The sequence below is a fragment of the Nocardia aobensis NBRC 100429 genome (genome assembly GCF_000308375.1).
Lineage (GTDB): Bacteria > Actinomycetota > Actinomycetes > Mycobacteriales > Mycobacteriaceae > Nocardia > Nocardia aobensis.
Genome location: NZ_BAFQ01000182.1, coordinates 1 through 49,987 on the forward strand (window position 1 = coordinate 1; position 49,987 = coordinate 49,987).

34 protein-coding genes are annotated in these 49,987 nt (G+C 68.8%); 13 read left to right on the top strand and 21 right to left on the bottom strand.

Annotated elements, in window-relative coordinates; genetic code table 11:
- The 3 genes from RJ03_RS23650 to mftF all read right to left on the bottom strand — a co-directional run.
- Nucleotides 1–15,894, bottom strand: a 15,894-nt coding sequence (locus tag RJ03_RS23650) for a non-ribosomal peptide synthase/polyketide synthase (RefSeq protein WP_051025178.1), incomplete at its 3' end; no start/stop codon positions are given.
- A gap of 448 nt (nt 15,895–16,342) precedes the next feature.
- Entirely contained in the window at nt 16,343–17,716 is a 1,374-nt protein-coding gene (locus RJ03_RS23655) for a GAF domain-containing protein (protein ID WP_036505803.1), read from the bottom strand.
- Between the two features lie 147 nt (nt 17,717–17,863).
- Nucleotides 17,864–19,261 (bottom strand): mycofactocin biosynthesis glycosyltransferase MftF, encoded by a 1,398-nt coding sequence (gene mftF, locus RJ03_RS23660; protein ID WP_036505804.1) that lies wholly within the window; start codon nt 19,259–19,261, stop codon nt 17,864–17,866.
- Nucleotides 19,262–19,634: 373 nt separating this feature from the next.
- Here mftF and mftR2 point away from each other — a divergent pair, with 373 nt between their 5' ends.
- Complete coding sequence (gene mftR2, locus RJ03_RS23665) at nt 19,635–20,258, top strand: mycofactocin system transcriptional regulator MftR2 (RefSeq protein ID WP_051025179.1); 624 nt, start codon at nt 19,635–19,637, stop codon at nt 20,256–20,258.
- A gap of 53 nt (nt 20,259–20,311) precedes the next feature.
- A complete protein-coding gene (locus RJ03_RS23670; protein ID WP_036505805.1) occupies nt 20,312–21,373 on the top strand; it encodes a ferredoxin--NADP reductase in 1,062 nt (353 codons plus the stop codon).
- A 49-nt stretch (nt 21,374–21,422) separates the two neighbouring features.
- Here the strand turns inward: RJ03_RS23670 and RJ03_RS23675 are convergent, their stop codons facing one another.
- From RJ03_RS23675 to RJ03_RS23690, 4 genes are all read right to left on the bottom strand, one after another.
- A complete protein-coding gene (locus RJ03_RS23675; RefSeq protein ID WP_036505806.1) occupies nt 21,423–22,172 on the bottom strand; it encodes a DNA alkylation repair protein in 750 nt (249 codons plus the stop codon).
- Nucleotides 22,173–22,306: 134 nt separating this feature from the next.
- A complete protein-coding gene (locus RJ03_RS23680) occupies nt 22,307–23,239 on the bottom strand; it encodes a hypothetical protein (RefSeq protein ID WP_157163486.1) in 933 nt (310 codons plus the stop codon).
- A 460-nt stretch (nt 23,240–23,699) separates the two neighbouring features.
- On the bottom strand, nt 23,700–24,479 hold the full coding sequence (locus RJ03_RS23685) for a glutamate racemase (RefSeq protein ID WP_036505808.1): 780 nt from the start codon (nt 24,477–24,479) through the stop codon (nt 23,700–23,702).
- Nucleotides 24,480–24,578: 99 nt separating this feature from the next.
- Nucleotides 24,579–25,766 carry an NAD(P)/FAD-dependent oxidoreductase gene (locus RJ03_RS23690; RefSeq protein WP_036505809.1) on the bottom strand — a complete coding sequence of 396 codons (1,188 nt, stop codon included), beginning with the start codon at nt 25,764–25,766 and terminating at the stop codon, nt 24,579–24,581.
- Nucleotides 25,767–25,966: 200 nt separating this feature from the next.
- On the opposite strand from RJ03_RS23690, the gene RJ03_RS23695 reads away from it, so the two are divergent.
- Both RJ03_RS23695 and RJ03_RS23700 read left to right on the top strand, forming a co-directional pair.
- Nucleotides 25,967–26,314, top strand: a complete 348-nt coding sequence (locus RJ03_RS23695; RefSeq protein WP_036505810.1) for an SPW repeat protein — start codon at nt 25,967–25,969, stop codon at nt 26,312–26,314.
- Nucleotides 26,314–26,943, top strand: a complete 630-nt coding sequence (locus RJ03_RS23700) for a TetR/AcrR family transcriptional regulator (RefSeq protein ID WP_036505811.1) — start codon at nt 26,314–26,316, stop codon at nt 26,941–26,943. The genes RJ03_RS23695 and RJ03_RS23700 overlap by 1 nt, the downstream gene beginning before the upstream one ends.
- 15 nt (nt 26,944–26,958) lie before the next feature.
- On the opposite strand, the gene RJ03_RS23705 is transcribed toward RJ03_RS23700, so the two are convergent.
- Nucleotides 26,959–27,603, bottom strand: coding sequence for a TetR/AcrR family transcriptional regulator (locus RJ03_RS23705; protein ID WP_036505812.1), 645 nt, complete (start codon nt 27,601–27,603; stop codon nt 26,959–26,961).
- Between the two features lie 58 nt (nt 27,604–27,661).
- Here RJ03_RS23705 and RJ03_RS23710 point away from each other — a divergent pair, with 58 nt between their 5' ends.
- From RJ03_RS23710 to RJ03_RS37325, 3 genes are all read left to right on the top strand, one after another.
- Nucleotides 27,662–29,092, top strand: a complete 1,431-nt coding sequence (locus RJ03_RS23710; protein WP_036505813.1) for an MFS transporter — start codon at nt 27,662–27,664, stop codon at nt 29,090–29,092.
- Nucleotides 29,093–29,103: 11 nt separating this feature from the next.
- Nucleotides 29,104–29,484 (top strand): cupin domain-containing protein, encoded by a 381-nt coding sequence (locus tag RJ03_RS23715; RefSeq protein WP_036505830.1) that lies wholly within the window; start codon nt 29,104–29,106, stop codon nt 29,482–29,484.
- 80 nt (nt 29,485–29,564) lie between these two features.
- The gene (locus RJ03_RS37325; RefSeq protein WP_036505814.1) at nt 29,565–31,763 is read left to right on the top strand and encodes a hypothetical protein; all 2,199 of its coding nucleotides are present in this window, start codon (nt 29,565–29,567) and stop codon (nt 31,761–31,763) included.
- Between the two features lie 79 nt (nt 31,764–31,842).
- Here the strand turns inward: RJ03_RS37325 and tuf are convergent, their stop codons facing one another.
- The 8 genes from tuf to RJ03_RS23760 form a co-directional block, all read right to left on the bottom strand.
- The gene (gene tuf / locus RJ03_RS23725) at nt 31,843–33,033 is read right to left on the bottom strand and encodes an elongation factor Tu (protein WP_036505815.1); all 1,191 of its coding nucleotides are present in this window, start codon (nt 33,031–33,033) and stop codon (nt 31,843–31,845) included.
- Nucleotides 33,034–33,148: 115 nt separating this feature from the next.
- On the bottom strand, nt 33,149–35,251 hold the full coding sequence (gene fusA, locus RJ03_RS23730) for an elongation factor G (RefSeq protein ID WP_036505816.1): 2,103 nt from the start codon (nt 35,249–35,251) through the stop codon (nt 33,149–33,151).
- Nucleotides 35,252–35,458: 207 nt separating this feature from the next.
- Complete coding sequence (rpsG, locus tag RJ03_RS23735; RefSeq protein WP_030517120.1) at nt 35,459–35,929, bottom strand: 30S ribosomal protein S7; 471 nt, start codon at nt 35,927–35,929, stop codon at nt 35,459–35,461.
- Between the two features lies 1 nt (nt 35,930).
- Nucleotides 35,931–36,305, bottom strand: a complete 375-nt coding sequence (rpsL, locus tag RJ03_RS23740; protein WP_014353064.1) for a 30S ribosomal protein S12 — start codon at nt 36,303–36,305, stop codon at nt 35,931–35,933.
- Nucleotides 36,306–36,691: 386 nt separating this feature from the next.
- Nucleotides 36,692–37,252 (bottom strand): DUF3558 domain-containing protein, encoded by a 561-nt coding sequence (locus RJ03_RS23745; protein WP_051025183.1) that lies wholly within the window; start codon nt 37,250–37,252, stop codon nt 36,692–36,694.
- A 24-nt stretch (nt 37,253–37,276) separates the two neighbouring features.
- Entirely contained in the window at nt 37,277–37,807 is a 531-nt protein-coding gene (locus RJ03_RS23750) for a DUF3558 domain-containing protein (protein ID WP_036505817.1), read from the bottom strand.
- 55 nt (nt 37,808–37,862) lie between these two features.
- Nucleotides 37,863–38,552, bottom strand: a complete 690-nt coding sequence (locus RJ03_RS23755) for a response regulator (RefSeq protein WP_036505818.1) — start codon at nt 38,550–38,552, stop codon at nt 37,863–37,865.
- Nucleotides 38,545–39,705: a sensor histidine kinase gene (locus RJ03_RS23760; RefSeq protein ID WP_051025180.1), complete on the bottom strand. Its 1,161-nt coding sequence runs from the start codon at nt 39,703–39,705 to the stop codon at nt 38,545–38,547. Before RJ03_RS23760 ends, RJ03_RS23755 begins: the two co-directional genes overlap by 8 nt.
- Before the next feature lie 207 nt (nt 39,706–39,912).
- Between RJ03_RS23760 and RJ03_RS23765 the strand changes: the two genes are divergently transcribed.
- Complete coding sequence (locus tag RJ03_RS23765) at nt 39,913–40,590, top strand: VC0807 family protein (RefSeq protein ID WP_036505819.1); 678 nt, start codon at nt 39,913–39,915, stop codon at nt 40,588–40,590.
- A 10-nt stretch (nt 40,591–40,600) separates the two neighbouring features.
- Here the strand turns inward: RJ03_RS23765 and hppD are convergent, their stop codons facing one another.
- On the bottom strand, nt 40,601–41,794 hold the full coding sequence (hppD, locus tag RJ03_RS23770) for a 4-hydroxyphenylpyruvate dioxygenase (protein WP_036505820.1): 1,194 nt from the start codon (nt 41,792–41,794) through the stop codon (nt 40,601–40,603).
- 164 nt (nt 41,795–41,958) lie between these two features.
- Here hppD and RJ03_RS23775 point away from each other — a divergent pair, with 164 nt between their 5' ends.
- Nucleotides 41,959–42,480, top strand: a complete 522-nt coding sequence (locus RJ03_RS23775) for an Lrp/AsnC family transcriptional regulator (RefSeq protein WP_036505821.1) — start codon at nt 41,959–41,961, stop codon at nt 42,478–42,480.
- Between the two features lie 76 nt (nt 42,481–42,556).
- Here RJ03_RS23775 and RJ03_RS23780 read toward each other — a convergent pair whose 3' ends face one another.
- Both RJ03_RS23780 and RJ03_RS23785 read right to left on the bottom strand, forming a co-directional pair.
- On the bottom strand, nt 42,557–43,675 hold the full coding sequence (locus RJ03_RS23780; RefSeq protein WP_036505822.1) for a winged helix DNA-binding domain-containing protein: 1,119 nt from the start codon (nt 43,673–43,675) through the stop codon (nt 42,557–42,559).
- A 57-nt stretch (nt 43,676–43,732) separates the two neighbouring features.
- On the bottom strand, nt 43,733–44,707 hold the full coding sequence (locus RJ03_RS23785; RefSeq protein WP_036505823.1) for an NADPH:quinone oxidoreductase family protein: 975 nt from the start codon (nt 44,705–44,707) through the stop codon (nt 43,733–43,735).
- A 123-nt stretch (nt 44,708–44,830) separates the two neighbouring features.
- Here RJ03_RS23785 and RJ03_RS23790 point away from each other — a divergent pair, with 123 nt between their 5' ends.
- From RJ03_RS23790 to RJ03_RS23800, 3 genes are all read left to right on the top strand, one after another.
- A complete protein-coding gene (locus RJ03_RS23790; protein WP_051025181.1) occupies nt 44,831–45,151 on the top strand; it encodes a WXG100 family type VII secretion target in 321 nt (106 codons plus the stop codon).
- A complete protein-coding gene (locus tag RJ03_RS23795; RefSeq protein ID WP_036505824.1) occupies nt 45,148–46,347 on the top strand; it encodes a lytic transglycosylase domain-containing protein in 1,200 nt (399 codons plus the stop codon). The genes RJ03_RS23790 and RJ03_RS23795 overlap by 4 nt, the downstream gene beginning before the upstream one ends.
- A gap of 159 nt (nt 46,348–46,506) precedes the next feature.
- Nucleotides 46,507–47,280 carry an acyl-[acyl-carrier-protein] thioesterase gene (locus RJ03_RS23800; protein ID WP_036505825.1) on the top strand — a complete coding sequence of 258 codons (774 nt, stop codon included), beginning with the start codon at nt 46,507–46,509 and terminating at the stop codon, nt 47,278–47,280.
- 80 nt (nt 47,281–47,360) lie between these two features.
- Here RJ03_RS23800 and RJ03_RS23805 read toward each other — a convergent pair whose 3' ends face one another.
- Nucleotides 47,361–49,028 carry an FAD-dependent oxidoreductase gene (locus tag RJ03_RS23805; protein ID WP_036505826.1) on the bottom strand — a complete coding sequence of 556 codons (1,668 nt, stop codon included), beginning with the start codon at nt 49,026–49,028 and terminating at the stop codon, nt 47,361–47,363.
- 188 nt (nt 49,029–49,216) lie between these two features.
- Here RJ03_RS23805 and RJ03_RS23810 point away from each other — a divergent pair, with 188 nt between their 5' ends.
- Nucleotides 49,217–49,708 (top strand): SixA phosphatase family protein, encoded by a 492-nt coding sequence (locus RJ03_RS23810; protein ID WP_036505827.1) that lies wholly within the window; start codon nt 49,217–49,219, stop codon nt 49,706–49,708.
- Nucleotides 49,709–49,731: 23 nt separating this feature from the next.
- On the opposite strand, the gene RJ03_RS23815 is transcribed toward RJ03_RS23810, so the two are convergent.
- Nucleotides 49,732–49,987 (bottom strand): hypothetical protein (locus RJ03_RS23815; protein ID WP_371507404.1); only part of this gene is annotated, 256 nt, incomplete at its 5' end.

A 49,987-nucleotide genomic window follows, 5' to 3' on the forward strand; every position in this document is an offset into this window, starting at 1 on the left:
GAACACCGCGGCCACCGGCACCCGCACGCCCGAGGCCGCACCGAGCCGCGCGGCCAGGCGGGCGGCCGCGAGCGAGTTGCCGCCGAGTTCGAAGAAGTCGGTGCCGGCGCCGATCGGCGACTCGCCGTCGGCCGGCCGTCCGACGATATCGGCGAATTCCGCTGCCACCAGGCGTTCGGTATCGGTGCCCGGTGCCCGGAATTCGGCCTCGGACAGCACCGGGGCGGGCAGCCGATCGCGGTCGACCTTGCCGTTGGCCGTGAGCGGCAGCGCGTCCAGCACCACCACGGCCGCCGGCACCATGTACTTCGGCAGTTCGCTGCCGAGCGCCTCGCGCAGCGTGTTCGCGTCGACATCCGCGCCGGGTACCGCGGCGTAGGCGATCAGGCGCGGTCCGGCGCTACCGTCCGTGCGGGCCACCGCGACCGCGGCCTCGACGCCGGGCCGGCGCAGCAGAGCGGCCTCCACGTCGCCGAGTTCGATCCGGAAACCGCCGATCTTGACCTGGAAGTCGGCCCGCTCCAGATATTCGAGCAGCCCGTCGGTCCGGCGGCGCACGATATCGCCCGTGCGGTACATGCGGCCACCGTGGAACGGATCGGCGACGAAACGCCCCGCGGTGAGCGCCGGGTGTTCCTGATAGCCGCGGGCCAGCTGGTCACCGGCCAGATACAGCTCGCCGGGCACACCCGACGGAACCGGCCGCAGCCGCCGATCGAGCACATGGGCCCGGCTGTTCCAGACCGGTGCGCCGATCGGCACCACCGGCTCCGGATCGGCGCCGACCCGGTGCGAGGTGATCGACACGGCGGTTTCGGTGGGGCCGTACAGATTGAACAGCGTTGCCTCGCTGCGGCTTGCGAACTGCCGCGCCGTCGACTGCGGCAGCGTCTCACCGATCGCGAGGACGGCCCGCAGCGTCTGCGGCAGGACGGTTTCGTCGGCCAGCAGCATGCCCAGCAGCGAGGGCACGGTGAACAGCACGCTGACCCGGTGCCGCCGCATGAGCTCGCGCAGGTGGTCGGGATCGCGTTCGCTGCCCGGCTCACTGATCACCAGGGCTCCGCCGCTGACCAGCACGGACCAGAACTCCCACACCGAGAGGTCGAAGGTCGCGGGCGTCTTGAGCAGCGTGCGATCGGTCCCGTCGATGCCGAATTCGGCTCGCAGCCACAGCAATTGATTGACGATGGCGCCGTGCGAGACCGCCACGCCCTTGGGGCGTCCGGTGGAGCCGGAGGTGAATACGACATACGCGGTGTTCGACGGCCGCAGCGGCGCGACCCGGTCGGCAGCGGTGATCGGCGTTCCCGGCTGGTCCGACAGATCCGTGCCGGGATCCACCACCGCGATGCCGTCAGGTATCCCCGCCACCGCATCGCTGCCCAGCACGCACACCGGCCGCGCGGTCTCGACGATATGCGCGATCCGGTCGGCCGGATGGCCGGGATCGATCGGCACATAGGCGCCACCGGCCTTGGCCACCGCGAACATGGCGATCACCAGATCGACCGAACGGCGCAGCGCCAGCACCACATTCGCCTCCGGACGCACACCGAGGCCGATGAGGTGGCGGGCCAGCCGGTTGACCCGGGTGTCGAATTCGCGATAGCTCAGTTCGGCGCCGCTCTCGTCGATCAGCGCCACCGCCGCGGGATCCGCGGCGACCCGCGCGTCGACCAGATCCACCAGCGTCGCCTCGGGGATTTCCCGCGCCGTCCGGTTGCAGTCCTCGATCACGAACCGGTACTGCTGTTCGCCGAGCAGATCCAGATCGCGGATCCGGGTCGCGGGGGCGGCGGCCACCGTGTGCAGGACCCGGCTCACCTGGTCGGCGATCCGCTCGGCGGTCTCGGCGGTGAACAGATCGGTCGCGTAGCCGAGTGCCAGCTCGATACCCGCCGGTGTCCCGGTCTCGGTGTGGTGGTCGACGGCGAACAGATGCAGATCGAATTGCGCGATCGCACTGTCGGATTCGACCTCGGTGACGGTCAGGCCCGGTAGTCGCAGGGTGGCGCGATCGTGGTTCTGGAACGACAGGCCCACCTGCACCAGCGGATGCCGGGCGGTCGAGCGACGCGGATTCAACACCTCGACGAGGCGTTCGAACGGCACGTCGGTATGCGAGAGGGCGGCGATATCGGCTGCCCGTACGGCGTCGAGCAGCGTGTCGAAGGAGGCGTCCACATCGACCGCGGTCCGCAACACCACGGTATTGACGAACATGCCGATGACCTCGTCCAGCGCGGCGTCGTTGCGCCCCGCGACGGGCGTGCCCACCGCGATGTCGCCGGTGTCGCACAGCCGGGCCAGCACCGCCGCGAAGGCCGCGTGCACGACCATGAACACCGTGGCGCCGGCGCCACGGCCCAATCCGGCCAGCCGCCGGTGCAATTCGGCGTCGACGGCGAACGCGACGCGGCGACCGTGCAGGCTCTGGCGGGCCGGGCGGGGCCGGTCGGTCGGCAGATCGAGCTGATCCGGCAGGCCGGCCAATGTTGCACGCCAGAACGCGATCTGCCGGGCGGCCACCGACTCGGCATCGTCCTCGGCGCCCAGCAGGCGCTTCTGCCACAGGGCGTAGTCGGCGTACTGCACCGGCAGCGGCGACCAGCCGGGCCGGTCGGAGCGGGCCCGGGCCTCGTAGGCGCGCATCAGATCGGCGACGAACGGCACGATCGAGGAGCCGTCGGCGCAGATGTGATGCAGCACCGCCGCCAGCACATGTTCGTCCGGGGCGAGTTCGAACATCCGCACCCGCACGGGCACGTCGGCGGTGACGTCGAATCCGGTGCCGAACAGATCCCGGACGCGTTGCGGCAGTGTGTCTTCGGTGACCGGTTCGGCGGTCGCGTCGATCCGGACCCGTTCCGCCGGCAGGATCACCTGGGCCGGTTCGCCGCCGATCTCGGGGTAGACGGTGCGCAGCGATTCGTGCCGGGCCACCACATCGCGCAGCGCCGCACCGAGAGCCTGCCGGTCCAGGTCGCCGGACAGGCGCAGTGCCAGCGGAATGTTGTAGGCGGCCGACGTGCGGTCGAAGCGGTTGAGGAACCACATCCGCTGCTGGGCCGGCGAGAGCGGCAGCCGAGCCGGACGCTCACCGGCGACCAACGCGGGCCGGGCGCCGCCGGACAGCGCCGCCACCGCGAGGTCGGCGACCCGCGGATTCTCGAACAGTGTGCGCACCGGGACGCTCACACCGAGCGCCGCGCCGATACGGGCGACGGCCTTGGCCGCCGAGAGCGAGCTGCCGCCGAGAGCGAAGAAGTCGTCGTCGGCACCCACCGCGCGTTCGGTATCGATATCGCCGAGCACCTCGCTGAACACATCCGCCACGATCTGCTCGGCGGCGCTCGTCGGCCGGCGGTAGCCGACCGTCTCGAACACCGGCGCCGGCAAGGCGCGCACATCGAGTTTTCCGTTGACGGTCAACGGAATTCGATCCACCGCGACCACGGCCGCGGGAACCATGTGCTCGGGCAGCCGCTCGGCCACCGTGCGACGCACCGACAGCACGTCGAGGCCGGCACCGACCACATATCCGACGATCCGGGCTTCGGCTCCCTCGTCCGCGCGCACCACGACCGCGGCCTGCGCCACCGAATCCACGGCCAGCAGGGCGGCCTCGATCTCGCCGAGTTCGACCCGGAAGCCGCGCAGGTTCACCTGATGGTCGGCGCGACCCAGATATTCGAGGTCACCGGTCGCGGTCCACCGCGCCAGGTCGCCGGAGCGGTAGGCGAGCGAACCCGCCGTCCCGTAGGGGTCGGCCACGAATCGCCCGGCGGTCAGGCCGGGCCGCCGCAGATATCCGCGGGCGAGCTGTCCGCCGGAGACGTAGATCTCGCCCGGCACGCCCACCGGGACCGGCCGCAGCCGGGAATCGAGCAGCCGCACGGTCAGACCCGGCAGGGCGCCACCGATCACGCCGGCCGCGCCGGTGCGCGCGTCGATCGGCCGGAACGACACGTGCACCGTGGTCTCGGTGATGCCGTACATATTGATCAGCCGCGGTGTGTGCGGATACCGCGCCGGCCAGTCCCGCAGCCGCGCCGGCTCCAGCGCTTCGCCGCCGAAGATCACGTAGCGCAGGCGATAGTCGGCCGGGTCTTCGGCCAGATCCGCGCTCATCAGCTGGTAGAACGCCGAGGGCGTCTGGTTGAGGACCGTCACGCCCTCGTCGATCAACAGATCCCGGAACTGCTGCGGCGACCGGGAGGTGAAGTAGTCGACGACGACGATCCGGCCGCCGTGCAGCAGCGCACCCCACAGCTCCCACACCGAGAAGTCGAAGGCGTAGGAGTGGAACAGTGTCCACACATCGGAGCGGTCGAAGTGGAATCGCTCGCGGGAATTGTCCAGCAGCCGAATCACATTGGCGTGTGGCACCTGCACACCCTTGGGACGGCCGGTGGAACCGGAGGTGTAGATCACGTAGGCGGTGTTGTCCGGGCGCAGCGGCGAGCGGCGGTCGGCATCCGTGATCGGCGCGCTGTCCAGCTCCTGCCAGGACACGGTGTCCAGGTCGATCACCGGGCCGTCGAACCAGCGCCGGGCCGCGCCGTCCGCATCGGTGATCGCGCACACCGGCCGGGCGTCGCCGAGGATGTACTCGATCCGGTCGGCGGGGTAATCCGGATCGATCGGCAGATAGCCGGCGCCGGATTCGACGACCGCGAGCAGTGCGACGATCAGATCCGCAGATCGCGGAAGCGCCACGGCCACCAGCGTTTCCGGACCGGCGCCGGCCGCGATCAGGCGCCGCGCGAGGCCGTGGGCCCGGTCCGCGAGTTCGCCGTAGGTGAGGGTGGCGTCGCCGGCGCGCACCGCGATCGCCGTTCGATCGGCGTGCGCGGCCGCCGCGAAACGCGTGGCGATGGTGGTCGTTTCGGCACGGTCGGCGCCGCTCACGGACCATTCGTACAGCGCGCGATGCTGTTCCTCGGCGCTGAGCAACTGGATGTCGCCGACCACGACGGTGTGATCGTGGCTGACCGCGGCCAGTACCTGCTCGAAGCGCCGCGCCAGCTCCGCGATCGTCGCCGCGTCGAAAAGGTCTGTGGCATAGGTTATCTCGACCGACATTCCGCCCGCGCGGCCGTCGTCGTCGATGGCCTCGACCAGCGTGAACTGCAGGTCGAACGCGACCGCCGCCGCGTCGACCGGCTCGGGCGTGACGTGCAGTCCCGGCAGTTCGACCTCGGGCAGGGTGAAGTTCTGGAAGGTCAGCGCCACCTGGAACAGCGGATGGCGGCTCGCGGTGCGGGCCGGCGCCAGCATCTCCACCACCTGCTCGAACGGCACGTCGACCTGTGACAGGGACGAAATATCCTGGGCGCGAACGGTATCGAGCACCGTGTGGAAGTGCTCGCGACTGTCGATCTCGCTGCGCAACACGATGGTGTTGACGAACATGCCGACCATCGGATCCAGCGCGGCCTCGCCACGCCCGGCCACCGGGGTGCCGATCGCGATGTCGGAGGTGCCCGACATCCGCGACAGCAGTACCGCCAGCGCGGCATGCACCGTGCTGAACAGGGTGGTCTCGTGTTTGCGGGCGAGTTCGCCCAGTTCGCTGTGCAGATCGGAGTCGATCTGGAAGTGGTGGCTGCCGCCGCGATACGACGGCGTCGCCGGACGCGGACGGTCGGTGGGCAGTTCCAGCTGTTCCGGCAGCCCGGCCAGGCGGGTGCGCCAGAATTCGCGCTGGCGGGACAGTTCGGATTCCGGATCGGCCGGATCGCCGAGGACCTCCGCCTGCCACAGCGTGTAGTCGCGGTACCGCACCGGCAGGTCCTGCCAGCCGGGTGCGTGCCCGGAGCGGCGTGCGGCGTATGCGGTCGTCACATCGGCGGCCAGGGGGGCCAGGGAAAGGCCGTCGGCGCAGATGTGGTGCAGGACCAGCAGCAGTACGTGATGATCGCCGGACAGCGCGAAAAGCTCGGCGCGCAAGCCGGTCTCGGCGGTGAGATCGAAGTCGGTGGCGCAGATCCCGGCGATGCGCTCGGCCAGCGTCTGCTCGCTCACCGCGGCCACGCGCAACGCCGGGATGTGCGCCGCGGCGGGCTCGACGACCTGCACCGGCCCGTCCGCGGTATCGGGGTAGCGGGTGCGCAGCGTCTCGTGCCGCTCGACGACATCGGCCAGGGCCGCGCGCAGGGCGTCGACATCCAGGTCTCCGCGCAACCGCAGTGCCAGCGGGATGACGTCGACCGCGGCCGCCGCCCGTTCGTCGGCGCGGTAGCGGTTGAGGAACCAGATCCGCCGCTGCGCCGCCGAGAGCGGCACCTGCTCCGGGAGCGTGCGCGCGGTCAGCGGGGCGCGCGCACCGGTACCGGCCAGCAGCTCGGCGCGCGCCGCCAGCTCGGCCACCGTGGTGGCCTCGAACAGCAGGCGAACCGGCAGCTGGGTGTCCAGCGCGGCGCCGATGCGGGCCAGCACCTGGGTGGCGAGCAGCGAATTGCCGCCGAGGTCGAAGAAGTCGTCGTCGCGGCCCACGCGCTCGGCGCCGAGCACCTCCGCGAAGACCTCGGCGACAACGGCTTCGGCCGCCGTCGCCGGTGCGTGGTATTCGCGCGCCTGCCAGACCGGATCGGGCAGGGCGCCGCGGTCCAGCTTGCCGGAGCCGTTGAGCGGGAACGCCTCGAGGACGACGTACGCCGCCGGGAGCATATAGGCCGGCAGTCGCCGCGCCAGTGCGGCCTTCACCGCGTCGACATCGATGCCGGCGCCCTCGGCGGGCAGCAGGTACGCGACCAGCCGGTCGCCGGTCTGCGGGTCGGGGCGGACGACCACCACGGCACGATCGATCTCCGGCACCGCGGTGAGCGCCGCTTCGATCTCACCCAATTCGATGCGCAGGCCACGCACCTTGACCTGAAAGTCGATGCGGCCCAAGTACTCCAGTTCACCGCGAGGATTCCACGCGACCAGGTCGCCGGTGCGGTAGAGCCGCTCCCCGGCGCCGAACGGATCGGCCACGAAACGCTCGGCGGTGATGTCGGGGCGCCCGACGTACCCTTCGGCCAGCTGCGAGCCGGCCAGATACAGCTCACCGGCGACGCCGACCGGCACCGGGCGCAACCGCGCGTCCAGTACGTACAGCCGGGTGTTGAACACCGGGCGGCCGATCGGCACGGCCGTGGTGTCGGTGTCGACGACCTCGTGGTGAGTGACGTCGACCGCGGCCTCGGTCGGCCCGTAGAGGTTGTGCAGTCGCGCGCCGGTCGCCGCCCGCACGCGCTGCGCGACCTCCGCCGGCAGCGCCTCACCGGAGGCGAACACCGTCCGGAGTGACCCCGGCCGCGCGTGCGCGAGGAACACCGCGAGCATCGAGGGCACGAAATGCGCTACCGAAACATGTTCGGCGCGAATCACTTCGGCGAGGTAGGCGGGGTCGCGATGGCCGTCGGGCCGGGCCACCACGAGCCGGGCGCCGACCTGCAACGGCCAGAAGAACTCCCACACCGACACATCGAAGGTCGCCGGAGTCTTCTGCAGTACGACATCGCAGGCGGTCAGTTCGTATTCCGACTGCATCCACACCAGCCGGTTCACGATCGCCCGGTGACTCACCGCCACACCCTTGGGCCGGCCCGTCGACCCGGAGGTGAACAGGACGTAGGCGGGATGGCCGGGCAGCAGCGGTCGCAGGCGGTCGGCGTCGGTGAGCGGCGCCGACGAGTAGTCGCCGGTGTCGAACAGGTCGATGTCCAGGATGGCGCAGTGACTGACCAGACCGCTGGTATCGAGATCGAGTCCGTCGGTGGAGCGGGTCAGGACGCACACCGGTCGCGCGGTGCGCAGGACGTCACCGGTGCGGTGGGCCGGGTGGTCGGGGTCGAGCGGTACGTAGGCCGCGCCCGCGGCGACCACCGCGTACATGGCGACCACCAGGTCGTCGCTGCGGCGGATACCCAGTGCCACGGTGCGCCCGGGGCCGACGCCGATCGACACCAGCAGCCGCGCCAATCGATTCACCCGCGCCGCGATCTCGGCGTAGGTCCATTGGGTGCCCTCGAAACGCACGGCGACGGCGTCCGGGCTGCGGCGCGCCCGCTCGGCGAACAGATCGGCCAGCGTGGTCGCCGGCACCTCGTGCGCGGTGTCGTTCCACGTCACCAGGGTCTGTTCGCGTTCGGCTGCCGACATCGGTTCGATATCGCCGACCGGCCGTTCCGGCTGCGCGACCAAGGCTTCGAGTACCAGCCGGAACCGGCGCGCGAATCCCGCGATCGTGGGCTCGTCGAACAGGTCCGTCGCATATTCGAAGACCGCTGCCAGGCTGCCGTCGGCCTGTTCCTCGGCGGTCAGGTGCAGGTCGAATTTGGCTGTGCCGGAATCGAGTTCGAGTGTCCTCGCGCGCAGGCCGGGCAGCCGCGGTGCACCGGCGGCGGCCTGGCGCAGATCCAGCATCACCTGGAACAGCGGATGCCGGGCCGCCGAACGCATCGGGTTCAGCACCTCGACCAGACGCTCGAACGGGACGTCGCGGTGGGCGAAGGCGCGCAGGTCGCCGTCGCGCACCGTGTCGAGCAGTGCGGCGAACGAGGACTCGGGCGCGACGTCGGCGCGCAGCACCAGCGTATTGACGAACATGCCGACCAGATCGTCGAGCGCGGCCTCACCCCGCCCGGCGATCGGCGTACCGATCGCGATATCGCGCTGCCCGGACAGTTTCGCCAGGACCACCGCGAAGGCGGCGTGCAGCGCCATGAAGAAGGTGGCGCCGGTCCGCTCGGCGTGGGTCCGCAGCGCGGAGACGGTCTCGGCGGGCAGCGCGAAGCGGTACCGGGCACCGCGGCCCGTCGCCGTCGCCGGCCGCGGCCGATCGCCCGGCAGGGCCAGCACATCGGGCAGTCCCGCCAGTTCGGCTGCCCAGAACCGGATCTGCTCGGCGATGGGCGAATTCGGATCGTCTTCGGAGCCCAGCACGGCCCGCTGCCAGAGCGCGTAGTCGGCGTACTGCACCGGCAGCGCCGGCCACTGCGGTGCCCGACCCGCCGTACGCGCGGCGTAAGCCTGCATCAGATCCCGCGTCAGCGGCGCGATCGACCAGCCGTCCGCCGCGATGTGGTGAATCGAGACGACGAGTACGTGCACGTCGGCGGCGCAGCGCAGCAGTGCCGTCCGGATCGGCGCCTGATCGCGCACCACGAAGGCGACGGCCGCCTCGGCCCGCAGACGCTGCGCGAATTCGTCCTCGCGCACCGGCTGCGGCGTCAGGTCGATCACCACGTCCGCCGGATCGAGCACGTCCTGGAAGGGCACCCCGTCGACGGCGGGATAGCGGGTCCGCAGGGCCTCGTGCCGTGCCAGCACATCGCGCACCGCCGCGGCGAGTGCGGTGATGTCCAACGTCCCGTGCAGCCGGATGGCGGTGGTCAGATTGTCGACCGCCGATTCGGTGTCGAACTGGTTGCGGAACCACATGCGCTGCTGCGCGTAGGACAGCGGCAGCGATTGCGGCCGCGGCCCGGCGATCAGCGCGAGGTGGCGGCGCGGGGCCGAATCCCGCAGTCGCCGAGCGAGTTTCGCGACGCCCGGATTCTCGAACAGCAGGCGCACCGGGACCTCGCGGTCCAGCGTCTCGGCCAGCCGTGCCGAAACCTGGGTGGCCACCAGCGAATTGCCGCCGAGGGCGAAGAAGTCGTCGTCGAGTCCGACCTGTTCGGCACCCAGCACACCGGCGAAGACCGCCGCGACCGCCTTCTCCTCGGCGCTCTCCGGCGCCCGGAACCGTTCGGCGGCCAGCACGGGATCGGGCAGGGCCGCGCGATCGAGTTTGCCGGAGGCCGTGAGCGGCATGGCCGCCAGCGCGACGTACACGCTCGGCACCATGTACGAGGGCAACCGATCCCGCAGCCGGCTCTCGGCGAGGGTCTGCGGATCGCCGTCGCACACGACATACGCCACCAGCAGATCACCGGCCCGATGCCGGTACACCCGCACCGCGGCGGCGTCGATACCCGGCGTGGCCAGCAGGGCCGCCTCGATCTCGCCCAATTCGATACGCTGGCCCCGCACCTTCACCTGGAAGTCGCTGCGCCCCAGATATTCCAGTTCCCCGGTGCGCAGACGGCGTACCAGGTCACCGGTGCGGTACATGCGTGCGCCGGCGGGTCCGAACGGATCGGCCACGAATCGCTGGGCGGTCGCGCCGGTCCGCCCCTGGTAACCGCGGGCGACCTGCGCACCGGACAGATACAGCTCGCCGATCACCAGATCGGGGACCGGCCGCAATTGCCTGTCGAGCACCAGAATACGACTGTCGCGCACCGGTTTACCGATCGGCGCCGGGCCGGTGTGGCCGGGGGTGATCGGGGCGTGGGTGGCGTGCACGGTGAATTCCGTAGGCCCGTACAGATTGTGTACCGCGGCATCGCTCACCGCGGCGAACGCGCGCACCGCCGCACCGTTGAGCGCCTCCCCGGCGACGAGAACACAACGCAGCGTGCGAATATCGGCCGGCGCCACGGTGGTCGCGAAGGTCGCCAGCATCGACGGTACGAACGAGGTCATGGTCACGGCGTGCCGGGCGATCGTCGCCGCCAGATAGGCGGTGTCTCGGTGCCCGTCCGGGGTGGCCACCACGAGCCGCGCTCCGCTGCTCAGCGGCGCGAACAGCTCCCACACCGAGACGTCGAAGGTGGCCGGGGTCTTGAACAGCACCACGTCCCGCTCGCCGATTCCGTACTCGGCGGTGATCCATGCGATCTGGTTGTCGAGCGAACTACGCTGGACGGCAACACCTTTCGGTGCCCCGGTGGACCCGGAGGTGAAGATGACGTACGCGGTGGCGGCCGAGCGCACCGGGGCGAGCCGGTCGGCGTCGGTGAGCGGGCGATCGGACAGGCCGTCCAATTCGAGCGCATCGATCGCGATCTGCCGGACGTCGAGATCGGGCGAGTCACCTGCGGTCAGCATGCACACCGGCGCGGCGGTCTCGGCCATCTGCCGCAATCGGGCGGTCGGCTGATCCGGGTCGACCGGCACGTACGCACCGCCGGCGGCCAGTACGGCGTAGGCGCCGATCACCAGCTCGGCGGACCGGCGCATACCCAGGACGACCAGCGATTCCGGGCCGACGCCCGCGCCGACGAGATGCCGCGCCAGGCGGTTGATCCGGGCCGACAGCTCGGCATAGGTGTAGTGCCGCTCGCCGTCGACCACTGCGACCGCGTCGGGTCGCAGGAGCACCTGCCGCTCGAATGCGGTGAGCACGCCGGGGGCGGATTCCTCGGCGCCGCGACGGCCGGATTCGATCGCGCGCCGCAGCTCGGCCGCATCGAGCAGCGGCAGCTGCCCCACCGCGCGGGTGGGCTCGGCGACCGCATGGGCGAGCAGTTGCCGCCACCATCGCGCATAGCCCGCGATGGTGTCCGGCTCGAAAAGATCTGTGGCGTAGGTGAACTCCGCCGTGATCCCCGCCGGTGCCGGACCTTCCCCGGGACCGGCACCGGCGAAGCTTTCGGTGACCGTCAGTTGAAGGTCGAACTTGGTCACCGCCGTGTCCAGGGTACTCGTCCGCACGGACAATCCGGGTAACTCGACGGCGATGTCCTGAGTGTCGGCCACACCCAGCATCACCTGGAACAACGGATGCCGGGCCTGCGATCGGACCGGATTGAGCGCCTCCACCAACTGTTCGAAGGGCAGATCGGCGTGGGCGAAGGCACCCAGGTCCACGGCCCGGACCCGTTGCAGCAGAGCGGTGAACGGTTCGTCGGCCGCCACTCGGGTGCGCAGCACCAGCGTGTTGACGAACATGCCGATCAGATCGTCGAGTTCGCGGTGACCGCGACCGGCGACCGGGGTTCCGATCACGATGTCCTCACCACCCGAGACGCGTGCGAGCAGCGCGGCCAGCGCGCCGTGCAGCACCATGAAGGTCGAAACGCCCTGGGCGCGGGCGAGTTCGGCGATCGCCGCGTGCAGGTGCGCGGGCAGGTCGAAGCGGTAGGTGGCACCCCGGCCGCCGGCCACCGCGGGCCGCGGCCGATCGGCGGGCAGGTCCAGCTGGTCGGGAATTCCCGCCAGCGTGTGCGACCAGTAGCCGAGCTGCTGGGCGGCCAGGGAATCGGGATCTTCGGAATCACCCAGCCGATCCCGTTGCCACAGTGCGTAATCGGCGTACTGCACCGCCGGCGGCGTCTCGACGGCGTCGACTCCCGACCGGCGCAGGGTGTAGGCCGCGGCCACATCCCGCGCCAGCACCGGCAGCGACAGTCCGTCCGCGGCGATGTGGTGCAGCACGATCGCCAACGCGACATCGTCGGCGGACAGCTCGAAAATCACCGCACGCAACGGGATTTCGGCGGCCAGATCGAAGCCGCGCGCGGCCAGCCGGGCCAGCTCGGCGTCGAGCCCCTCCGCGGCAACGGTTTCCACCGCGAAGGTTTCCGGGCCCACGTGCTCGGCGGGAAGAATATGCTGCCGCGCCACGAGGTCGTCGTCCGCGGGAAAGACCGTGCGCAGCACCTCGTGCCGGGCCACCACATCGGCGAGGGCCGAGCGCAGGGCATCGGTATCGACCGCACCGGTCATCCGGACCACGAACGGCATGTTGTAGCCGGCGCTGTCCTGCTCGAACCGGTTGAGGAACCAGATGCGCTGCTGCGCGGGCGAGAGCGGCAGCACCCGCGGACGCGGCCCCGCGACCGGACCCGCGCTCTCGTGCATGTCCTCGGTTTCGAAGGCGCGGTCGATCAGCTCGGCGAGCGCCTCGACCGTGGTGGCCTCGAACAGTTCCCGCACACCGAGGGCGCAGCCGAGATCGGCGTTCAGTCGCGCCGCCACCTGCGTCGCGACCAGCGAATTGCCACCCAGGGCGAAGAAATCGTCGTCGAGTCCGATGCGTTCACGGCCGAGCACCTCACCGAACACCTCGGCGACGGCCCGTTCCGAGACCGACTGCGGCCGGCGGTACCGTCCGGCGGTCCGCTCGGGCGCGGGCAGCGCGGCCCGATCGAGTTTGCCGGAGGCGTTGACCGGCAGCGATGCGAGCATCACATAGGCCGCCGGCGCCATATAACCGGGCAATTCCCGCGTGGCCGCGCTGCGCACCCGCGCCACGTCGACCGCGCCGGCGGTGGTTTCGACCAGATAGGCGACCAGTTGCGCACCGGTCCCGGCATCGTCGCGCACCACGACCACCGCGCGCGCGACCCCGGGCACCGCGCCGAGCACCGCTTCGATCTCGCCGAGTTCGATCCGCAGTCCGCGCAGCTTGACCTGGAAATCGGTGCGGCCGAGATAGTCGAGTTCGCCGTCGGCGGTCCAGCGGACCAGGTCCCCGGTGCGATACATCCGTGCCCCGGGGCCGGCCTCCGATTCACTGTCCGCGAACGGATCGGCGACGAACCGTTCGGCGGTCAGCTCCGGCCTCCCGACGTAGCCCCGGGCGAGCTGAACCCCCGACAGATACAGCTCACCCGGAACGCCGACGGGCACCGGCCGTAACCGTGCGTCGAGCACGTACAGCCGGGTGTTGAAGACCGGTGCGCCGATCGGCACACCGGTGGTATCGAGCGGGCCCACCTGATGCGCGGTGACATCGACCGCCGCCTCGGTGGGACCGTACAGATTGTGCAGCCGCGCGCGCGGCGCGACGGCGAGCAGTCGCTGCGCCAGCGGCCCGGGCAACGCCTCACCCGATGCGAACACCGCCCGCAGCGAGCCCAACGCGGAGCCGTCGACCACGCCGCCGAGGAACGCGGCGAGCATCGAGGGCACGAAATGCGCGATGGTGACGCCGAATTCGGCGATCGCCGCACGCAGATAGGCCGGATCGCGATGCCCGTCGGGCGAGGCCAGCACCAGGCTCGCCCCGGCCTGCAACGGCCAGAAGAACTCCCACACCGACACGTCGAAGGTGGCCGGGGTCTTCTGCAATACGACGTCGGCGGCGGTGAGCCGGTAGGCGCTCTGCATCCAGACCAGCCGGTTGACGATCGCGGCGTGGGGGACCGCGACGCCCTTCGGCCGTCCGGTGGAGCCCGAGGTGAAGATGACGTACGCGGGATGCTGCGGCCGCAGCGGCGAGACGCGCTCGGCGTCGGTAACCGGCCGATCGGACAGCGCCGACAGGTCCAGTGCGTCGATGTCGATCCATCGGGTGTCGCCGTCACCGTGATCGGCGACGGTGGTCAGCACGCAGACCGGCTTCGCGGTCTCGAGCACGTACCCGATGCGTTCGGCGGGATGATCGGGGTCCAGCGGCACATACGCCGCACCGGCCGCCAGCACCGCGTACATCGCGACCACGAGCTCCGGTGAACGCCGAATATGCAGTGCCACCGTGGTTTCCGGCCCGGCGCCGCGCGCGATCAGGTGGCGCGCGAGCCGGTTGACCTCGGCCGCGAATCCGGCGTAGCCGAGGGTCCGCGTGCCGCGCAGTGCGACGGCCTCCGGGGTCCGCGCGACCTGACGCTCGAACATCGACACCAGGGTCGCGTCCGCCCCCGCCGACTCGGTGATGTCCACCTCGGTGGCATTCCAGATCCGGAGGCTGACCTCGCGCTCCAGATCGGTGGTGACCGCCACCGACGACAGCGGCCGCTCGGGATCGAGGTCGACCAGCCGCTCGAGGAACCGGACGAAGCGCGCGTGATGGCGGGCGATGTCGTCGGCGCCGTACAGATTCGGGTTGGCCTCGAAGTCCACGTGCACACGGTCGCTGTCGCCGTAGTAGACGTTGAGGCTCATATCCTCGACCGGCCCGGTCGAGAGCACGTGATAGCGGCCGGCGGTATCGCCCAGGGTCAGATCGCTGCGGAACAGCATGATGTTGGCCAGCGGCCCGAACAGCGCGCGCCGGGTGGCCAGGCCTTCCATTCCGGCGTCGCGGCGGATGTCCTCGTGCCGGTAGCGCTGATGCCGCAGGGCACCGGCGACCTCGACCCGGGTCTGTTGCAGCAGCTGCGCCCAGGTGGCGTCGCCGACCTGCAGCCGCAGCGGGACGATATTGGAGAGCATGCCGGCCGAACGCCGCATCACCGCGGTCGTGCGGGCGGTGACCGGCAGGCTCAGCACCGCCTCGTCGCGTCCGGTCAGCCGGGCCAGATAAGCCGCGAAGGCCGCGAGCAATACCACCGCCGCGCTCGAATCATGCGCTGTCGCAAGGTCGTTCATCCGGGTGACGACCTTGTCCGGCAGGCGGCGGCCGTGCACCAGATTCCCGGCCGCACGGGGTGCGGTGCGGCCGTTGAGGGTGGTCGCGCCGTCCAGATCGCGGACCCGCTCACCCCAGTACTGCCGGTCCGAGCCGAATCGGGTGCTGTCGCGGTAGCCGTATTCGCCCTCCACCAGCGATTCGAGGCTGCCCGCCTTGGCCGGTTCGGGTTCGACGCCGCGCAGTTCGGCGGTGTAGCGCTCGGCGACGCGCATGGTGTTGGTCAGGGCGCCGAATCCGTCGAGAACGATGTGGTGGGCGCGCAGATACCAGAACCATCGCCGTTCGCCGACCCGCAGCACGGCCCCGGCGAACAGCCGGTCCGTCAGCAGATCCACCGGTCGCGTGTAGTCCGCGCGCATCCAGTCGTGGGCGGCGGCGACCGGATCGGGAGTATCACGCAGATCGACCGGCACGATGTCGACGGGAAGCCGCGGGTCCACGCACTGATACGGCTCGCCGTCGGTTTCGCCGAGCCGCACCACCGTGGACCCGAACTCCCGTGCCGCGTCGACCGAGACCTTTTGCAGGACTTCGACATCGAGGTCGCCGTGCACGTCGACGTACTGGGCGATATTGATCGGAGTTCCCGGGTCGAGCAGCTGGGCGTACCAGACTCCGAGCTGCGCCGGTGTCAACGGGAACGGCGACGGATCCGACGTGGTCTCGGCACCGTGACTTTCCCCCGGACCGAATCCGCTCAACTCCGAACCCTGCACCAGAGCCTCCTCGATTGACGAAATACCCAGCGACCGAACGCTTTTCGTGCAGCACGAAATAAGCCCCGGGCCTCGCGTGACGACGCGGACCCTGGCTTTGCCACGGTTGGTTCGGCGAATACACCTCACGCGATCGCGAAGGTGTGAAAGAGCGAAATGGTTTGTGTCTCAGTAATTTCGGTGAACCGGTGCGGTCACCAACTCATCCTCGAACTCGACTTCCTCCAACATCGCGGCCCCGAGCTCCCGCGGCCTCATCTCCTGCATCGGCCGGTGGCGGCTTACGCCACCGATGCAGCGAACACTAGGCCGAAGACTAATAAAAAGGAACGAGATCCTTCAAAAAAACTCGGACTAGCGTCCAATTCGGTCGATATCCGGGCAGAGATGTGCCCGAAACCACACTGTGACCTGTTTGTGTGAGTCAGGACACTTTCAGACGCGGAGCCTACGAGCCGAAACGTTGCATCTGCGTTGCATCGGCGCCCATCCGCCGGTCGAGCACCCGAATTTTGGCCTCGATCTGGGCATACAGAGCAGAATCGCGATCCGCGGTGGCTCGATACGCCACCCACGCGGCGGCATCGTCACGGCCCTCGGCGCCCGAGGTCCACCGGCTCAGCACCGCAGCGTCACCGGAACGTAACACCGCGGTCCGCAGCCGCACCCGCAATTCATCGCGGATGTCTATAACTCCGGGAGCGGTCGAACGGGGCAGCACCGGTCCGGTGTAATGGCGGACCGCACTGTGCACATCCCCCGAATCCAGCGCCGCGCGCAGCGCCTCCACATCCGTGGACACCGGCACCCGCAACCGATACGGGCGCGAACCGAAGACGTCCGGGCCGACCACCGAGCGCAGCCGCGACATGGCGGCCCGGATGGTGGCGTTGTCGAGGTCGGTGTCGTCGAGCAGCAGTGCCAGATGATCGGCGGACAGACCTTCGGCATGTTCGGCCAGCAACAGCAGGATCTCGGCATGCCGCTGCGACAACGCGATACGCTCGCCGTCGACCGACAGCTGCGGCTGGCCCAGACCCAGCACCTCCAGCGCCAGCCGGCCGGCGGTCCGCTGCGACGACGAATGATCCACGGGCGCACGACGATCCGCGCCGCGCTGTTCGGTGCGCACGGCCGCGAGCACCAGATCCATCTCCGCCGCGGTCGCGGCGGCCTTCACCAATGCCAGTATCTCCGGGCGGGCGACGCGCACGCCGCCGGCGATCATCAGCACGCCGACCAACCGGCCGTCCGGATCGTGCACGGGCGCGGCCGCTCCCGTGAGCTGATGCATCCGGTGCAGGAAATGTTCCGGGCCGTGGATCCAGGTGGCGCGGCCGGTACGAACCACCAGTCCGACCGCATTCGTACCGATGCGGCGTTCGGACAGATCGTCGCCCTCGCGCAGGCCGACCTCGGCGGCGGCCTCGACCCGGTCGGGATTGCCGTGCACCGAGAGCACCCGGCCGAACTGGTCGGCGACAACCACGATCAGCCCGATACCGGTGGCGTCCTGCAGCAGCAACTTGTCGACCAGTGGCATCACCGTGGCAATCGGATGGTTGTCGCGGTAGCGCTGCAGATCGGCGCCGCGCAGACCGCGGCCGTCGAGTACGTCCATGGGATCGACCCCGCCGCGCACACTGCGCAGCCAGGACTCCAGAACCAGCGGACGCAGCAATCCGGGCAGCTGATTGAGCTGATCACCCCCGACACTGAGGTAACCGTGGGCCTGAGCGGCATAGGCTTCCAGCGCACCGAGCTGTGTCCCGGGTTCGACCCTGCCCTCGGGACGGTTATCGCCTGTGAGATTGCTGACCATTTGCCTTTCTTTCCCGTCCCACACTGTACCGGCGGGTCAGGAAGGGCATGGGCGAAGCATACGGTTTGTCCGACAGGTCACACCGGCGCCGGATCGCCACGAAATGTGAGGTAGACGGCATATCAGGGCCACATGTGACCCCGGCCATCAATGCCGCGGAACGGCCGGGCGCAGCGCGGCCACATTGCGCGCACGCAGCGCGCCCGACCAGAGGCCGGTTCCGTAGGCGAGGTCGTCGAGCCGCTTGCACATCAGATATCGCACCGGATCCAGGCCGCCGGCATCGCGATGGGTGAACCAGTCGGCCAGTCCGTCGGCGAGCGCCAGCGCCACCGCGAGCCGGCGGATACGCCGGGAGGCGATCATCGCCAGCACCGTCACCGGCCAGTAGTGCCGGCACAGGGCCGAGACGATCCGCCATACCCCGGCGGAGAAACCGCGGGCCAGATGGATGGCCGCCACCCGCGTCGGATTGTCGAGTTCCGCGAATACCCGCCGCAGCCGGATCAGCGCGGCGAGCAGCGTGGCGAGCCCGCCCAGGATTCCGGCACGCGACGCGGTGGCCAGCAGCGCGGTCGCGGCGATGGTCCAGAACGGCACGGACAGCGGAGCGACCATCCCGGCGTGGCGGCGGGCCAGCGGCGCCGCACTCGCGCCGTGAGAGACCTTGCGGCAGAACCACTTACCGAACGAGGCCGGTTGATCGCAGGCGACGTGCGCGGCCGGCTCGTACCGCAGCCGCCAGCCGGCGCGCTCGAGCCGCCAGCACAGATCGACATCGGCGGCCGAGCGCATCTGCTCGTCGAATCCCCCTTCGGCCAGCAGTGCGTGGCGCCGCACCAGCAGTGCCGCGCCCGGCGCGTACGACACCGAGCCACGCGAGCTGACCGCGGTTTCCCGGCGGCCGAAATCCAGGGACGACCGCGCGCTCTCGTAGCGGCCGAGCACACTGGCATCCGGCTCGCGCGCCACGATGCGCGGAGCGACCAGGGCGACCTCGGGATCGCTGAAATGTCCGAGCATCACCTCCAGCCAACCCGCGCGCGGGACTACGTCGGAATCCAGGAATGCGACGAATTCCGTTGTCGCCGCCCGCAGTCCGGCATTGCGCGCGGCGACCACGCCCTGTCGCGAATCGTGGCGCAGCACGGTGACGCGGCAACGTCCCCCGGTGCGCGGAATGCGGACGGGCCGGTCGGAACCGTCGTCCACGACCACCACACTGTGCCCGCGCAGGGTCGACAGCAGCCGCTGCAGCCCCGCGGCGTCGTTGCAATGCGGCACCACGACCGTGACCTCTTCGGGCGAGGGCAGCAGGCGCGGACGCGGGTTGGCCACCCCGGAGTCGAGCAGCCGTCTGGCAACCACCGCGGACTGGGGATCCGTCACTTCGAGATACCCGTCACCGATCAGGGCGGCCGCTTCCGGAGCAAGTTTCAGCAACCTCGTCGGCGAGCCGCCGACCAAGAGCCGTCCACCGGAATAGGTGCGCACCCGAGGATCGATTCGCACCCCGAACCCGTCGGGCAGTCGATCATGGCGCATTCCAAGAATGCTATGCGCTAACCGCCCGCCGGGCATCCCGTGTCGAAAAAAACGGATCGAATTCGATACGAAACCGGCGGCAACGCACCGGCTCCGGCGTTGCGCGGGTGTCAATGACCATCGACGCTATCTAGCTATCTCACGGCAACATTCACTTCATGATCAACGAGATCCCGCGCGGGACGCGGTAGTTCATCTCCGGCTACTACCGCGTGACGTGCGGCGTCGCGGTGTGCGCCGATCTCCTCCACGTACCGGGCCGCCACCACGAACGCGCACTCTAGACTGCGGAAGGCAAGCACGTTGAACAGCAGATGACGGGTGGCCGTCGGGCGGGCTGCGCAGGTCTAGAGGTGGCATGGGAGTCGGACGGATGCAGACGAGCGGGGGCGGCAACACACTCTCGGAAGCCGAGATAGTCGAGGCCGCATTGCGTGTGGTGCGCGCCGACGGCGTGGAGAAGCTGTCGATGCGCCGGCTCTCCCGCGAACTCGGCGTTTCGCCGATGGCGCCCTACTACTACGTCGCCGACAAGCGCGAACTGCTGGATCTGGTGGCCAGCGCGGCCCTCACCGGAGTGCGGACTCCACCGCCGGAATTCGGCACCTGGCAGCAGCGCCTGCGCGAACTCATCGATCAGATCGACGAGAAGCTGCGCAAACACCCTGGCCTGGGTGATGTGCTGATCGAACAGACGCTGGGCAAACAGCTCGATCTGATCGCCGCTGTGATGGAAATCCTGTCCGATGCGGGGTTCGAGGATCGCAATGTGCTCGCCGCCTATGCCACCATTCACACGTATCTGTTCGGCCGCGCCCGGGTCAATCCGCGGGACCGATCCGCGCTGCACGACATGCCGCTTCCCGAAGCCGTCGAGCGGGCCGTCAAGCACATGGGCGACCTGCGCGGAAAATACTCCTACGACTTCGGCATGGATGTGCTGATCGCGGGGCTCGAGGCCCAGCTTGTCCGGCAGCGGGACGGCCACGTATCATAAATTAGAACACGTTCTAGTTTGCCCGCTCCAGCGCCCGGCCCCGAGAGGACACCATGACCACCGCCGATCCCGTCGTACCGCACAGCTCACGTTCGGCCGTGCTGCGGGTCGCCGCTGTCGTCAACGAGACGGCCGACGCCTGTTCGCTGGTCTTCGACGTGCCCGAAGATCTGCGCGAGCGCTTCGCCTATCAGCCCGGCCAGTTCCTGACGCTGCGCATCCCGAGCGAGCGCACCGGTTCGGTCGCGCGCTGCTATTCGCTGGCCAGCTCGCCGCACACCGATGTGCGGCCGAAGGTCACCGTGAAGCGCACGATCGACGGATACGCGTCGAACTGGGTGTGCGACAACGTCAAAGCCGGTGACGAGATCGAGGTGCTGCCGCCCTCCGGCGTCTTCACACCGAAGGATCTGGACGAGGATCTGCTGCTGTTCGCGGCCGGCAGCGGTGTCACCCCGGTGATGTCGATCCTGAAGTCGGCTCTGGCCCGCGGCAACGGCCGGATCGTGCTGGTCTACGCCAACCGCGATCCGGAATCGGTCATCTTCGCCGACGAACTGCGCGAACTCACCGACAAGAATCCGCAGCGGCTCGTGGTGGTGCACTGGCTGGAGACGCTGCAGGGTCTGCCCACCGCCGACGGACTGGCCGCGCTGTGCACCCCGTACACCGGTTTCCGCGCCTTCATGTGCGGGCCGAAGGCGTTCATGGACCGGGTGCACGACGCACTGGCCCAGCTGGAGGTGCCGCGCAACCGCACCCACGCCGAGGTCTTCAATTCGCTGTCCGGCGATCCGTTCGCCGCCGGCGCCCCGGTCGAGGTCAGCGAGGAGGACGCCGCCGACGCGGCCACCGTGGAGGTCGAACTCGACGGCGAAACCCATTCCATGCAGTGGCCGCGCCGCCAGACCCTGGTCGACATCATGCTCGCCAAGGGTCTGGACGTGCCGTACTCCTGCCAGGAGGGCGAATGCGGCTCCTGCGCCTGCACGGTGCTGGAAGGCAAAGTGGAGATGGACAATTCGGAGATTCTCGATCCGGAGGACATCGAAGCCGGATACATCCTCGGCTGCCAGGCGCATCCGGTCACCGATCATCTGAAGATCCAGTTCTGAGGACCGTCGCCGCCGTGGCCGGCCTGCGGACCGGGCACGGCGGGCGGACCTACGGCGACCGCCGTTGCGCCCGATAGGCCGCGCGCGCCTCGGCTTCCAGATGCTCGGTGGCGTAACTCAGCGCCGTGCGGCCCATATCGTGGGCACGTCGATCCAGGAAATCGGTGAGCAGCGCGCGGTCCACCCGTTTGCCGACTTCCCGCAGCATCCAGCCCACCGCCTTCTGAATCAGGTCGCGCCGATCGTCGAGCAGCCGTTCACACAGGGCGAAGGTGGTCGAGGCGTCGCCGGCCTTGATGAACGCGAAGGTCGTCAGCAGCGCGACCCGGCGTTCCCACAGCGAATCCGACTGGGCCAATTCGTCGAGCAGATCCCGCGGCCGTCCCAGTAACCACGGGCCCAGGATGTTCTCGGCCGATACGTCGACCAGATCCCAATTGTTCACGCGCCCGCCCCGCACCGCCGCCAGATACATGTCGACGATTTCCTGTTGTGCGGCACCGTCGTACGTGCGCGGTTTCCCCGCCTTCGCCATCGCGTTGTTCGCGATCACCAGCGCCGCGAGCCGATGCTCGTGCACCGGACTCCGCAAAAGTTCGGCTATCTCCGAAATCGGCAGGGCGGAAAATGCTTTCGCGACCTTGCGGGTCTGCGGCACGGGGACTCCGATGAAGACGTCGCCCTCGCCGTAGTCCCCGGGCCCGGTTTTGAAGAACCGCCGCAACTCGACGGCGCGCTCGGGATCACCCAATTCGTCCACGGCACGCGCGACATCGGCGGCGGTCGGCGCGGAGGTCATGCCCGAACTCCGCCGAAACGGCCGGGCGCCGCGAGCTGCTCATCGGGAAAACGCGCAACGGTCATGTACGGCAGTATCACTCACCGCGCACCCTTTTCCCGATGACAACGCGTCCGGCCGGCACGCGCCCGGCATCACTTGGCGAAGGTGCGCTCCGCCCGTGCCGGTGCGTGTGCGGACACCGCCCCCGCGGGGATGACGATGCGCCAGCTCGGTTGTTTGCGCACCGGGAACGGCGGGAGTTCGGCGGCGCTCGGTGCGGGCTCGTGCCGCTCGGCGGTGATGTCCCCGAATTCGACGACGGGCGCCGGTGGTGCCGCCGCTTCGTTCGGCGCCGCGTGGGCAGCACTCGGCGCGAGTTGCCCTGCGGTCGGTGCCAGATGAGATGCGGCCGGTGCCAGGTCAGGTGCCGTCGGCTTGAGTTGCGGTGCTGCCGGTATCGGGTGGGGCGCAACGGGTGCCGCAGGCGGTGTGTACGTCCGTTGCCGGGTCCGTGCGGTCGGCGCCGAGAAGTGTGCGGCGTCGACGAGCGTGGTCATCGGCCGGGCGACGGTGCGGGCAACCGGGGTTTCGCGCAGATGGTTGGTCAGCAGGCATGCCGCCGCGCCGAATGCGGTGATCCCGGCGAGCATCGCGGCGATGTCGAGGTGGGCGCCCGCCAGCTGGTGCGCGGCGTGGGCACCACCGAAGAGACCGCGGAGGATGCCGGAGAAACTGCTGTCGTCCGCGACCGCCGCCCGCAGCTCGGATTCCTTGTTGTCGAGATACAGCACGTCCGCGAGAACGAACAGCGCCACGCCGCTCCCCGCGACCGCGGCGGCGGTGGAGAAGATCGCGGCGCGGGTCCGCAGATATGCCGCCGCGGCGAAGATCGTGGCGAGGATAGCGACACAGGTCAGCACCGCCCAGGTGCCGCTGATATCGGTGTTGTGCGGACCCACGCCTCCCCAGTCCTGCTGGGATTCGGTGCCGGCCAGCCGGCCGAAGGCATCCGACCGGATCGCGCCACCCGGCCCGGACGCAGACAACCAGGGCTGGAACAACAGAACGAGAGTCGTGGCACTCAACCCGGCACCGCACAGGTATCCCCACACCGGACGGCGATCACTCGGCGGCGTCGGTAGTGGGCGGTATGACGATTCGGTGTCGCCGGTTCCGGGATGAACATCGCTCCAAGGCGTTCGGGTAGCCATAACTCCGGGTCTGTCTGTTACCGATGCGCCGGCGTCGTGGCGGCCGGCCCGGTAGGGGGTGGGTACGGAAATGCGTCGACGACCGCGCTGTACGTCTGCGAGAACGACGGTAGAACCGCGCCCGGTCGCGGACCACCAGACCTCCCACGAGTGGCTGGGGCGCAGGTCACAGCCCCGCCTCCGATGCTGCGCCACAGCAGCGCGGAGCGGTCGAAAGAACATGTCCCGGAACAGGATTCGTTCAGCGCCACCGGCTTCGGCACGGCGCGGCCGACGGGAGACACGGGCGCAACCGTGACCGGTTCAACACGGTCCGCCCAGTGCCCTCGCGAGACTAGACCGTGGGGCAGGCGCTATCGACCGCCCCGAGCACGCGGCCCGATTCGAAGGCCGCCGCACTCGCGGGCAGTGCACCGGCGCGGCCGCTGTTGTAGACGGTCACCGTGCCGGTCCCGGCCGTCGGCCGGCCCAGCGCGTCGATGCGCCGAAGTGTTTGGCCCGCAACGGCTTCCGCGCTGTCGAACAGCCGGACGCCGGGGGGCAGTGCGGCCACGATGGAATCGAGGACCAGGGGGTAGTGGGTGCAGCCCAGTACGACCGCCTCGGTGCCGGCGGGAGTCTGCTCGGCGGCGCGGGCGATGGCGTGTTCGACGGCCGGGAGATCCCCGCGGTCGATGGCGTCCGCGAGGCCGTGGCACGCCACACCCGTCACATCGGCCTCACCGCCGAAGCGGGCGATGAGATCGGCCTGATAGCGGCTCGCGGTGGTGGCCGCGGTCGCCCACACGGCGACCGACGCGCAGGCCGCGGCGGCGGGTTTGATCGCTGGGACGGTGCCGATCACCGGCACCTGGGGCCCGACCTCGGCCCGCACCTGCTCGAGTGCGGTGACGCTGGCGGTATTGCACGGCAGCACAATGGCCTCCGCGCCGAGCCGCAACGAGCGGCGGGCCGCATCCAGCACCCGATCGATCACCCACTGCTCGGGTTTCGGACCCCACGGCGCACCATCTGGATCCAGTTGCAGCAGCAGATCGAGGTCGGGACGCAACTTGCGCAGCCACGCCCCGGTCGGCAGCAACCCCAGTCCCGAATCGATGAGCGCAACGATCACGCAGCCACTGTATTAGCGTCGCCACGAACCCTTGCGCCCGACCGGGGTATCGGCCGAGTGGTGTTCCCGCGCCCTTCGGTCCGCCCCGGGCGTACGCGTTCAGCTCAGGGGTGCTGCGGACCGGGCGTTGGCGGCGAGTTCGGCGCGCATCTTCATGACCTGCGCGGTGCGTCCGCCACCGACCACAGCGGTCAGGACCCCGCCGTCGAAGTAGTGCGCCAGGAATTTGCGGCCGTCGTCTTCGATCACCCGGATCTCGTCGGCGCCCGCGGGAGTGCCGAGCACCTGGATCTTCAGGTCGTACTGATCACTCCACACGTACGGCACTCGGGCGGCCGCGGGCACGTCACCGCCGAGCAGGGCGGTCGTCAGGAGTCTGGCCTGTTCACCGGCGTTGGTCCAGTGCTCCACACGCTTGTGCCGGCCGTTGTCGTGGCGCCATGCCGCGACATCGCCGACCGCCCACACACCCTCGACCGAGGTGCGCCCCACCTCGTCGGCGAGGACACCCCCACCGGCCTGCGGCTCCGCCAGCGGGATGCCGGATCCGGCCAGCCACTCCGTGATCGGCGCGGAGCCGACACCGATGACGACCAGATCGGCGGCGACCGTACTGCCGTCGGCGAGCGTGGCCCCGGTAACCGCGCCGTCTTCGACCTGCAGTGAGCTCAGTCCGACACCGCAGCGCAGGTCCACGCCCTCGTCGCGGTGCATCCGACCCACCAGGCGCCCGACCGTCTCCCCCAGGGCGGCGGCCAGCGGAGTGGGCTGCGGTTCCACCAGCACGACGTCGACGCCGCGGGAACGGAAGCTCGCCGCCAGCTCGCAGCCGATGAAGCCCGCACCGACCACCAGCGCCCGCCGCGCGGTGGCCAGATTGTCGCGCAGTGCCGCCGCATCCTCGTGCCGGCGCAGGACGTGGACACCCGAGGCCTCGGGCAGACCCGGAATTCGCTTGGGACGCAGACCTGTTGCGATGATCAGCTGTCCGTACTCGAGCACGGAACCGTCGTCGAAGGTCACGGTGCGCGCCGCGGTGTCGACTCCGGTCGCGGCCAGTCCGAGTCGCAGCTCGATGTTCTTCTCGGCGAAGAATTCGGCCGGGCGCAGCGTCGTATCCTCGGTCTCGCCGCGCACGAACTGCTTGGACAGCGGCGGCCGATCGTAGGGCAGGCGCTGCTCGTCACCGACGAGGATCAGTCCGCCCTCGTATCCGGCGCGACGCAATTCCTCCGCGGTGCGCAGGCCCGCCAGACCTGCGCCGACGATCACGATCGGTGCTGTCATCGCTGCGCTCCCGGCTCGATTCCCACTGCTGGCACGTATTGCTGCACCAATCCACCATAAACTAGAACACGTTCTAGACTGTCGTGACGGGCGCCATATCCGACGCGAGTGTAGGAATTTTCCGGGCAGAGTATTGATCGGGCGGTCAATCAGAGTTATACCGAGATCAGAACACAATTCCGCCCCTGAGGAGGCCCCCAATGCTCACCGAAAACCGCACCCTGAGTTTCGTGGCCGTGGCACTGGGCGTCTACACCGCCCTGTCCCCCATCTGGACCGACCACAGCAACCGCGCCATGTGGACCCTGATCGTGCTCGGCGTACTGATCGCCCTGACCGGCCTGCTCCAGTTCACTCGCCCGGGAATCGCCACCACCGATTACGCCATGGGCCTGTTCGGTGTCCTGCTGTTCATTTCCCCGTGGGTGATGAACTACAGCTCCTTCAGCGCGGCGGCGTGGACGGCGTGGATCGTGGGCGTACTGACCGTCGTGGTGGCCCTCGCCGCCCTTCCGCAGGTCTCGGCGCGGATGCATACTGCTCACTGATGCAGAGGCCCACACCCCATCGAGCGGGGCGTCGCCGCAGCCGGAAAGTCGACGGCGACGCCCGTGCTCTGATTCTGGATGCCGCCGAAAGCCTGTTCGCGGCACACGGATTCGACGCGACCGCGACGGCTGCCATAGCCGCCGCGGCCGGCGTTCCGAAGGGGCTGGTCTTCTACTACTTCCCCACCAAGGACTCGATCCTCTCGGCGCTGATGGCCGAGCGGGTTCCCGCCCATCCGATCGACGACATCGCCACGGTGGTCAGCCCCGGCGATCCGGCGACCAGCCTGGTGAACCTCGACGCGGCGCTGAATCTGCGCGACCACCACTCCTCGGTACTGCGCGTGATCATGTGGCGCGAGGCCGATACGCATCCGGATGTGCGAAAACAGGTGCGCCGCATGCGCGATCAACTCCTCGACGTCACCGCCCGGGTACTGCAGGCGAGCGCACCCGGCCAGGTCCAGCCCGGAACTCTGCGCGCCTGCGCGGCCGCATGGGTGTCGGCCATGCTCACCATCGCGAGCACCGACCGGTTGCACGCACTCGACGGATTGACACTCGCCGGCGCCGAGGAGATCACGAACCTCTCCCGGGTCGTCGCGGCCGGTATGAGCAGCCTGGGCTGAGTCGGCGTCACCCGTTCAGCGATCCGGCAGCAGGCCGTCGACCAGCGCGCGCAGACCCTGTTCGTAGGTATCCGCCGCGGTGAGCGCGCTCCACCGGTCGGCCACGGCCGCCAAGCGCGGAAGCTCCTCGGCATCGATATCGGCGAAGACGCGCTCCCGGAACACGGGCCGATCGTCGCCGCGACGCCGGCGAGCCGCGGCGCGGATCAGAATTTCTCCGGCCGTGTAGTACCAGACGCTCCGGTAGGCGTGCACCGCCCGATCGGCATCCAGCCCGGCGTCCATCGCCGCGTCCAGAATCGCCTCGGGATACCAGAGCGCGGCCGGTGAGAGCAGGTCGTCGGCGGTCAGCACCTCGGTGATCCACGGAACCGGGGCCAGGACGTCGTGCATCGCGCGGGCCGCGACGATCAGGCGTTCCCGCGGGTCCTGCGGCAATTGCGGGCGCACCGCACCCGTGGCCACCTCATCGAGCAGGAGCAGCAGCAGCGCGTCCTTGTCCGGTACGTGGTGATAGAGCGCCATCGGCGTCGCGCCGAGTTCGGCGGCCAGGCGCCGCATGGTCAGCGCCTGCACGCCGTGGGTCTCGATCAGCTCGCGCGCGGCGGCCACGATCTGCGCGCGCGACAGCCGCGGCGGACGTCCGGTTCGGGTGCTCACCCGGCCATCTTGACACGAGGTCTCGACAACGAGCAGTGCGGTCGGTTACTTTTTATACATGTATAGAAAGTATTCGCCGGGGTTCGCTCTGGCGGCGATCACGATGGCGCAGTTGATGATTGCGCTGGATATGGCAGTGGTGAACGTGGCGCTGCCCGCCGTTCGCCGGGAGCTGGGGTTCGCACCGATCAATCTGTCGTGGGTGGTGCACGTCTACGCCCTGACCTTCGGCGGATTCCTCCTGCTGGGCGGGCGGGCCGGCGACCTGTTCGGCCGTCGGCGGCTGTTCGCGCTCGGGCTGTGCGGATTCGCCCTCGCCTCGCTGGCCGGTGGGCTGGCCCAGCAGCCGTGGCAATTGATCGCCGCGCGCGCTGTGCAGGGCGTGGCGGCCGCGGCCGTCGCACCGGCGACCCTCGCGATGCTGACCGTCCTGTTCCCGCACGGCCCAGCGCGGGTGCGCGCCTTCGGACTGTGGAGTGCGGCGAACGGCGCCGGTGGCGCGCTGGGCGTATTGCTGGGCGGCATCCTCACCGAATACGCCGGATGGCGGTGGGTGATGCTCGTCAATCTGCCGATCGCCGCGATCGTGCTGGGACTCGGCCTCTTCGGCATCCCGGCCGACCGCCGCGACGGGATGCGCCCACCGCTCGACATCGCCGGGGCGCTCACCGCGACCGGCGGCGCCGGATTGCTCGTTCTCGCCGTTGTCCGTACCGATCGCTACGGGTGGTTCTCGCCCGCGACCGTGGCGACGGTCGTGGCCGCACTGGTACTCCTGGCGGCCTTCGTATGGTTCGAACGGCGGGCCTCGGTGCCGCTGATACGGCTGTCGCTGCTGCGCAACCGGTGGGTCGCCGCGGCGGATCTGTTCATCGCTCTGGCCGCGGCGGGACAGTTTTCTGCCTTCTACTTCGTCTCGCTCTATATGCAGCAGTCGCTCGGAATGTCCGCGGCGGCAACGGGTCTGGCCTTCGTTCCGTTCTCCGCCGGGGTCGTCGCCGGGACCGTGGTCGCGACTCGGCTCGGCCACCGGCGTGCGCCGCGCACCCTGCTGATCTCCGGATCGCTGCTCGCCGCCGCGGGCCTCGGATGGTTCGCCCTGCTGGACGCCGGTGGCGACTTCGCCACCGCGGTACTGGGCCCCTCGCTCGTCACCAGTATCGGCTTCGGCCTGTGCCTGGCGCCGCTCGCGGCCGCGGCGACCACCGGCGTCGCCCCCGCGGAGGCCGGCATGGCATCCGGGCTGATGAACAGTGCCCGCCAGATCGGCGGCGCGATCGGATTGGCCGCCCTGGCCTCGGTCGCCGCCCAGCGCACCGGATCGGCGCAGACGCCCCGGGTCGTCACCGCGGGATATGCGACCGGGCTGGCGATCGGCGCGGTCCTGCTCCTCGCGGCCGGGGTCGTCGCTGCGGTGGTCATGCCGCGGACCACCGGCCGATCCACCTCCACACCCCTGCCCGCCCCGGCTCCGGTCGTGGCCGAATGAAAGGAAACACCATGTCACTCGCACCTGTCGACCTGTTCGCACGCGGGATCCGAATGCTGCCCGACGGCCGGGTTTTCGATGAACAACGCCGCATGTCCGGAGAGGTGGAGGGATGGACCCTGGCGGCCTTCCGGGTGGCCACCGACGCCGACGTCCACGGTGATCACTGGGAAATGCATCCGAGCGGAGAGGAACTGGTGGCGGTGCTCTCGGGCGGGATACAGATATATCTGCGCGAGAGCGGCGACCCGGCGGCATCGGTATCCCTGCGCGCCGGACAGGCGTTCATCGTGCCGCGCGGACGCTGGCATCGAATCGAAGTGGACGAGCCGAGCGAATTGATGTCGCTCACCCTGCGCCGCGGCACCGAACTCGAGAAACGGACGGATTGAGCTGCGGCGCAACGGTGGCGGGACCCGTCGCACACCCCGCGAACTCGCACCCGGAAAGGCGAGCGATAAGAATGGGGTGTATGACGGATCCAGCCAATGCCCGTTTCGGAGAACCCCATACCGCACGAGAGGGGCACCGACTGACCCGCTCCGAGGAGGAGCCGGGTCAGCAGGCGGGCAGCAGCGGACCCGCGCACGGCGGCGCCGAGAAGTTCGGACTGCGCTGGGACAGTGCCGAATTCGGTGAGTCCGGAAAGGGCGAGAGCGTTTTCGGGTCGCCACCGGGCGCCTCGCCGACCGATGTTCCGTCCTATTCACCCGACTACCTCAGCGGCAGCGCGGTTCCGGCGCCTCCTGCCGCACCGCCGCTGCCGGTCCGCGACACGTCGGCCCGCACCGCTATCCCGCCGCTGCCCACCCGAGAACCCGCGCAGCGCAGCATGTTCGCCTCGCCGTTCGATGCGGACTACGAGCGGGGCGCGGGGCAGCCGCAGGGCGATCCCACCTCGGCCGGCGACGAATCCGCTCCCACCTCCAGTTTCGCGGTGAGCGCAGCGGAGATGCCTCCCGTGGATCCGAGATCGGGGGTCCTGGGATCGTCCGCGGCTCCCGGCGAGATCGACACGCCGGAAAAGGCAAGCTGGGCAGACCAACTCGACGCCGGATCACAGGATCCGGAGGACACGGTCCGCCGCATCGCGGAGAGCCTGGGCATCGACCCCGGGCGCCAGAGTCGTTCCCGTAGCGCCGAGAACCAGCCCGCCGAGGCGTCTCCCGCCGAGGCGACTCCTGCCGAGCCGCCGGAGCCGCGTCGGGCCGATTCGGCCGAATCGGATGCCTCGTCCACCGCATCCGTCCCGGCTCCGCCGAAACTGCCGACGCGGCTCCCCACCCCTGCCCACGGCATCGCCCGGACCGAAGCGGCCGATGCCGCAACGGAATCTGCCGCCGCACCGGCGAGCGCAGATGCCCGCCCGGAAGCCACCCGCCGCCCCATCCCCCGGGCCGCCCGGCGGGCACGCGACAACGAGCCCGCCGCCGGTACCGCCGCCTCCCGGCTGTCCGGTGAGATCACCGCGACCACGGCAGCCGAACCCGCGGGCGAGGGCCAGCACGGCACCACGCGCCCCGCGAGCACGGAGTTGCCGGCCACCACAGTCGCGCCGGCCGACGAAGCTGAGCCCCGCCGCACGACGGCGAGCGACGACGAATCGGCGACCGCACGCGCGACATCACCCAGCGGCGAGGCCGCCCCCGCGCCGGCCGCGACGACATCGCCGGCCGGACAACCGGGCGACGACGCCCGTCGGCCCACGACCGCTACGGAATCGCCGACCGACGGCGACCACACCACACACAGCACGCGCGCCGCATCGGTCGCCGACAGCGCGCGAATCGCCGCCGAACACCCTGTCGCCGAGGCGGTTCCGACGACGGACGCCACCACCGAGGAGGACGAGAAGTCGCGCCCCGCGGCTCGGCTTCCGCATCGGCATTCGAACGAGCAGCCCCGATCCGACCACGCCGAAACAACCGGCCCGGCCCATTCCGGCCCGGCAGACGGTACGGACCGAGCCGACTCCGCAGACCCGCAGTCCTGGCAGAACACCGACACGCTGCCGGCGATTCGCAGCCGCGCGGAGAGCGCCGACGCCACCGCGCGCCCGTTCCCCACCCGCAACGGGGCGACGGTGGGACTGCGCTCCGCCCCGAGCACCCTCCTCGAACCGTCCGATACCGACATCCTCCGACGACGCGCAGCGGAAGCCCCTGCGGCGGAATTCGTTCCGACCAGCCGGCACCGGTCGCCCGCGGAGGGAACCAGAGCCGACGACCACCCGGCGACCGAGATGGCGGAAGAGGTTGCCACATCGCATGATTCGGCAATCGACGCCGTTCACGCGGAACCGGCAGCGGGTACCGGCGGCCGCCGAAATCGCCGCGCCACCAGCGATCACCACTCCGGCGACACCCCGACCGACATCGCGTCCCGCACCGGCGTGCCCCCGACCTCCCGGCGCGCGGCCCGCCGCCGAGCCGAAACCACCGGCGAACCCCCGGCCATCGACGTCGGCCTGGTGATGCAGCTACTGCTGGCCAGCCACACCCTGGAGAATGTGGCCCGCAACGCCGAAGCCGGCGACGTCGACCTCAACGGACTCATCACCGCCGCCCACCGAACCCGCACCGCCGCAGTCGAACTCGTCACCACCTGGTTCGGCGGCGCCGACCAGATGCGCGAATTCGCCGAAGCCCTCCTGGCCGCCACCGAGAACTGAGAACGCGAAAAGGGCCGCTCCCCAAGGGGAACGGCCCTTTTCATGCTGTCACGTGTCGTGACGGCGTTGTCTCACAGGGTCACTTGATGACCTTGGTGACGCGGCCGGCGCCGACGGTGCGGCCACCCTCGCGGATCGCGAAGCGCAGGCCCTCTTCCATGGCGACCGGCTGGATCAGCTTGACGCTCATCTCGGTGTTGTCGCCCGGCATGACCATCTCGGTGCCCTCGGGGAGGGTCACGACGCCGGTCACGTCGGTGGTGCGGAAGTAGAACTGCGGGCGGTAGTTGTTGAAGAACGGGGTGTGACGGCCACCCTCGTCCTTCGACAGGATGTACGCCTGGCCCTCGAACTCGGTGTGCGGGGTGGTGGTGCCCGGCTTGACGACGACCTGACCACGCTCGACGTCGTCACGCTTCAGACCACGAACCAGCAGACCGACGTTGTCGCCGGCCTGGCCCTGGTCCAGCAGCTTGCGGAACATCTCGATGCCGGTGATGGTGGTCTTCTGGGTCTTCTCGCGGATACCCACGATCTCGACCTCTTCGTTGACGTTGATCACGCCACGCTCGACACGACCGGTGACCACGGTGCCACGACCGGTGATGGTGAAAACATCCTCGATCGGCATCAGGAACGGCTTGTCGGTCTCACGAACCGGGTCCGGGATGGACTCGTCGACAGCGTTCATCAGCTCGACGACCGACTCGACCCACTTCTCGTCACCCTCGAGGGCCTTCAGGCCGGAGACGCGGACGACGGGGGCGTCCTCGTCGAACTCCTGGGCGGCCAGCAGCTCGCGGACCTCCATCTCGACGAGCTCGAGGATTTCCTCGTCGTCGACCATGTCCGACTTGTTCAGCGCGACCAGGATGTAGGGCACGCCGACCTGACGGGCGAGCAGCACGTGCTCACGAGTCTGCGGCATCGGGCCGTCGGTGGCGGCGACCACGAGGATCGCGCCGTCCATCTGGGCCGCACCGGTGATCATGTTCTTGATGTAGTCGGCGTGGCCGGGGGCGTCGACGTGCGCGTAGTGACGCTTCTCGGTCTGGTACTCGACGTGGGAGATGTTGATCGTGATACCACGAGCCTTCTCCTCCGGAGCCTTGTCGATCTGGTCGAACGCAAAGCTCTGGTTCAGGTCCGGGTACTTGTCAGCCAGCACCTTGGTGATCGCCGCGGTCAGCGTGGTCTTGCCGTGGTCGACGTGACCGATGGTGCCGATGTTGACGTGGGGCTTCGTCCGCTCGAACTTCGCCTTCGCCACTGTTGTCCTCCTGGACTAGTTAGTGCGTGCTTTTGTGCAGCAGTGCGGTTTGTACTTACAGGGGGTCGTGCGCGACCGAACGGGGCGGATTCTCGCAAATCCGCCCCGACTGCGATTACTCGCCGGTCGCCTTGGCGATGATCTCCTTCGCCACGTTGGCCGGAACCTCCGCGTACGAATCGAACACCATGGAGTAGTTCGCCCGGCCCTGGGTCTTCGACCGCAGGTCACCGATGTAACCGAACATCTCCGAGAGCGGAACCAGCGCCTTGACGACACGGGCACCACTGCGTTCCTCCATGGCCTGGATCTGGCCACGGCGGGAGTTCAGGTCGCCGATCACATCGCCCATGTAGTCCTCGGGCGTGATGACCTCGACAGCCATGAGCGGCTCGAGGATCACCGGACCGGCCTTACGGGCCGCTTCCTTCAGCGCCATCGAACCCGCGATCTTGAACGCCATTTCCGAGGAGTCGACCTCGTGGTAGGCGCCGTCGAGCAGGGTGGCCTTCAGGTTGACCAGCGGGTAACCGGCGAGGACACCGTACTGCATGGAGTCCTGGATGCCGGCGTCCACCGACGGGATGTACTCGCGCGGAACGCGACCACCGGTGACCTTGTTCTCGAACTCGTAGGTCGCGCCGTCCTCGCCGGTGAAGGGCTCCAGGCCGATGATGACGCGGGCGAACTGACCCGAACCACCGGTCTGCTTCTTGTGCGTGTACTCGAGCTTCTCGACCGGCTTGGTGATCGTCTCGCGGTACGCGACCTGCGGCTTACCGACGTTCGCCTCGACCTTGAACTCGCGCTTCATCCGGTCGACGAGGATGTCGAGGTGCAACTCGCCCATACCGCCGATGACGGTCTGGCCGGTTTCGGCATCCAGCTTGACGGAGAAGGTCGGGTCCTCTTCGGCCAGCTTCTGGATCGCGGTGCCCAGCTTCTCCTGGTCGGACTTGGTCTTGGGCTCGATCGAGACCTCGATGACCGGATCCGGGAAGGTCATGGACTCCAGCACGATCTGGTTCTGCGGATCGCACAGGGTGTCACCGGTGGTGGTGTCCTTCAGGCCGATGACCGCGTAGATGTGGCCGGCCGACGCCGAGGGAACCGGGTTCTCCTTGTTGGAGTGCATCTGGAACAGCTTGCCCAGACGCTCCTTCTTGCTCTTGGTCGAGTTGATGACCTGAGCGCCGGAGTCGACCTTGCCCGAATACACGCGGACGTAGGTCAGCTTGCCGAAGAACGGGTGCACGGCGATCTTGAACGCCAGCGCGGCGAAGGGCTCGTCGGCACTCGGCTTACGAGTGATGACCTCGTCTTCCTTGCCGGGGACGTGGCCTTCCACGTTCTCGACGTCCAGCGGCGAGGGCAGGTAGTCCACGACGGCGTCGAGCATGGGCTGCACGCCCTTGTTCTTGAACGCCGAACCACACAGCACCGGGTACAGCTCCGAGGCGACGGTCAGCTTCCGGATGGCGCCCTTGATCTCGTCGATCGAGAGCTCCTCGCCACCGAAGAACTTCTCCAGCAGCGCCTCGTCCGACTCGGCGACGGTCTCGAGCAGCTCCTGGCGGTACTGCTCGGCCTTCTCCTTGAGATCGGCCGGGATTTCCTGGACCTCGTACTTCTCACCGAGCTTCGTCTCGCCGGTCCACACCTTGGCGTTCATCTCGACCAGGTCGACGATGCCCTCGAAGGTGTCCTCCGCGCCGATCGGCAGCTGGATGACCAGCGGCTTCGCACCGAGACGGTCCTTGATGGTCTGCACGGTGAAGTAGAAGTCGGCGCCCAGCTTGTCCATCTTGTTGACGAAGCAGATGCGCGGCACGTCGTACTTGTCGGCCTGACGCCAGACCTGCTCCGACTGCGGCTCGACGCCCTCTTTACCGTCGAACACCGCGACGGCGCCGTCGAGCACGCGCAGCGAACGCTCCACCTCGACGGTGAAGTCGACGTGGCCGGGGGTGTCGATGATGTTGATCTGGTTCTGGTTCCAGAAACACGTCACCGCCGCCGAGGTGATGGTGATGCCGCGTTCCTGCTCCTGCTCCATCCAGTCGGTGGTCGACGCACCGTCGTGGGTCTCACCGATCTTGTAGTTCACACCGGTGTAGAACAGGATTCGTTCGGTCGTGGTCGTCTTGCCGGCATCGATGTGCGCCATGATGCCGATGTTGCGGACCTTGTTGAGGTCGGTGAGCACGTCCTGTGCCACGGAAATCTTCCCCGCTCTGCTCTGTTAGCGATCAGCTAGTCGGTATTTTCGGGAACGGCCCGGGCGGTTCCGCCGCGATGCGGGCCCCTGGCCTTCACTATGTCAACGTCGGGTGCGGCTGATAAGTGCCCTGCTGAGAGCACGTGCCGCACCCGACTGTGACTCGCCTCCCGGCGCCGTTCCTTCACCGGCGGACCGGGTGACCAATCACCAGCGGTAGTGCGCGAACGCCCGGTTGGACTCGGCCATCTTGTGGGTGTCCTCGCGACGCTTCACCGAAGCGCCCAGACCGTTGCTCGCATCCAGCAGCTCGTTGGCCAGACGCTCGATCATGGTCTTCTCACGACGCGCGCGCGAGTAGTTGACCAGCCAGCGCAGCGCCAGGGTGTTGGCGCGACCCGGACGAACCTCGACCGGGACCTGGTAGGTGGCGCCACCGACACGACGCGGCTTCACCTCGAGGGCGGGCTTGACGTTGTCGAGCGCACGCTTGAGGGTCACGACCGGATCGGTGCCGGTCTTCTCGCGCGCCTGCTCGAGGGCACCGTAGACGATGCGCTCGGCGGTCGACTTCTTGCCGTCCAGCAGGATCTTGTTGACCAGCTGAGTGACCAGCGGCGATCCGTAGACCGGATCGTTGATCAGCGGACGCTTGGGTGCGGGGCCCTTGCGTGGCATATCAGCTCTTCTCCTTCTTGGCGCCGTAGCGGCTGCGGGCCTGCTTGCGGTTCTTCACACCCTGGGTGTCGAGCGAGCCGCGGATGATCTTGTAGCGCACACCGGGGAGGTCCTTCACACGACCACCGCGAACGAGCACCATCGAGTGCTCCTGCAGGTTGTGACCCTCGCCCGGGATGTAAGCCGTGACCTCGACCGCGCTGGTCAGGCGAACACGCGCGACCTTACGCAGCGCGGAGTTCGGCTTCTTCGGGGTCGTGGTGTACACGCGGGTGCACACGCCACGACGCTGCGGGCTCCCCTTCAGGGCCGCAGTCTTGGTCTTGGCGACCTTGTCGCGACGACCCTTGCGGACCAGCTGGTTGATGGTTGGCATATACCGGCTTTCCTTATTCAGTAACCAGGTGTCTGGAACTCTTCGATGTCTGTTTGTCGGCGGCGCTCCCCGATTCCCCGGAGTTCACGCCGCGGTCATAGAGCTGTCACCACTTGCCCGGATCGCGTTCGCACGCGTCCCGAGGTCGGGCGTGTCGCGCGCAGTACATGCCTACTTTTCCGGGCACGCTGAAACGGTCGGCCGCTCTCGCTGGCTTACGTTCTACGCACAAACTTGCCCGCACGCTTCCGGGCACAGCGATCCACGATACCCGTCGGCGCGGCGGGGGGCAAAAGTGGGGTCCGCGGGCCCCGGCCCACCACCGACTATGCGATTTCACTATCTCTCGAGGTCCACCGATCGGCGCATCCGGGGCAGGGCTCGCCTCAGCGCGCCAGATTCAGCGTCAACTCGGCCAGCTTCTTCGCCCCGGCACACGGATCCGGATGGCTACCCGGCCGGTAGTTCACCCACCAGCCGATGATCCCGGTGTCCGCGGCCGGCGCCATCACGCCGCACGAATCCGGATCGCCCGGCCGCTGCACCTGCAGCGAGCGCCGGCCCTGCACGTTCACATCGGTGGTGATGTAGCCGAGCCGGTCGTTGTTGGCCTTCTCGTTCGGCAGCGAACCCATCTCGTACCAGTTCAGCGTGGCCATCCCGTCGCCGCCGGGCGTACCCGACAGATCCCACATGCACACCGCGCCGTTGAACGAACCCTGTGCGTCCTGGGCGCCGGTCGCCTTGGCGATGTCGTCCTGCTTGACGACCTCGCATTCGCGCAGCAACTTGTCGAAGTTCATGTTGACCCCGCCGCCGCTACCCGCCGGCAACGCGGTCCCGGAGACCGTGCGTCCGCAGCCGCCGACCGCCACCCCGACCGTGAGCGCGAGGACCGCGATCCCGCCCGCCCGCACACCGCGCCGGACGCGGCCCCCTTCACGCATGCCGTTACTCATTATCAGCCGCCCTCACTTCAGACGCTGCACGGTCAGTTCGGCCAGTTTGCGGTTCTTGTCGCACGGCGTCGCCGACACCTGCCCGAACGCGCCGGCCGAGGTCGACCATTCGAAGAAGTCGTCGCCGAGCTGCACGGCGAAATCACAGATGGTGCCGTCCTGGCTCGCGTCCTGGAAACCCTGATGACCGCCGACCTCGATCGACTCCGGATTGCGGCCCTGCGCGGTGACCCACGCCTTCTCCCGCCCGATCGGGCTGCCCCGATACGACGCGAACGTCACACTCGGACCGCCGATTCCGCCCGCCTGCCAATTGCAGCCGACCGAGTTCTTGAACACCTGCGAGATCTGACCGAGCCCACCCAGATTCCGGACCTCGTCATCGGTGACATGCCCGCACTCCCCCGCGAACGGACCCAGCGCCGCCACCTTCGCGGGCGGGCGGACCGACGGAGAGTCGCTGCCCGAATCATCCCCCGACCCGCAACCCGCCAGCAGCGCCGCGAGAGCCGTCCCGGTGACAATCGCCGCCGTCAATCGCATGATGGGCACTCTATGTTATCGGCGGCGCAGGTGCTCCTCCGCTGCGCCGACCCGGCTACTCGGCGGTCGGGTCGGCCAGGCCGTGGCGGTAACCGTAGCGGACCGCGTCGGCGCGGTTGCGGGCGCCGATCTTGGCGAAGGCGTTGTTGATGTGGGTCTTCACCGTCGCCGGCGAGACGAACAGGTGGGCGGCTATCTCGGCGTTGCTCAGTCCGCGCGTGATCAGCGCGACGACCTCCGCCTCGCGAGCGGTGAGGCCGTCGGGATTCGGCGTAGCGGGGGCGGACACCGCCTCGGATCGGGGAGCTTCACCGATCAGCGCGTCCACCAGCCGCCGGGACACCGTGGCGTCGAAGGTGGACTGCCCGGCCGCCGCGGCGCGCAGGGCGGCGACGATCTCCTCCCGGCCGGCGTCCTTGGTGAGGTAGCCGCGCGCACCCGCTCGCAACGCGCTCACGATCGAGGCGTCGTCGGCGTAGGTGGTCAGCACCAGCACCGCGGTCCCGGGATGGCCGGCCGCGATCCGGCGGGTCGCCTCGACACCGTCCAGGACGGGCATCCGCAGATCCATGAGCACCACGTCCGGATCGGTCTCCGCCACCGCCCGCAGTGCCTGTTCCCCGTCCCCCGCGGCGCCGACCACGCTCACCTCGTCGACCAGTCCCAGCAGTGCGACCAGACCCTCACGCATCACCTGCTGGTCGTCGACCACCAGCACCCGCAGCGGCTCCCGGCGCTCACTCAATCGGAACCTCCGCCGTCACAACCCATTCGCCGTCGGCCACACCGGACGACAGTGCGCCCCCGGCCAATGCGATCCGCTCACGCATTCCGGTCAGACCGTACCCGCCGGGCAGCGGATCGCGAGTCTGCTTTTCCGCGACCGCGTTTCGCACCGACAGTCGCACCTCGCCGGCCGTGAAGACGAGCGCGACGTGCACCGGCCGCCCCGGTGCGTGCTTGGCGGCATTCGTCAGCGCCTCGCGCAGTGTGCGCACCAGCGAGACCGCGGCACCCGAATCCACCGGCCGGGCGGGACCGTCACAGCGCAACTCCACCGTCATCCGATGATCGCGGCGATAGCTCTCGACCAGTTCACGCACGGCATCGGGCAGCGGTGGCACGTCGCCGCGCAGCGCGGCCACCGCACCGCGCGCCTCGATCACCCCGTCGCGGGCGAGCCGGTGCGAGCGCCGCACATGCGCCAATGCGCCCGGTATATCGCCTCTTTCGTCGAGCAGCAGTTCCGCGACCTCCAACTGCATACTCAGCGCACCGAGCGAATGCGCCAGGACGTCGTGCAGCTCCCGCGCGATCCGGGCGCGTTCGTCCAGCGCCGCCGCCCGGGCGTGTTCGTCCTGCGCGCGACGGGTCTGCTCGAGCAGCAGTCGGGTCTGGCGGACGCGCAGTCGGTGCAGGCGCCGATACAACCCGAGCAGCAACAGAATGACGAGCACGCCGACATAGGTGAGCGTATCGCCGATGTCCTTGCCGGCCAGCGCGCAACCGGCGATCAGGACCGCGACCTCGGCCGCGAACCCCAGCAGGATCACTCGGGTGCCGGACCGGAACTGCTGGGCGAGCACGCTGGCCGCCGCGCACAGCATGATGAACGCGGAGATGTCGGGGGCCGGTCCGACGACCGCCGCGCTCAGCAACGCGCACCAGGTCAACGCCAAAGTGGCCGCCCGCGGATACCGGGATTCGACCACGGCGAACACGAGCCACCCGGCATAGGCGGCCACCAGCACCGCCCACAGCCACGCCGGCACCGGATCACGATGGTCGAACACCAGATTGGCGGCCAGCAACGTCGCGCCGATGACACGCATCAGCGGGCTGGCGTCGGGATCGTTGCCGATCAGCCGTCGCCCGAACTCCCGCAACCCGTCTCGCATGACCCTCCTGATGACATTCCGCGTCGGTACCACGACGGTAGGCGCGGCGGGATCGTCGCCGGAAGGTCCGCCGGGCCGAGATGCGGCCGCGGTCGCTCCACCCGCGGGTGGAGATCTCACGATCCATCTCCCGGCCGAGGCGCGCGCAGGTCCGAAATCCCTAGCGTGGCAACGACGTAACGTCCAGTACTAGCAGGGGAGATACCGATGACCGACACCGCCACACGCACTCTCGACAGCTCCGGTAGCCGACTACGCCGGGCGCGGCGGGTGCTGGCACTCGCAGCCGATATCGGGCTGTCGCCCGCGACCTACTATCTGCTGGTCGCGGCCGGGTGCACCAGCTATCGCGCGCTGGTGTGTTCGACGGTCGTCGCGGGCATTTGGGCGCTCGGCATCGCCGCGACGCGCCGCAAGGCCGACGGCGTCGCCGTATTCGTCTTCCTGCTCAACGCGCTGGGTCTGGTACTGGCCGTACTGGGCGGCGACGAGCGAATGATGCTGGCGAAGGATCCGATCACCTCGGCGGTGATCAGCGTGCTGCTGGCGGGCAGTTGCCTGCTGGGCCGGCCGGCGATGTTCGCGGTCTCGCGGCGCATGCACGCACTCGGACCGGATTCCGCGGCACGCTGGGAAACGTTGTGGTACAACGACTCCGACGTCCGTCACACGTTCACGACCGCCACGGTGGTGTGGAGCGCCGGACTCGCGGTCGACGCGGTGGTACGGCTCCTGCTGATCTACTCCCTGCCGGTATCGGCATCCGTCGCGCTGATGAACCCGGTGCAATGGGCGATCATCGCCGCGCTGGGGTTCTACACGGTGCGGTCGCGACGGCGCCTCGACGTCAAGGCGCGGCTGCGCGCCCTGCCCGACGCCGAGTGAGGGCGGCCGGTCACAGATTCCCGCGCGCGTGCTGTTCCCGCTCGATCGCCTGGAAGAGGGCCCGGAAATTCCCCTTTCCGAAGCCCAGTGAGCCGTGCCGCTCGATCAATTCGAAGAATACCGTCGGGCGGTCGGTGAGGGGTTTGCAGAAGATCTGCAGCAGATAGCCGTCCTCGTCGCGGTCGACGAGAATGCCGCGCGACTGCAGGTGCCGCACCGGCACCCGGACGTGGCCGATGCGGGCGCGCAGTTCGGGATCCTCGTAATAGGCGTCCGGGGTATCGAGGAATTCGATGCCTTCGCGGCGCAGGGCGTCGACCGTGCTCAGGATGTCGCCGGTGGCCAGGGCGATGTGCTGCACGCCGGGGCCGCCGTAGAACTCCAGATATTCGTCGATCTGTGAGCGTTTACGCCCGGCCGCCGGTTCGTTCAACGGGAATTTCACGCGATGGTTGCCGTTGGCCACGACCTTGCTCATCAGGGCCGAATATTCGGTCGCGATATCGTCGCCGACGAATTCCGCCATATCGGTGAAGCCCATGACGCGGCGATAGAACTCCACCCACTCGTCCATCCGCCCGAGCTCCACATTGCCCACGACATGGTCCACGGCCTGGAACAGCCGATGCGGCACCCGCGGCTGATAACCCGACCGGCGTGCGATATATCCGGGCAGATACGGACCGTGATAGCGCGACCGGTCGACGAGGGTGTGGCGGGTTTCGCCGTAGGTGGCCAGGGCAGCCGTGCGGACCGTGCCGAATTCGTCCGACGCGTCGTGCGGCTCGGCCAGGATCCGCGCGCCGTGGCGCCGGGCGTGGGCGATGCAGCGGTCCACATCGGGCACCTCGAGCGCGATGTCGACGATGCCGTCGCCGTGCCGGTCGTGGTGGGCGACCAGCGGACTGGCCGGATCCACCGCCCCGCACACCACGAATCGCGCACTGCCGCTGCGCAATACGTAGGACTTGTGGTCACGATTGCCGGTCTCCGGTCCGGAATAGGCCTCCAGCGCCATTCCGAAGGCCTGCAGATAGTGCGTGAACTGGGTCGCGTTGCCGACCACCCACACCAGCGCGTCCCACCCGAGGACGGGGAAGGGATCGGCACCGGGATCGTGGTCGACCAGGCCGACCAGCCGGCGCAGCTCCGCATCGCCCGGCACCGCGGGCCGGGTGGTGCGGGAGAGGTCCTCGATTGTCATGCCTCCAGATAATCTCCGCGCCGAGGTTCTGGGCAATATCGAGGATTTCGAGTAGACACCCTGGCTCAATTGGTCACCACAGGCCGCCGAGTGCTGGACAATTTGAATAGCTGCGCGCCCAGGTCGCGGGTGGCGCGGCGCCGGGCCGAATACAGGAGACGACGATGACGCGCACCCACGCCAAACTGGACGAACTGGATCTGGCGATCCTCACCGCCATGCACGAGTACCAGAAGGCGGGCGTCCTCGAGCTGTCGCGACGCACCCGGGTGGCTCGGGCGACCGTACAGTCGCGCATCGCGCGCATGGAGGAGGCCGGGGTCATCGCCTCCTACGATCCGCAGGTCGACGTCACCGCCGCCGGATTCGACGTGCAGGCCTTCGTGAGCCTGGAGATCGCCCAGGGCGCGCTGGACGCGGTGACCACCGATCTGGAGGCCATCCCCGGCGTGCTCGAGGCCTATGCGACCACCGGTTCCAGCGATGTCCTGTGCCGCATCGGCGCCGATTCGCATGCGGGCCTGCAGGCGGTGCTGCTGAGTATCGACCGCAGCGCCGCGGTGGTGCGGTCGCACAGTGTGATCGTGCTGTCCACGGTGGTCGCCCAGCGCACACTGCCGCTGCTGCGCACGCTCACCCCTGCGGGGACGAGTAAGGCTCCGGCATACCGGAATTCGACGCCCTGAGCGCGCACCGGCGCGGGGGTTCTGCCGCGATGTGTGGCGCGGCGCGTCCGCTCGTGGCCGCGGCAAGCGCCCGATGCTATGCCCGGGTTTTGAGATTCGCTCCGGGCGCGAGGATTTCGACGTCGGGCGGCAAGTTCGGTTCCAGGAAATCCAGCAGGCTGCGTGCTTCCGCTTCGACCTCGGCCGCTTCCCGCGCCGACCACTCCCGGCTCGGGGCGATGCGCAACCGCGCCGCCGACTTGTCGGCGAAGATCTTGTAGATGCCGGCCAGAAACCCGTCGATGAGCACCGGACACACCTGCGCGGCCATATGGTGCAGGGGCAGCGGGGCGTTCCCGGGAATGATCCGGCTGCGATCCCGATGCGACAGCAGGACGTTGTCGTACCAGCCCAGCAGCCGGACAGGTACGGGCAGATCGGGATCGGCGAGTTCGGCGTCGGCGGCGTCGTAGAGGACGCGGCCGCGCTCGTCGGTGTAGGTGCGCACGCGGTCGCCCAGCCCGTCCAGAATTTCCTTGATACCGAGCAGTCGCGACCAGGTCTGCACATCCATCGTGGTCGCGGGGCCGAAGGCGCGCAGATAGCGAACGACCAACTCCTGCACCGGATATGCCTCGTCGAGGGGCGCGTCCAGCCAGGGTTCGATGCGCGACCACACCGGACGGCTGTTGTTCCGCCACAAGCCGCGCGGCGGGGTCTGCAACACCGGAAGCTGATAGAGCCAGGTCTGCGTCACGGCAGTGGGCTCGCGGTCGGGATATTCCTCGACGGCGCGGGCGCGCAGCTCTGCCGACGACATCGGCTGCGCCCCCAGCACCTTCTCACCCCGGGCGCGTACCTCCTCGGGATCGAGCCCGACCATCGCGCCGTAGAAGAAGCCCTTGCGGAACGGGATCTTCTCCAGTTCCGGCTGGATATGCGGCGCGATGCGCAGCGCATCCGCCGCCGTCACCAGGTGAATAGTGGCGCGCATCAACGTGATTCGCACCAGCGAGCGATTCTCGAGTCCGGCCGAGACCGCCGCCGGGTCGAAATCGCTGATCCGGCTCCACAATCCGACGTACGGCGGCGTCACGTCCTGGGCCTGCAGCCCGACCAGATGTTCACACAGCTGCGGGACCGGCACCGACGACCGGCGCAGCAGGTGCTGCCGGGCCAGCAGGGTGCGATTCAGAATCCGATCGGACAGTTTCATGATGCGCTCACCCTACGGCCCGGCACCGACATCGAACGCCTGCCGGACGAGAGCCGCTCAGCGCACGGTGACGACGACTTTGCCCTTCGCCGAACGGTTGTCGAGCGCGGCGACGGCGGCCGCGGTCTCCGTCAGCGGGTACAGCACGGGCTGCGGCGCCGCGATCTTGCCCGATTCCAGCAGCGGCGCGACCTCGTCCCACTGCTCCTGCAGATAGCCCGGATGGGTCATCACCCATTCTCCCCAGGCCGCGCCGATCACCTCGACGTTCTTGAGCAGCAAGCGATTCACCTTCACGGTGGGGATTTCACCCGCGGTGAAGCCGACCACGAGCAACCGCCCGGCCGGCGCCAGCGAGCGAATGCTGTCGGTGAACCGGTCGCCGCCGACCGGATCGAGCACTATGTCGACGCCCCGCCCGTCGGTCAGTTCCTTCACCGCGGCCAGCCAGCCGTCGGTGAGTACCACATCGGAGGCGCCGTTGGCCCGCGCGACCTCGGCCTTCTCCTCGGTACTCACCACGGCGATCACCCGGCCCGCGCCCAGCGCCTTCGCCATGCGCAGGGTGGAGGTGCCGATGCCGCCGGCGGCGCCGTGCACGAGCACGGTCTCCCCCTCGGCCAACCGGCCCCGGTTGCGCAGGCAGAAGTGCACGGTCAGATCGTTGAACAGAATTCCCGCACCCGCTTCGAGGGAAATGTTGTCCGGCAGCCGGAACACCATCTCCTTGGCGGTGACCGCGGTTTCGGCGACGGCATTGCCCAGCATGGTCAGCGCCACCACCCGATCACCCGCCCGGACCCGCGCATCCTCGGGCGCCGAGCGCACGACCCCGGCCACCTCGCCACCGACCACGAACGGCAGTTCGGGTTTCATCTGATAGAGCCCCCGGGTCATCAGCACATCCGGAAACGCCACCCCCGCGGCATGGACGTCGATCACCACTCCACCGGGGAATTCCGCCGGTTCGGGGATGTCCACGACCTCGATGGATTCGGGCCCCTCGAGCTTGCTCACCTGGGCTGCGCGCATGAAACGACCTCTCTGTCCGCGGCTGCTTTCCCACAAGTTAACCGGTCTTCGCACACCCCTGTCCACAGGTCCCCGATTTGCTACGCTTGGGCCCGCTGAACTGAGCGAAGAGGGGGATTTCTCATGGCCGGTCCCAACGATCCACCCGCGAACGCGATGAAGATCGATCCCGCGGCCCTGCAAAGTTTCGCGAAAACCCTGCGCGACGAGTCCGACGCCATCGGCAAACTCGACTCCGGGCTGGCCGGCGCCGCCGGGGCGCTTCCGGGCACCGGCTGGGACGCGGCCTGCAACGGCGCCAAGGATTCGGTCGAGAACGCGTTGAAGCGAATCGGTTCGCGCGTAACGCATATCGCCGACACCGTCGAACAGGCCGGCAAGGTCATCATCGATACCGACCAGCAGTTGCGCGACGATCTGAACAAGATCGGTATCCGCGCATGAGCGGCGCGGCATTGACCATCCCCGACGTCGAGAAATGGGACCCGGACAAGCTGGGCACCGCCGCGACCGCCGTCGGCAAACTCTCCGGGGACCTCGACCAGGCCGTCGTCGCCGCCGTGAACAGCACGCAGAAACTCGGTCAGGACCAGAAATGGGGCGGCGGTGCCGCGCAGGCCGCCGACGGCCGGATGCAGGTGGAGAAAAGCCGGGCTTCGACAGTGAGCCAGGCGGTTCTGGGATTGCAGACGGCACTGAACCAACAGGTCGAGAATCTGAAGAACGCCAAGCTCGCGGTGCTGCAGATGCGCGATCAGGCGACCTTCGTACCCGCCCCCAGCGTGATGCCGGCGTTCGAAGTGAATCCCGACGGCACGGTGAATCCGCAGCAGCGGCTCGACTGGCTCGACCAGCACCGCGACAAGCTCAACGAAATCGAGTACACGGCGAAGACCACCGAGATCAAGACGGATGCCGCCGCGCACGAGTGGGCGATCGTCAACGCCCTGAAAAACGCGCAGACGGTCGCGGATTCGGCGATCACGGCCCTCAACGGCGCCAAGGCCCCGGTCGATGCCGCGTTCGCCGGACTCGGCGACCCGGTCACCGGCGCCGGCGCCGCACCTCCGGCGCCACCCGCTCCCACCGTCCCCGCCGCGGCGGCGCCACCCGCCGCCCCGACCGCCACACCGGTCGCGAGCCATTCGGGCATCCCGGCGTCCTCCAGCCTGATGGGCAACTCCCATCACGGCGGCGGCACCAGTTCCTACAGCGGCGGCAGCTACGGCGGCGGCAGCTCCAACGGCCCCACCAGCGGCCCGCCGCCCACGGCCCATCCGTCCGGTGATGTGCAGCAGTGGATCGCCCAGGCCAAACAGGTCCTGATCGAGATGGGCTATCCTCCGGAATCGATCGACGAGAACGCCATCGCGCTCATCATCGAGCACGAATCCGGCGGCGATCCGAACGCGATCAACAACTGGGACAGCAACGCGGCGGCCGGCCATCCGTCGAAGGGTCTGATGCAGTGCATCGACAGCACCTTCAACGCCCATGCGGCCCCGGGCCACACCGACATCTGGAACCCGGTCGACAACATCGTGGCCGCCACGCGCTACTCGATCGACCGCTACGGTTCGCTCGACAATGTGCCGGGCGTTTCCGCGGTCTCCGGTGGTGGCGGCTACGTCGGCTACTGATCGGCGGCCGCGAACACCCCCCGCCGCGACACAACTGGACATTTGCTACGTGTGAGTAGAGCCATCTCGGCGTAACAGTGTGACCTGCGCCCCGTAAAGTCATGTCACAAGAAGCACCGCATGAAGTACGCGGCACACCGTGCAGCGCGAGGAGCACCAGTGTCACTCGATCAGCCACTCGCCCCGCTTCCCCAGGAGGGCATGGGCTTCGCCTCGGCGTGGCCCATCCGGGCTGGCGATGTAGATCCCTACAGCCGGCTGCGGCTCGACGCCGTGGCTCGATATTTGCAAGACATCGCGTGGGAAGAGTTGCACACCACGTTCTTCCACCGCACGGACCCGGCGTGGATCGTGCGCCGCACCGTGATCGACGTGGTGCGTCCGATCGTCTGGCCGGACCGGGTGCAGTTGCGGCGCTGGTGTTCGGCGATGTCGACCCGGTGGACGAATATGCGGGTGCGGATCACCAGCGACAGCGGCGGCCTGATCGAGACCGAAGGCTTCTGGATCAATATCAACGAGTCGACGAATATGCCGACCCGGATCAGCGACCAGGGATTGGCACATCTGGCCCGCACCACCGACGAACATCGGCTGCGCTGGCGGCCGTGGCTGACCGATGCGGTGCCGCCGGAATCGGACACCGATCTGACCTTCCCGGTGCGCGCGACCGATATCGACCAGTTCAACCACGTCAACAACGCCATGTACTGGCAGGCGGTGGAACACTTCCTGGTGGACTATCCGAAGTTGGTGGCCGGGCCGCATCGCGCGGTGATCGAATATGTCGCGCCGGTGCTGGCCCGCCAGCACATCAGCGTGCGCAGCCGCTACGAGCCCGGCGACCGCAACGGCCAGCCGGTGCTACGGCTGTGGTTCATGGTCGGCGGCACCATCACCACCACCGTGCGGATCGGCGCGCTACCGACCTGAGCGCGGATAGCGGAGAGTTCGCGAACGACCCCCGCCGACTTCCGGACCCTCATACGGGGAGGGTCCGGAAGAGCCGGCGTTCAGCCGCGTGCGGCTTTGAGCAGATCCTCGATGGTGGTGAATTTGACGCGCGGGCGTCCGCCGGACTTGCCGGCGTTCTTCTCGGCGGCGTCGATGGCCTTCCAGCCGTCGCGGCCGACGGCGTCGGGCTGGCGCTGGGCGAGCAGGGCCTCGAGCGCGGCCCGATCTCCTTGCGGGGCAGCCAGTTTGCCGGAGGTGAAGTCCTCGAGCAGCTGTTCCACGGTTTCGGTGGCATCGACGCGGTTGGAACCGATCACGCCACGCGGACCACGCTTGATCCAGCCCGACACATAGACGCCGGTGACGTGCGCGCCGTCGGCGACCACGCGGCCGTGCTCGTTGGGCACGATCCCGGCGCGCTCGTCGAACGGCAGATCCGCGATGGGAACACCGCGATAGCCGATGGACCGCAACACCATCGACGCCGGCAGCGTCTCGCGGCGATCCGAGGCCCGCGCCACCACGCGCCCGTCCTCGGAAACCAGTTCGTTGTGCACGAACTCGAGCTCCTCGACATGACCGTCGCCGCGGATCTCGGTCGGTGAGGCCAGGTAGCGGAACACGATGCGCTTGTTGTCCGGATTCGGGGCCTTGGCCGCGTATTCCTGGGCCAGTTCGTACTTCAGCCGCAGCGAAGGCTCGATATCCGGGTCATCCAGCAGCGCCTGGCTCGCCGGATCCAGCTCCAGCTCGGCCGGGTCGATGATCACATCGACGCCCTTCAGATGCCCCAACGCCAAAAATTCCGCCGACGTGTAGGCCGCCTGCAGCGGTCCACGCCGGCCGAGCACCACGACCTCACGAACATTGCTGTCGCGCAGCGCGTCCAGGGCGTGGTCGGCGATATCGGTCTTGGCCAGCTCATCCGGCGGCAGCGTCAGCACGCGCGCGACGTCGAGGGCGACGTTGCCGTTACCCACGATCACCACCCGCTCACCGGACAGGTCGAAACCGCGCTCGGCGTAGTCGGGGTGGCCGTTGTACCAGGCCACGAACTCGGTCGCCGAGTGGCTGCCGGGCAGATCCTCACCCGGCACGTCCAGGCGGCGGTCGGCCGAGGCGCCCACGGCGTAGATCACCGCATGGTGATGAGCCTGCAGCTCCTCGTGCGAAATATGTTTACCCACCTCGACATTCAGGCGGTACTGCAGAGTGTCACGACGGAACGCGCTCTCGAACATGGCAGACACCGACTTGGTGCCCGGATGATCCGGGGCCACCCCGGCGCGCACCAGACCCCACGGGGTGGGCAGCCGGTCGAACATCTCCACCTCGACATCGGCCCGGCGAAGCAACTCGTCGGCGGCGTAGCAGGCCGCGGGCCCGGCGCCGACGATCGCCACCCGCAGCGTGCCCAGCTCCTTCGGCGGGCGTGCCGGAGTCACCAGCGGGTCGAAATTCGACTCCAGCGGATGCCGCTGGAAGTAGGCGGCGTTGATATCGCGGAAACGAGCCAGCGACGCCGTCAGATCGTCCTCGGAGAAGATGGCCTCCACCGGGCAGGCATCCACACACGCACCACAGTCGATACAGGTGTCGGGGTCGATGTACAGCTGCTCGGTCGTCGCGAACTCGGGTTGCTCCGGAGTGGGACGAATGCAATCGACCGGGCACTCGGGAACGCAGCTGGCGTCGTTGCAACAACGCTGCGTGATCACGTAGGCCATATCTCGCAGATCCTCGAAACATCATGGGACGTCCCCACCCGGGTTTGGACAGGGCGTGCATCGCACCGGTTGCCGGTCGGCCCCCGCTGTGACACTACCTTCAGTGTGCCTCGAGAGTGAGTTACATCTCTCATCAGGTAGCGATTTAGATAACACCGTTTACTTTCTACGGCGCTACGGTATTGCTCATGGCGCGGACGCTGATCCTGATGCGACACGGTAAATCCGCATATCCGCCGGGTGTTGACGACCACGACCGGCCGCTGGCGCCACGGGGGCGGCGCGAGGCGGCGCTGGCCGGAACCTGGCTGCGCGAGACCCAGCCGGCGATCGACGCGGTGTCCTGTTCGGACGCGGTCCGGACCCGCGAAACGCTGGCCGCGACCGGCGTCGACGCGCCGGTCGTCTACGAGCATTCGATCTACGAGGCCACGCCCCACACCCTGATCGAATTGATCCAGCTGACCGACGACGACGTGCAGACGCTGCTGCTGATCGGCCACTCGCCGGGGATGCCGTGGACGGCGTGGGAGCTGGCGGCCAATCGCGCGTCGCTGCCGGCCGAAGAGCTCAGCCGCAAATTCCCGACCTCCGCACTGGCGGTGCTGGAATTCGACCGGCCGTGGTCGCGCGCGGACCCCGGCACCGGTGAATTGGTCCGGTTCCACGTGCCGCGCTGACGCGCTGTTCGAGAAAAGGCTTGTCAGCGTAGGAATTTGCCGCGCACGACGACGACCGCGCCGAGCAGCACGAGCACCAGCAACGCGACGAACCAGTTCGTCAGCGCCCAGACGACGCCCAGGACGACGATCACCGGGACCGCCGCGACGAGAGCGATGAACGGGCTTTCCTTGACCGTCTCCAGCGCCGACCGCGCCCGGACCCGATCGATTTCCTTGGCCATGTACTCAGGGTAGGTGGTCGGCGCGAGATGCGCCCGAATTGTCCGGCAACCCAGC

Excerpts from the sequence above, each read along its gene's own strand:
- RJ03_RS23655 (WP_036505803.1), bottom strand. The coding sequence starts at position 17,716 with ATGGTCAGCAATCTCACAGGCGATAACCGTCCCGAGGGCAGGGTCGAA.
- mftF (WP_036505804.1), bottom strand. The coding sequence starts at position 19,261 with ATGCGCCATGATCGACTGCCCGACGGGTTCGGGGTGCGAATCGATCCT.
- mftR2 (WP_051025179.1), top strand. The coding sequence starts at position 19,635 with ATGCAGACGAGCGGGGGCGGCAACACACTCTCGGAAGCCGAGATAGTC.
- RJ03_RS23670 (WP_036505805.1), top strand. The coding sequence starts at position 20,312 with ATGACCACCGCCGATCCCGTCGTACCGCACAGCTCACGTTCGGCCGTG.
- RJ03_RS23675 (WP_036505806.1), bottom strand. The coding sequence starts at position 22,172 with ATGACCTCCGCGCCGACCGCCGCCGATGTCGCGCGTGCCGTGGACGAA.
- RJ03_RS23690 (WP_036505809.1), bottom strand. The coding sequence starts at position 25,766 with ATGACAGCACCGATCGTGATCGTCGGCGCAGGTCTGGCGGGCCTGCGC.
- RJ03_RS23695 (WP_036505810.1), top strand. The coding sequence starts at position 25,967 with ATGCTCACCGAAAACCGCACCCTGAGTTTCGTGGCCGTGGCACTGGGC.
- RJ03_RS23700 (WP_036505811.1), top strand. The coding sequence starts at position 26,314 with ATGCAGAGGCCCACACCCCATCGAGCGGGGCGTCGCCGCAGCCGGAAA.
- RJ03_RS23710 (WP_036505813.1), top strand. The coding sequence starts at position 27,662 with ATGTATAGAAAGTATTCGCCGGGGTTCGCTCTGGCGGCGATCACGATG.
- RJ03_RS23715 (WP_036505830.1), top strand. The coding sequence starts at position 29,104 with ATGTCACTCGCACCTGTCGACCTGTTCGCACGCGGGATCCGAATGCTG.
- RJ03_RS37325 (WP_036505814.1), top strand. The coding sequence starts at position 29,565 with ATGACGGATCCAGCCAATGCCCGTTTCGGAGAACCCCATACCGCACGA.
- rpsG (WP_030517120.1), bottom strand. The coding sequence starts at position 35,929 with ATGCCACGCAAGGGCCCCGCACCCAAGCGTCCGCTGATCAACGATCCG.
- rpsL (WP_014353064.1), bottom strand. The coding sequence starts at position 36,305 with ATGCCAACCATCAACCAGCTGGTCCGCAAGGGTCGTCGCGACAAGGTC.
- RJ03_RS23745 (WP_051025183.1), bottom strand. The coding sequence starts at position 37,252 with ATGCGTGAAGGGGGCCGCGTCCGGCGCGGTGTGCGGGCGGGCGGGATC.
- RJ03_RS23750 (WP_036505817.1), bottom strand. The coding sequence starts at position 37,807 with ATGCGATTGACGGCGGCGATTGTCACCGGGACGGCTCTCGCGGCGCTG.
- RJ03_RS23760 (WP_051025180.1), bottom strand. The coding sequence starts at position 39,705 with ATGCGAGACGGGTTGCGGGAGTTCGGGCGACGGCTGATCGGCAACGAT.
- RJ03_RS23765 (WP_036505819.1), top strand. The coding sequence starts at position 39,913 with ATGACCGACACCGCCACACGCACTCTCGACAGCTCCGGTAGCCGACTA.
- hppD (WP_036505820.1), bottom strand. The coding sequence starts at position 41,794 with ATGACAATCGAGGACCTCTCCCGCACCACCCGGCCCGCGGTGCCGGGC.
- RJ03_RS23775 (WP_036505821.1), top strand. The coding sequence starts at position 41,959 with ATGACGCGCACCCACGCCAAACTGGACGAACTGGATCTGGCGATCCTC.
- RJ03_RS23780 (WP_036505822.1), bottom strand. The coding sequence starts at position 43,675 with ATGAAACTGTCCGATCGGATTCTGAATCGCACCCTGCTGGCCCGGCAG.
- RJ03_RS23785 (WP_036505823.1), bottom strand. The coding sequence starts at position 44,707 with ATGCGCGCAGCCCAGGTGAGCAAGCTCGAGGGGCCCGAATCCATCGAG.
- RJ03_RS23790 (WP_051025181.1), top strand. The coding sequence starts at position 44,831 with ATGGCCGGTCCCAACGATCCACCCGCGAACGCGATGAAGATCGATCCC.
- RJ03_RS23795 (WP_036505824.1), top strand. The coding sequence starts at position 45,148 with ATGAGCGGCGCGGCATTGACCATCCCCGACGTCGAGAAATGGGACCCG.
- RJ03_RS23805 (WP_036505826.1), bottom strand. The coding sequence starts at position 49,028 with ATGGCCTACGTGATCACGCAGCGTTGTTGCAACGACGCCAGCTGCGTT.
- RJ03_RS23810 (WP_036505827.1), top strand. The coding sequence starts at position 49,217 with ATGGCGCGGACGCTGATCCTGATGCGACACGGTAAATCCGCATATCCG.